At 55.4% G+C, this 54,293-nt stretch carries 49 protein-coding genes, 1 tRNA gene and 3 pseudogenes (1 of these 53 cut by a window edge); 22 read left to right on the top strand and 31 right to left on the bottom strand.

The annotated features are described in order from the left end of the window. Together KW828_RS09185 and nepI are read left to right on the top strand one after the other, a co-directional pair. Positions 1–677 (top strand): IS4 family transposase (locus tag KW828_RS09185; protein ID WP_218336088.1); only part of this gene is annotated, 677 nt, incomplete at its 5' end. Positions 678–816: 139 nt separating this feature from the next. After that, entirely contained in the window at positions 817–1,992 is a 1,176-nt protein-coding gene (gene nepI / locus KW828_RS09180) for a purine ribonucleoside efflux pump NepI (protein ID WP_218336087.1), read from the top strand. Positions 1,993–2,106: 114 nt separating this feature from the next. Here the strand turns inward: nepI and KW828_RS09175 are convergent, their stop codons facing one another. The 5 genes from KW828_RS09175 to KW828_RS09155 form a co-directional block, all read right to left on the bottom strand. Beyond that, positions 2,107–3,486: a carbohydrate porin gene (locus KW828_RS09175; protein WP_218336086.1), complete on the bottom strand. Its 1,380-nt coding sequence runs from the start codon at positions 3,484–3,486 to the stop codon at positions 2,107–2,109. Positions 3,487–3,636: 150 nt separating this feature from the next. Beyond that, a complete protein-coding gene (locus KW828_RS09170) occupies positions 3,637–3,939 on the bottom strand; it encodes a PTS lactose/cellobiose transporter subunit IIA (RefSeq protein WP_072570963.1) in 303 nt (100 codons plus the stop codon). Next, positions 3,936–5,333 (bottom strand): glycoside hydrolase family 1 protein, encoded by a 1,398-nt coding sequence (locus KW828_RS09165; RefSeq protein WP_218336085.1) that lies wholly within the window; start codon positions 5,331–5,333, stop codon positions 3,936–3,938. The genes KW828_RS09170 and KW828_RS09165 overlap by 4 nt, the downstream gene beginning before the upstream one ends. 20 nt (positions 5,334–5,353) lie before the next feature. Next, the gene (locus KW828_RS09160; protein ID WP_218336084.1) at positions 5,354–6,679 is read right to left on the bottom strand and encodes a PTS sugar transporter subunit IIC; all 1,326 of its coding nucleotides are present in this window, start codon (positions 6,677–6,679) and stop codon (positions 5,354–5,356) included. A 12-nt stretch (positions 6,680–6,691) separates the two neighbouring features. Further along, positions 6,692–7,006, bottom strand: a complete 315-nt coding sequence (locus tag KW828_RS09155) for a PTS sugar transporter subunit IIB (protein WP_072570968.1) — start codon at positions 7,004–7,006, stop codon at positions 6,692–6,694. A 294-nt stretch (positions 7,007–7,300) separates the two neighbouring features. Here KW828_RS09155 and KW828_RS09150 point away from each other — a divergent pair, with 294 nt between their 5' ends. Continuing rightward, a complete protein-coding gene (locus tag KW828_RS09150) occupies positions 7,301–8,254 on the top strand; it encodes a LacI family DNA-binding transcriptional regulator (protein ID WP_218336083.1) in 954 nt (317 codons plus the stop codon). A gap of 32 nt (positions 8,255–8,286) precedes the next feature. Here the strand turns inward: KW828_RS09150 and nfsB are convergent, their stop codons facing one another. Next, complete coding sequence (gene nfsB, locus KW828_RS09145) at positions 8,287–8,940, bottom strand: oxygen-insensitive NAD(P)H nitroreductase (protein ID WP_218336096.1); 654 nt, start codon at positions 8,938–8,940, stop codon at positions 8,287–8,289. Positions 8,941–9,118: 178 nt separating this feature from the next. On the opposite strand from nfsB, the gene KW828_RS09140 reads away from it, so the two are divergent. Further along, positions 9,119–9,319 carry a hypothetical protein gene (locus KW828_RS09140; protein ID WP_218336082.1) on the top strand — a complete coding sequence of 67 codons (201 nt, stop codon included), beginning with the start codon at positions 9,119–9,121 and terminating at the stop codon, positions 9,317–9,319. Here the strand turns inward: KW828_RS09140 and KW828_RS09135 are convergent. From KW828_RS09135 to KW828_RS09125, 4 genes and pseudogenes are all read right to left on the bottom strand, one after another. Further along, positions 9,308–9,625 carry a DUF1493 family protein gene (locus KW828_RS09135; protein ID WP_218336081.1) on the bottom strand — a complete coding sequence of 106 codons (318 nt, stop codon included), beginning with the start codon at positions 9,623–9,625 and terminating at the stop codon, positions 9,308–9,310. The two genes, KW828_RS09140 and KW828_RS09135, sit on opposite strands and share 12 nt — an antisense overlap. Continuing rightward, a pseudogene (locus KW828_RS22125) lies at positions 9,625–9,726 on the bottom strand (STM2901 family protein); the annotation flags it as partial. The pseudogene KW828_RS22125 and the gene KW828_RS09135, both read right to left, overlap by 1 nt. 49 nt (positions 9,727–9,775) lie before the next feature. Then, complete coding sequence (locus KW828_RS09130; RefSeq protein WP_218336080.1) at positions 9,776–10,093, bottom strand: DUF1493 family protein; 318 nt, start codon at positions 10,091–10,093, stop codon at positions 9,776–9,778. Further along, positions 10,093–10,542, bottom strand: coding sequence for an STM2901 family protein (locus KW828_RS09125; protein ID WP_218336079.1), 450 nt, complete (start codon positions 10,540–10,542; stop codon positions 10,093–10,095). The genes KW828_RS09130 and KW828_RS09125 overlap by 1 nt, the downstream gene beginning before the upstream one ends. A gap of 233 nt (positions 10,543–10,775) precedes the next feature. On the opposite strand from KW828_RS09125, the gene KW828_RS09120 reads away from it, so the two are divergent. Continuing rightward, complete coding sequence (locus KW828_RS09120) at positions 10,776–11,711, top strand: LysR family transcriptional regulator (RefSeq protein ID WP_218336078.1); 936 nt, start codon at positions 10,776–10,778, stop codon at positions 11,709–11,711. On the opposite strand, the gene KW828_RS09115 is transcribed toward KW828_RS09120, so the two are convergent. Both KW828_RS09115 and KW828_RS09110 read right to left on the bottom strand, forming a co-directional pair. Next, a complete protein-coding gene (locus tag KW828_RS09115; RefSeq protein WP_218336077.1) occupies positions 11,676–12,962 on the bottom strand; it encodes an FAD-dependent oxidoreductase in 1,287 nt (428 codons plus the stop codon). The genes KW828_RS09120 and KW828_RS09115 overlap by 36 nt on opposite strands. After that, entirely contained in the window at positions 12,962–14,563 is a 1,602-nt protein-coding gene (locus tag KW828_RS09110; protein ID WP_218336076.1) for a PTS transporter subunit EIIC, read from the bottom strand. Before KW828_RS09110 ends, KW828_RS09115 begins: the two co-directional genes overlap by 1 nt. A gap of 385 nt (positions 14,564–14,948) precedes the next feature. On the opposite strand from KW828_RS09110, the gene dagR reads away from it, so the two are divergent. From dagR to KW828_RS09075, 7 genes are all read left to right on the top strand, one after another. After that, the gene (gene dagR, locus KW828_RS09105; protein WP_218336075.1) at positions 14,949–17,747 is read left to right on the top strand and encodes a transcriptional regulator DagR; all 2,799 of its coding nucleotides are present in this window, start codon (positions 14,949–14,951) and stop codon (positions 17,745–17,747) included. A 213-nt stretch (positions 17,748–17,960) separates the two neighbouring features. After that, positions 17,961–18,386, top strand: coding sequence for a PTS sugar transporter subunit IIA (locus KW828_RS09100; protein WP_218336074.1), 426 nt, complete (start codon positions 17,961–17,963; stop codon positions 18,384–18,386). A gap of 10 nt (positions 18,387–18,396) precedes the next feature. Next, positions 18,397–18,882: a PTS system mannose/fructose/N-acetylgalactosamine-transporter subunit IIB gene (locus KW828_RS09095; RefSeq protein WP_218336073.1), complete on the top strand. Its 486-nt coding sequence runs from the start codon at positions 18,397–18,399 to the stop codon at positions 18,880–18,882. A gap of 25 nt (positions 18,883–18,907) precedes the next feature. After that, positions 18,908–19,657 (top strand): PTS sugar transporter subunit IIC, encoded by a 750-nt coding sequence (locus tag KW828_RS09090; protein ID WP_218336072.1) that lies wholly within the window; start codon positions 18,908–18,910, stop codon positions 19,655–19,657. After that, a complete protein-coding gene (locus KW828_RS09085; protein WP_218336071.1) occupies positions 19,654–20,514 on the top strand; it encodes a PTS system mannose/fructose/sorbose family transporter subunit IID in 861 nt (286 codons plus the stop codon). The genes KW828_RS09090 and KW828_RS09085 overlap by 4 nt, the downstream gene beginning before the upstream one ends. Positions 20,515–20,517: 3 nt before the next feature. Beyond that, entirely contained in the window at positions 20,518–21,627 is a 1,110-nt protein-coding gene (gene dgaE / locus KW828_RS09080; RefSeq protein WP_218336070.1) for a D-glucosaminate-6-phosphate ammonia lyase, read from the top strand. Then, on the top strand, positions 21,614–22,357 hold the full coding sequence (locus tag KW828_RS09075; RefSeq protein ID WP_218336069.1) for a 2-dehydro-3-deoxy-phosphogluconate aldolase: 744 nt from the start codon (positions 21,614–21,616) through the stop codon (positions 22,355–22,357). Before dgaE ends, KW828_RS09075 begins: the two co-directional genes overlap by 14 nt. 267 nt (positions 22,358–22,624) lie before the next feature. Here KW828_RS09075 and KW828_RS09070 read toward each other — a convergent pair whose 3' ends face one another. Further along, positions 22,625–23,857 (bottom strand): MFS transporter, encoded by a 1,233-nt coding sequence (locus KW828_RS09070; protein ID WP_218336068.1) that lies wholly within the window; start codon positions 23,855–23,857, stop codon positions 22,625–22,627. A gap of 120 nt (positions 23,858–23,977) precedes the next feature. On the opposite strand from KW828_RS09070, the gene KW828_RS09065 reads away from it, so the two are divergent. The 3 genes from KW828_RS09065 to KW828_RS09055 are packed head-to-tail and all read left to right on the top strand — an operon-like array spanning position 23,978 to position 26,780. Further along, a complete protein-coding gene (locus KW828_RS09065) occupies positions 23,978–24,985 on the top strand; it encodes an ABC transporter substrate-binding protein (protein ID WP_218336067.1) in 1,008 nt (335 codons plus the stop codon). A gap of 32 nt (positions 24,986–25,017) precedes the next feature. After that, positions 25,018–26,025: a FecCD family ABC transporter permease gene (locus KW828_RS09060; protein ID WP_371316111.1), complete on the top strand. Its 1,008-nt coding sequence runs from the start codon at positions 25,018–25,020 to the stop codon at positions 26,023–26,025. Next, a complete protein-coding gene (locus tag KW828_RS09055; RefSeq protein WP_088221212.1) occupies positions 26,022–26,780 on the top strand; it encodes an ABC transporter ATP-binding protein in 759 nt (252 codons plus the stop codon). Before KW828_RS09060 ends, KW828_RS09055 begins: the two co-directional genes overlap by 4 nt. A gap of 47 nt (positions 26,781–26,827) precedes the next feature. Here the strand turns inward: KW828_RS09055 and KW828_RS09050 are convergent, their stop codons facing one another. After that, the gene (locus KW828_RS09050; RefSeq protein ID WP_218336066.1) at positions 26,828–27,469 is read right to left on the bottom strand and encodes an HD domain-containing protein; all 642 of its coding nucleotides are present in this window, start codon (positions 27,467–27,469) and stop codon (positions 26,828–26,830) included. A gap of 112 nt (positions 27,470–27,581) precedes the next feature. On the opposite strand from KW828_RS09050, the gene KW828_RS09045 reads away from it, so the two are divergent. Continuing rightward, complete coding sequence (locus tag KW828_RS09045) at positions 27,582–28,544, top strand: GlxA family transcriptional regulator (protein ID WP_218336095.1); 963 nt, start codon at positions 27,582–27,584, stop codon at positions 28,542–28,544. 62 nt (positions 28,545–28,606) lie between these two features. Here the strand turns inward: KW828_RS09045 and KW828_RS09040 are convergent. After that, a pseudogene (locus tag KW828_RS09040) lies at positions 28,607–28,885 on the bottom strand (SymE family type I addiction module toxin); the annotation flags it as partial. Between the two features lie 129 nt (positions 28,886–29,014). Here KW828_RS09040 and KW828_RS09035 point away from each other — a divergent pair. Beyond that, the gene (locus tag KW828_RS09035) at positions 29,015–29,182 is read left to right on the top strand and encodes a YlcI/YnfO family protein (RefSeq protein ID WP_218336065.1); all 168 of its coding nucleotides are present in this window, start codon (positions 29,015–29,017) and stop codon (positions 29,180–29,182) included. A gap of 38 nt (positions 29,183–29,220) precedes the next feature. Here the strand turns inward: KW828_RS09035 and KW828_RS09030 are convergent, their stop codons facing one another. Then, positions 29,221–30,264, bottom strand: a complete 1,044-nt coding sequence (locus tag KW828_RS09030) for a virulence RhuM family protein (protein ID WP_218336064.1) — start codon at positions 30,262–30,264, stop codon at positions 29,221–29,223. A gap of 204 nt (positions 30,265–30,468) precedes the next feature. Continuing rightward, positions 30,469–30,563 (bottom strand) — tRNA-Sec (locus tag KW828_RS09025). A 285-nt stretch (positions 30,564–30,848) separates the two neighbouring features. On the opposite strand from KW828_RS09025, the gene KW828_RS09020 reads away from it, so the two are divergent. The 3 genes from KW828_RS09020 (at position 30,849) to KW828_RS09010 (ending at position 35,416) form a co-directional block, all read left to right on the top strand. Then, complete coding sequence (locus KW828_RS09020) at positions 30,849–32,243, top strand: glycoside-pentoside-hexuronide family transporter (RefSeq protein WP_218336063.1); 1,395 nt, start codon at positions 30,849–30,851, stop codon at positions 32,241–32,243. A gap of 12 nt (positions 32,244–32,255) precedes the next feature. Then, on the top strand, positions 32,256–34,571 hold the full coding sequence (gene yicI / locus KW828_RS09015) for an alpha-xylosidase (protein ID WP_218336062.1): 2,316 nt from the start codon (positions 32,256–32,258) through the stop codon (positions 34,569–34,571). An 86-nt stretch (positions 34,572–34,657) separates the two neighbouring features. Then, positions 34,658–35,416: a MurR/RpiR family transcriptional regulator gene (locus KW828_RS09010; RefSeq protein ID WP_218336061.1), complete on the top strand. Its 759-nt coding sequence runs from the start codon at positions 34,658–34,660 to the stop codon at positions 35,414–35,416. On the opposite strand, the gene KW828_RS09005 is transcribed toward KW828_RS09010, so the two are convergent. From KW828_RS09005 to gmk, 9 genes are all read right to left on the bottom strand, one after another. Next, positions 35,400–36,779, bottom strand: a complete 1,380-nt coding sequence (locus KW828_RS09005; RefSeq protein WP_218336060.1) for a glycoside hydrolase — start codon at positions 36,777–36,779, stop codon at positions 35,400–35,402. The two genes, KW828_RS09010 and KW828_RS09005, sit on opposite strands and share 17 nt — an antisense overlap. 12 nt (positions 36,780–36,791) lie before the next feature. Then, positions 36,792–38,354 carry a PTS transporter subunit EIIC gene (locus tag KW828_RS09000; protein WP_218336059.1) on the bottom strand — a complete coding sequence of 521 codons (1,563 nt, stop codon included), beginning with the start codon at positions 38,352–38,354 and terminating at the stop codon, positions 36,792–36,794. 199 nt (positions 38,355–38,553) lie between these two features. Next, positions 38,554–40,281: an AsmA family protein gene (locus KW828_RS08995; protein ID WP_218336058.1), complete on the bottom strand. Its 1,728-nt coding sequence runs from the start codon at positions 40,279–40,281 to the stop codon at positions 38,554–38,556. A gap of 120 nt (positions 40,282–40,401) precedes the next feature. Beyond that, the gene (locus KW828_RS08990; protein ID WP_218336057.1) at positions 40,402–41,793 is read right to left on the bottom strand and encodes an NCS2 family protein; all 1,392 of its coding nucleotides are present in this window, start codon (positions 41,791–41,793) and stop codon (positions 40,402–40,404) included. Positions 41,794–41,947: 154 nt separating this feature from the next. Then, a complete protein-coding gene (recG, locus tag KW828_RS08985) occupies positions 41,948–44,029 on the bottom strand; it encodes an ATP-dependent DNA helicase RecG (RefSeq protein ID WP_218336056.1) in 2,082 nt (693 codons plus the stop codon). Between the two features lie 2 nt (positions 44,030–44,031). Continuing rightward, positions 44,032–44,721 carry a tRNA (guanosine(18)-2'-O)-methyltransferase TrmH gene (gene trmH / locus KW828_RS08980; protein WP_218336055.1) on the bottom strand — a complete coding sequence of 230 codons (690 nt, stop codon included), beginning with the start codon at positions 44,719–44,721 and terminating at the stop codon, positions 44,032–44,034. A gap of 129 nt (positions 44,722–44,850) precedes the next feature. Further along, a complete protein-coding gene (spoT, locus tag KW828_RS08975) occupies positions 44,851–46,962 on the bottom strand; it encodes a bifunctional GTP diphosphokinase/guanosine-3',5'-bis pyrophosphate 3'-pyrophosphohydrolase (protein ID WP_218336054.1) in 2,112 nt (703 codons plus the stop codon). A gap of 18 nt (positions 46,963–46,980) precedes the next feature. Continuing rightward, on the bottom strand, positions 46,981–47,256 hold the full coding sequence (gene rpoZ, locus KW828_RS08970) for a DNA-directed RNA polymerase subunit omega (protein WP_088221200.1): 276 nt from the start codon (positions 47,254–47,256) through the stop codon (positions 46,981–46,983). A gap of 54 nt (positions 47,257–47,310) precedes the next feature. Next, complete coding sequence (gmk, locus tag KW828_RS08965) at positions 47,311–47,934, bottom strand: guanylate kinase (protein WP_218336053.1); 624 nt, start codon at positions 47,932–47,934, stop codon at positions 47,311–47,313. A gap of 257 nt (positions 47,935–48,191) precedes the next feature. Here gmk and ligB point away from each other — a divergent pair, with 257 nt between their 5' ends. Beyond that, positions 48,192–49,871: an NAD-dependent DNA ligase LigB gene (gene ligB / locus KW828_RS08960; protein WP_218336052.1), complete on the top strand. Its 1,680-nt coding sequence runs from the start codon at positions 48,192–48,194 to the stop codon at positions 49,869–49,871. A gap of 9 nt (positions 49,872–49,880) precedes the next feature. Here ligB and KW828_RS08955 read toward each other — a convergent pair whose 3' ends face one another. The 5 genes and pseudogenes from KW828_RS08955 to KW828_RS08935 form a co-directional block, all read right to left on the bottom strand. Next, positions 49,881–50,498 (bottom strand): trimeric intracellular cation channel family protein, encoded by a 618-nt coding sequence (locus KW828_RS08955; protein ID WP_218336051.1) that lies wholly within the window; start codon positions 50,496–50,498, stop codon positions 49,881–49,883. Between the two features lie 176 nt (positions 50,499–50,674). After that, positions 50,675–51,193 carry an SGNH hydrolase domain-containing protein gene (locus tag KW828_RS08950; RefSeq protein WP_218336050.1) on the bottom strand — a complete coding sequence of 173 codons (519 nt, stop codon included), beginning with the start codon at positions 51,191–51,193 and terminating at the stop codon, positions 50,675–50,677. Further along, a pseudogene (locus KW828_RS08945) lies at positions 51,159–52,221 on the bottom strand (bifunctional transcriptional activator/DNA repair enzyme AdaA). Before KW828_RS08945 ends, KW828_RS08950 begins: the two are co-directional and overlap by 35 nt. After that, positions 52,208–52,969 (bottom strand): isocitrate lyase/phosphoenolpyruvate mutase family protein, encoded by a 762-nt coding sequence (locus tag KW828_RS08940; protein ID WP_218336049.1) that lies wholly within the window; start codon positions 52,967–52,969, stop codon positions 52,208–52,210. The pseudogene KW828_RS08945 and the gene KW828_RS08940 overlap by 14 nt, the downstream one beginning before the upstream one ends. A gap of 157 nt (positions 52,970–53,126) precedes the next feature. Next, positions 53,127–53,990, bottom strand: a complete 864-nt coding sequence (locus KW828_RS08935; RefSeq protein WP_218336048.1) for a YicC/YloC family endoribonuclease — start codon at positions 53,988–53,990, stop codon at positions 53,127–53,129. A gap of 123 nt (positions 53,991–54,113) precedes the next feature. Here KW828_RS08935 and rph point away from each other — a divergent pair, with 123 nt between their 5' ends. Continuing rightward, a protein-coding gene (rph, locus tag KW828_RS08930; protein WP_218336047.1) for a ribonuclease PH crosses the window boundary here: on the top strand, positions 54,114–54,293 show its 5' portion. The gene runs 537 nt beyond the window's last position; only the first 180 of its 717 coding nucleotides appear in the window; it begins with the start codon at positions 54,114–54,116; its stop codon lies off the right edge, out of view.

Here is a 54,293-nt window from a genome sequence, read left to right as displayed (position 1 = left end):
ACTGGTTCCGGCATGTCCGTCACCTGGGCTGGCAGTATACCGGGCGGGTCAGAGGGCTGGTCAGCTTCCGTCTGGAGGGGACACATCGCTGGCTGAACATCAGCGACCTTCAGGCCGGTTCAGAGCCGGTCAGGGTGGGATATGGTGTGCTGGCCCGTAAGCCACGCGAGCCGTGCTTCGGCAGCTTTTACCTGCAAAAACGGCCATCAGCCGGACGCCATGGTCAGGGCGGAATGCCGAAAACCAACCGGGAACACCGGGCAAGTGCACAGACGCCGTGGCTGCTGTTCAGCAATGTCGAAGGGCGTGAGCCGGAGCAGATAATGAAGCTCTACAGCCGGCGGATGCAAATCGAACAGAACTTCCGCGACGAGAAGAACCCGCGCTTCGGTTACGGTCTGCGGTACAGCAGAAGTCAGGGTAAGGGGCGTCTGGAGGTGCTGAGTGTGGTGATGGCGATGGCGAGTCTGGTGATGTGGCTGACGGGGTATCAGGCGGAGAAAAAGCAGCGTCATCGTGCATATCAGGCCAACACGGTGAGACGACGGGCGCTGTCTTATCTGAGTCTGGCAGCGGCGATACTCAGGCACGAACCGGGAAAGGTAAGACGGATGAGTATAGTTAATGCGCTGAAAGTGCTGGGAAAAGAGTACAGTAATCTGGTCCTGAATAAATGACCAGATTACTGGGGATCCCTCAGCCCGTGGGGAGAGGGAAAACCCTGAATCCGCCCTTAAGTTGCTAAATCGTTAAATACGTCACACTCAGAATGTTACACTGCGCAACTTTCTCGCCAATACCGACGCAGGGGACGACATGAGTGAGCATAAAGAAGGACAGCAGCGACCAAACTGGTCGGCGGTGTTTGCCGTCGCGTTTTGCGTGGCCTGCTTAATTACGGTGGAGTTTCTGCCGGTCAGCCTGTTAACGCCGATGGCGCAGGACTTAGGCATTTCCGAAGGCGTGGCCGGGCAATCCGTCACGGTGACGGCATTTGTCGCCATGTTTGCCAGCCTGTTTATTACCCAGACCATCCGCACCATCGATCGGCGCTACGTGGTGATTTTATTCTCCGTGCTGCTGACCCTCTCGTGTCTGCTGGTCTCTTTTGCCAACAACTTCACGTTGATGCTGCTGGGCCGCGCCTGTCTGGGGCTGGCGCTCGGCGGCTTCTGGGCGATGTCTGCCTCACTGACCATGCGACTGGTGCCGGCGCGTACCGTGCCGAAAGCGCTGTCGGTGATTTTCGGCGCAGTGTCTATTGCGCTGGTGATCGCCGCCCCGCTGGGCAGCTTCCTTGGCGGGATTATCGGCTGGCGTAACGTGTTTAACGCCGCCGCCGTGATGGGCGTCATCTGCACGGTCTGGGTGTGGAAAGCGCTGCCGTCGCTGCCGGGCGAGCCGATGCAGCACAAGCAGGACATGTTCGGCATCCTGAAACGTCCCGGCGTATTCGCGGGCATGTGCGCTATTTTCATGGCGTTTGCCGGGCAGTTCGCCTTCTTTACCTACATCCGCCCGGTGTACATGAGCATGGCCGGGTTCGACGTGGACGGCCTGACGCTGGTGCTGCTGAGCTTCGGCATCGCCAGTTTTGTCGGCACCTCTATGTCATCGCTGTTCCTGAAAAAATCGCTGAAGCTGGCGCTGACCTGTGCGCCGCTGGTGATGGCGGTCAGTGCGCTGGTACTGATCATGTGGGGCAGTAATAAAATCGTGGCCGCCGCCATTGCGATGGTGTGGGGCTTAGGCTTTGCGCTGGTGCCGGTAGGCTGGTCGACGTGGATCACCCGCTCGCTTTCCGATCAGGCAGAAAAAGCCGGATCACTTCAGGTGGCGGTGATCCAGCTTGCCAATACCTGTGGCGCTGCTGTCGGCGGTTATGCACTCGATAACCTCGGTCTGCTCTCGCCGCTGGTGATTTCCGGCAGCCTGATGCTGTTAACAGCCCTGCTGGTGGCCGCGAAGGTTCGCGTAAAAGAGGTGCATTGAGGGTTAATGGTGAGTCTGCCGGGTAACGGCTTGCGCCTTACCCGACCTGACTGTACTGCAACGTCTTTGTAGGCCCGGCAAGCCTGCGCCGCCGGGCGTTACACATCACACCAATCAGAACCACGCTTCCCACATCGCGCCAACGTTGAACGAATCCAGCGTTTCATCGCTGGTGTTGTTGATGCGCGCGGTGCGTTCGTTATCCACCTTGCCGCCGGTCACGTAGAAGCGCAGCATCGGACGGAATTCCGGTCCCATGTCGATGGAAATGTTCTGCGACAGCGTCGCTTTCCAGCCGTGGTTATCTCCGCCCTGGTCGAAATCAACTTTCTGCCAGCCCAGTTCCAGCCAGGTAGAATGCACCTGGTTCCACCAGTACATCGGACGCACAATAGCGTTGTAGTTGCGGCGATCGTCGATGTTGTTGGCATCGTTTGAATAGTCGTGGTACGCCAGCAGGTATTCGACCTGCGCCTGTTGGGTAAACTTGTAGTTACCTTCGAAGCTGGCGTAGATCGCCGTCAGCTCGTCGGTTTTGTTGTAGACGCTGTTATCTGAGTTATCCGAGTAGCGGGCGATCACTTTATTCACGCCGTTGTCACCGGTATGGCTCAGCACCACGCCGCCCTGCCAGGCTTTCAGACGCTCATCGCTGTCCACGGCTTTCGAGTCAAAGCCATAGTTAGCGTACAGCTCCACGTCGATCGGACCCGCTTTCATGCCGTGAATTTTTGAGGTGACGGCATAGTTGCCTTTATCGCCGGTGCCGGAGCCGCCGGTACAGGTGATGCGTGACGGGTTACCTTCGTCATTCATCACTTCCGGGCTACAGGATTCCACTGCCGCCACGGTTGCCACGTCAAACTGCACGCCGCCGATGTCGAAGTTTTTGATCCCCGCGCCCTGGCCATCATGGTTCATCCAGAAGTAGTCGTTGATGCCCTGTTGTGGACGCTGGTGGAAGTCACGACCCGCCCAGATATAGGCATTCGGGTTGGATTCCAGAATGTTGGTCACCCCGGCGTAGGCTTTTTTCAGGTTCACCTCGTCGCCCCAGTGATCGATCATCACGTTGATGTCCCAGATCGCGCCGTTGGAGCCTTTAAAGGCTTTGGAAAGCTGGAATTCGCCGCCGTTGCCTTCGTTACCCAGACGACCGATCGCCGAGGAGCCGTTATAGGAGCCATCGACGCCGACAAATTTCTGATCGCCGCTCTGGAACTGCGCGCCGTAACGCGCATAGCCGGTGAACTTCACGCCGAACGGGATCGCCATATCCGGCGTCTGCGCAGCGCTTTGCGGTTCGGTAATGACGTCGGCTTTCTTCGCAATGGCCGCGTCCATTTTGGCCTGACGTTCCGCCAGGGCTTTATCCACCGCTTTTGCCACGATGGCGTCGATCTGTTCCTGCGTAAACTCTTGTGCTACCACGTTTCCTGAGCAAAGCGCCGCCATGACCGCCAGAGCCACTGGAAGTTTTTTATTTAATTTCATGTTTGTCTCAATGTAGTAAATTATTTTCAGACAATAATCATCCCGTCCGTATTGAACGGAATAATTGTGCTATCACCATGTCATATTATTTGAGGGTACAGCTGTATTAAAATATTCTCGTAACGATTTCTCCGTTATCTGATAAATAAATTAACGTTGATAAAGCTGGACGATTTCTTCCGATAATTCGCGAGCCAGTAATGAGGTCATTAAATGGTCCTGGGCATGAACCATAATTAATGTCATCGGCTGGCGGGCTTCGCCTGCATCCTGCTCAATCAGTTTGGTCTGCATATGGTGCGCCTGGCGCGAATAACCGTCGGCCTCGCGCAGCAGGCTTTTGGCTTCGTCGATGTTGCCCGCGCGCGCGGCGCGCAGGGCTTCAAAGCACAGGCTGCGGGACTGCCCGGCATTAACGATAATTTCCATTACCGCTTCTTCTAATTCGATCATGATAAAGACTCTTCGTTAAAACCATTGTTGGCTGAGGTGGCGGCAAACCATTCCCCGCTTTTTTTGACGGTACGCGTCTGGGTTTTCAGATCCAGCTGGACAAAACCGTAGCGGTTTTTATAGCCGTTACACCAGGACCAGTTATCAATAAAGGTCCACATGTGATAACCGAGGCAATTACAGCCTTCGCTGATCCCTTTATGCAGCCACTTCAAATGCCCGGATACAAATTCAATGCGGTAATCGTCATTAATTTTGCCCTCCGCAACAAAGCGCTGTTCATTTTCTACGCCCATGCCGTTTTCAGAAATAAAGCAGCGTGGGTTGCCATAATTGACGCGTAAATTGGTCAGAATGTCGTAAATACCCGGCTCGTAAATTTCCCAGCCGCGATACGGATTCATTTTGCGGCCTGGCATCTCGTAATAATCAAACAACCACTCCGGCATAAACGGCGACTGCGGGTTGACGGCGTTTTCACGGCATTTCACCCGACGCGGCTGGTAATAGTTAATGCCCAGCAGGTCGATTTTTCCTTCGGCGATCAGCGCGCCGTCTTCCGGTGTGCAGGCGGGCAGCTGATCGTACTCTTTCAGCAGCGACACCAGATCAGGCGGATATTCGCCTTTCAGCACCGGGTCGAGGAAGCTGCGGTTAAACAGCAGATCGGCATGGTGCGCGGCAGTTACATCCGCCGGATGCTGCGAACGCGGGTACGACGGCGTCAGGTTCAGCACGATGCCAATTTCCCCGGCATAGTGACCGGCGCGGAACGCCCGCACCGCCGACGCATGGGCCAGCACCGTGTTATAGGCTACGGTGGCCGCGCGTTTGAAATCCACCACGTTCGGGTAATGGAAGTCATACAGATAACCGCCTTCCACCGGCACAATCGGCTCGTTGAAGGTAAACCAGTGCATCACGCGATCGCCGAACAGCTCAAAACAGACCTGCGCGTAACGGCTGAACGCCTCGACCACCTCGCGGTTTTCCCAGCCGCCTTTCTCCTGCATCACCATCGGCATATCGAAGTGGAACAGGGTAATAAACGGCGCGATCCCCTGCGCCAGCAGCTCGTCGATGACATTGTTGTAAAACGCCACCGCCTGCGGATTCACCTCGCCGGTTCCGTCCGGGATCAGCCGTGACCAGCTGATCGAGGTGCGGAAACTGTTGTGGTTCAGCTGTTTCATCAGCGCGATGTCTTCACGCCAGTGCTGATAAAACGTCGAGGTATCGGCAGGCCCTACCTGCTGATGAAAGCGCCACGGCTGGCTGGCGTACCAGTGATCCCATGTCGTTGCGCTTTTACCGCCGTGCTGGCTTTCCCCTTCGGTTTGCAGTGCGGAACTCGCGCTGCCCCACCAAAAATGCGCGGGAAATGCGTATTTCATCTCAACCTTCTCCTTATTCATTACGGGCTGACCGTTTCCGCCAGCGGGTTGGTGGCCTGCGCTTTCTGCTCTTCGGTTTTCATCAGCGAGCGCTCATAAGCACGCAGGAACGGCAGGTACATCAGCGCCGACATCACCATACAGATGAGGCACATGACTACCGGACTCAGCGCCCAGTTCGCCGCCCAGGAGGCGCCAATCGGTGCCGGCGTGGTCCACGGCGTCAGGGAGACGACCTGCGCCAGCCAGCCGAGACGGGTTGCGCCATACGCGAGGCAGGCGTTAATCATCGGTACGAAGACGAACGGAATGAACAGCATTGGGTTCATGATGATCGGCGCGCCGAACAGGATCGGTTCGTTGATATTAAAGAAGCTCGGCACGATGCCCATTTTGCCGATGGTCCGCAGATGCGTGGCACGGCTGCGCAGCAGCAGGAACGCCAGCGGTAAGGTGGAGCCTACGCCGCCAATCAGCAGGTAGTGATCCCAGAAGCCTTGCAGATAGACGTGCGGCAGTGCCGCGCCCGCGGCCAGTGCGGCCTGGTTGGCGGAGAGGTTTGCCATCCAGAACGGGTTCATGATGCCGGTGACAATCAGCGAACCGTGGATCCCGGCGAACCAGAAGATCTGGCACAGCAGTACCGACAGCAGAATGGCTGGCAGAGAATCCGAGGCGGATACCAGCGGCTCCAGCAGGTGCATAATCGCCTGCGGCAGGATCATGCCGGTCTGCGCTTCAATAAACAGGTTCAGCGGATGCAGCGTGGCAATCACCACCAGTACCGGAATGAGGATCTCAAACGAGCGCGCCACGCCGGTCGGCACTTCTTTCGGCAGACGGATGGTAATGTTGTTCTGCTTCAGCCACGCATACATGCGGGTGGAGTAAATCGCCGTGATCAGCGCGGTGAAAATCCCCTGCCCGGACAGATACTGGGTGGAGATTTTGCCATCGGCATAGGGTGCCGCGACCAGTAAAAACGCCATAAAGGCCAGCAGACCGGACATCACCGGATCGAGATTAAACTGCCGCCCAAGGCTGGCACCGATCCCGACGGAGATAAAGAACGTCATCACCCCCATGCTCAGGTTAAACGGCAGCATCAGCTGTTCGCGGTAGGTCTGGGAGAAATCCAGCCAGCCACGGGCAAAGCTGTTCGTGGTATCGGCAGAGAATGGCGGGAAGATAAACACCAGCATAAACGAACCGATGATCATGAACGGCAGCGCGGCGGTAAAGCCATCACGAATGGCGATAACGTATTTCTGTTGCCCCAGTTTGCCCGCCAGCGGGGTAATGGATTGTTCAATGACGGCAACCATTGACTGATATAACGAACTCATAGGAACACCTTTTTAGTGCGCCGCCTCGATGAGCGACAGAGCATAGTCCAGTACCTTATCACCGCGCTGCATACCGTAGTCCATCGGGTTGATGGGCTGAACGGGGATGCCGCAGGTGGCAGCCTTTTCGGAAAGCGTGTTTAACATATATTTCACTTGTGGGCCGAGCAACACCACCTGGTAGCGCGAGAACTGCGTATCAAATTCCGCGACGCCATAGGCATCGATCTCCACCGGCAAACCCCTGGTTTGCGCCTCTTCGACCATTTTCCTGACCAGCAGACTTGTGGACATGCCCGCGGAACAACACAGCATGATCTTGACCATCGACAACCATCCTCAAATTGTTAAAAGTTATTGCGGGGCTGATTGGATAACAAACGGAAACCGGTTTCCATTTGTTCGCAAATGAAATGTGAAGCCCGTCAATCTCTGTGATGTATAAGCTTTCTTTATTAGCGCTGCATCACAGATTTTGAGGCGATTCTGATAGCAAGAAAGTGCCTTTGGAAAATCGGTTTCCATGAAAAATGGAAAGCGGTTATACTGCGAATGGCGATATTATGAGCCATTGTTCGATTTGGAATTTTTTGGCCCTCGCCGGGCCACCAGGGGATAAAGATGTCTACAATCAACGATGTATCACGTTTAGCTGGGGTCTCAAAAGCCACAGTGTCACGGGTGTTGAGTGGATCGCGAGGGGTCAAGGAAGCCAGCCGCCTCGCGGTATTAAAAGCGGTCGACGAGCTGAATTACCGGCCAAACGTCATCGCCCAGTCATTACTGAGCCAGTCCACAGGCTGTATCGGCGTGATTTGCGCGCAGGATAACGTCAACCAGACCACCGGTTACCTGTATGCCCTTGAGAAACATCTCAGCCAGCATCAGAAACATCTGCTGCTGCGTTTTGCCAATAACAAAGCGGGTGTGATGAATGCGCTGGAGGAGTTGACCTGCGGCCTGTGTGATGACGTGCTGATCATTGGCGCGCGTTTCCCGCTGGGCAACATCGATGAGAGCGTGATCCTCGTGGATTGCGCCGAGGCAGAAACCCCTAACAGCATCCAGTTTGATCACGCTTTCGCCGCCGAAACCGCCTGTAATTACCTGATTAGTCAGGGCCGACGTCAGATCGCCGTGATCCACCCGGACACCAGCGGCGCGGCGGATCAGGTTTTACTCGGTTACAAACACGCGCTGGAAAACAATTTCCTGCCGTTTAATCGTAATCTGGTGTTTATGGATTCGACCAGCTCGTCGGTGGCCTTACAGGTGCTGCTTAACAACGCGACCACGCTGAACTTTAACGCGCTGCTGGTGGCCGACGAACAGGAAGCGCAGCGGGTGATCAGCCAGCTGCAGGCGTTTAATAAATCGGTGCCGGGCGACATTATGGTGTTCAGCCTTGCCGGTTCGCTGCAATTACCCGGCATTCCGAGCATTCCCGCTATCGAGTATTCGATGGATGCGATGGCCGCCCGTATTGTCAGCTGGCTCACCGAAAAAACGCAAAGCGTACTGGGCGCCTGCGTGCTGCGCGGTGATTTAATTATCCCGGATCGCAGAACGCGTTAATTGCTATCCCGGCGTAAACGCCGGGACGCTGCTTAAATAAACGTAAAAATCTCGTCGCGCGGCAGGCGGGATTTTGGCAGGCTGGCGTTGAAATCTTTGTCGCTTTTCACGCCCAGCGACACCAGCACGACGCTGGTTAAGCCTTTCTCACGCAGTCCCAGCGCCAGATCCAGTTCGCGGGAGTCAAAACCTTCCATCGGCGTGGCGTCGATGCCGAGCATCGCGGCACCCAGCAGCAGACCGCCCAGCGCAAGGTATACCTGCTTTTCCATCCATTGCGGCACATCGCGCAGTTCATAACGATGCATATCCACGTAGCCACGGCGGCCTTTATCCTGTCCCGCTTTGGCTTCTTCGCTGGCGAAGCGACCATCTTTCTGCTCCTGTTCCAGCACGTTTTGCAGATGTTCTTCCGTCAGATCGCTTTTCATGCACAGGGCGATCACGTGGGAAGCATTCAGCACTTTTGCTTCGTTATAGGAAAAAGCCCCGGCGGTGGATTTGGCGATCGCGGCGCGGCCTTCGGCGGTGGAAGCCACCACAAAATGCCACGGCTGGGAGTTCACCGACGACGGGCTGTTTTGCAGCACGTTCAGCAGGGTTTCAATATCGTTTTCCGGCAGGGTCTGGCCGGGTTCAAAAGCTTTAACAGTGTGGCGGCTCAGCACGGCATCATTAAGCGTCATCATTTTTTCCTTCCAAAAAGTGAAACGTAACGGTTGTTCGCCTGAGAATAGCGCCAAAGCCGACGCAGAAAAACCTGTCCTGCGGTGCAGCACTTTCACTTTAAAGATGAAAATCAGGTGCGCACTGGCGCATTTCTGGCAACAATGAAGACCGTTTTTTCCTGTTCCGGAGAGCGTCATGATCCGCCTTGAAGATGTGACCTTGTTTGTGCGCTCCACGCATAGCCTGCGGCTGACGCTGCCCGATCAGAACAGCGATATTTTTAGCGATCCGGTGGATGTGGCGATCTGTTACGGCGTACTGGATAACACCAGCTATGTCGCGCTGCCGCTGTCAGAGAAAACTCGGTGTGTAATGGTGTGCCCCTTAATCATATAGCCAGCGTCCAGCTTTAGCCGACTCAATAATCATTTCAAGCGTGAGTGGCTTGAACTGGCGACCTTCCCACTTTCTACGAAGTTTAAACTGCCACCAGTGAAGCTCTGGCTCAAAGTAATTATCCAGAACAAAAGTGCTATGTTCGATGCCGTACCGGGTGAACAGGTCAATAAGCATATCCTCCAGATCTTCCGGCACGAAATTGAAATGTTCCTGAAAGGTCCATTCCTTCTTTGCTGGGTGCTTGCGATCGCTGTAGTTCTCGGTAACGTAATTCAGGAATTCTTGTTCATCAGGCCGCAGCATCAGAAATATGTCCATGCAATCCGATCTTTTGGTCGGGCAATCAGGTTGTATTTATTCCTTGTTTCTCGGGCGACAATGGCACAAATGATCACGGCTTGAGATGTCGCGCTGCCGCTGTCAGAGAAAACTCGGTGTGTAATGGTGTGCCCCTTAATCATATAGCCAGCGTCCAGCTTTAGCCGATTCAATAATCATTTCAAGCGTGAGTGTCTTGAACTGGCGGTCGCGCCACTCCTTCTTAAGATTGAACTGCCACCAGTAAAATTCAGGCATGAAATAGTTGTCGATATTAAAATTGCTATGCTCAATGCCGTACCGGGTGAACAGGTCAAACAGCATTTCCTCCAGATCTTCCTGGAAGAAATTAAAGTGTTCTTGAAATGTCCATTCTTTCTGCGTTGGTTGATCACGCTCGCCGTACTTCTCAGTGACGTAATCCAGCAGCTCTTGCTCATCAGGCCGCAGCATTAGAAATAGGTCCATGCAATCCGATCTTTTGACCGGGCGATGAGGTTGTATTTCTTTCTCGTTTCTCTGGCGACAATGGCAAATATGATCACTGCCTGGGTGTAACCAACGTAAGGGACCGCTCTACCTACTATAGCTCCTACCTTGTTTGTATCACGGCTATGCCCCAATACGCTGGTTCCCATTTTCATTCCACCCGGAAGGCGAACGTTCTTGAGTATTCTGCGGGATAACTTAGACGCAATGCTGGTTCGTTTAACTTTTGAACCCAGGACAACACGCTTAGGTAGTATGGGCTGACCGGCAAGGATGGTTGCAGCTGTTTCTATCTCAACCCCTAAATGATCCGCCAGGTACTCTGCAAATATCAGCCAGAATAGCTCTTGCGGGGTTAGGTTGGCGTTGCCGTGGTAAAAGTACGTGCCGCCCAGTTCTTCGGTGGTATCCATAAGATCATTCCCTTTTCTTGTTTAGGTTACATTATTCCCTGGTTGTAACATGGACAATGAAATACCGTTTTTTCAATTCCTTCTGCGGGAAACTCGACGACCTTAGCGGCGCAAGGGCTTGCCAACAAACAGATCTGACCGTGTTCATTTTAACGAAATCTCAAGATACCAGATGCGCACTGGCGCGTTTCTGGCAACAATGAAGACCGTTTTTTCCTGTTCCGGAGAGCGTCATGATCCGCCTTGAAGATGTGACCTTGTTTGTGCGCGCTGCGGCGTTAGGCAGTTTTTCGAATGCTGCCCGTGAGGCGGATTTATTGCCCGGTCAGGTGAGCGCTGCCGTGCACCGGCTGGAGCGCGATCTGGATAAGCGGCTGTTCGTGCGCTCCACGCGCAGCCTGCGGCTGACGGCGGAAGGGGAAAAATACCTGCCGTTCGCCCAGGAGATGCTGGCGGTGGTGCAGGCGGGGCAAGAGAGTCTGCACAGCAGCGATGACGAACTCCAGGGCGAGCTGAAAGTCGCCGTGCCGTCGGACATTGGCCGCAATGTGCTGCTGCCGCTGATCACCGATTTTTGCACGCAGCATCCGAAAATCACCCTGCGGCTGTCGCTGTCCGACCAGATCAGCGATATTTTTCGCGATCCGGTGGATGTGGCGATCCGCTATGGTGTGCTGGATAACAGCAGCTACGTTGCGCTGCCGCTGGCGGAGAAAAACCGCCGTGTACTGGTGGCGTCGCCTGATTATCTGGCCGCGCACGGGCGTCCCGCAACGCTGGGCGATGTAACCCATCATCAATGCCTGCTATACACCATGCACAGCCACGTTCACGATAAATGGACGTTCCATGAAAACGGTTTGCGCCGCCAGCTCACGGTGAAAAGCCGGATGCTGTGCGATGACGCCGACGTCGCCCGCCGCTGGGCGATTGCCGGAATGGGCATCGTCTATAAATCCTGGATAGACGTCAGCGCCGATGTGGCCGCAGGCAGGCTGGAAGTGCTGTTGCCACATATTGCCGGCGAGGCGGCACCGCTTAATCTCATCTGCCCGCACCGTAAGCAGTTTTCACCGGCGATCCGTCAGCTGCACGGCATGTTGCGCGCGCAGATGACGGCGATTGTTGACGGATTAACCGCCCCTCACCCGGTGTTCGGTCCAGGGTAAAAACGCAATGTCCAGCATCACGCCCTGGCGGGCAAGCTCTGCATGCAGTTCATCCACCGGGACAGCCGCCAGTCGGCGCTGGTGCTCAATCGCCAGCGCCGCCGCGATCCCCGCCGCCTGACCAAGCGCAAAACAAGTCGGCATCACCCGCACGGACGAGAGCGCAACATGTGTCGTGGAAATCGCCCGCCCGGCGACCAGCAAGCCCTCCACGCCCTGTGGCACCAGGCAGCGGTAAGGAATGTCGTACTGCGCCAGCTTGCGCTCATCGCAGCTTTTCGCCCCGTCCGGGCTGTGAATGTCGATGGCATAATTCGTTTGCGCCACCACATCCGAGAAGGTTTGGGCCGCCAGCAGATCGGCTTCGGTTAATGTATACAGTCCCTCAATGCGCCGGGATTCGCGCACGCCCGTTTGCGCTGCAACGTGCGACAAAATGTAGTTCTCAAAGCCGTTGCGTTGCAGGTAATACGCCACGGAAAAAACCTGTTTCAGCCCCTCTCTTTCCGCGTCGCTGCCCTCTTTGATGGTCGCGCCGTTGCCCTTGATGCGCGTCATGTTGACGATCAACGTGCCGTCAGGTTTCAGCTCCCACAGCAGGCGGCGGCCCTGCGGTAAATCCTCCACCCGCTCGTAGTGATAACAGCCCTCCGGCAGATGCGGTACCACCGGACTGCCGGTATTCTGCATCTGGAACATCAGCGTCATCGGCTGCGTTAAGCCATCGCTCTCTCGCCCGCTAAAGCAGCGCACCCCCGCCGCTTGTGCCACATGGGCATCTCCCGTCGCGTCGATAAATACCTTGCCGTTAATCGCTCGCAGCCCCTCACGGGTATTGACCAGCACCCCGGTTAACTGATTTTCGGCCATTAACGGCGCGACAACATCAGCGTGGAACAGCACGGTGACGCCCGCCGCCGCCAGCATTTCATTGAGGTGATAGCGCAGCAGCAGCGGGTTGAACTGGATTTTCAGCAAGTGCGGATCGACTTGACTAAAAAAGTCTGGACGGATTTTTCCGATAAGCTCTTTATAGATCCCGGTCAGATTGCCGACGGTCATAAAAATACTAACGTTGCCAAGCGTCGCCATGCCGCCGGGCTGGGCAGATCGCTCCAGTAAAATCACCTGCTTACCCGCCCGCGCCGCCGCGATTGCCGCCGCGACCCCCGCCGGGCCTGCGCCCGTAACCACCACATCGGCACTGGCATACACCGGGGCCTGAAGCTGAATGTCTATCTGTTCTTTCATTAGGAAGCATCCTTGCTGGTATCGATTAGGCTATCGACGGCTTGTCTGTATTCAGAAACACGCATTCCGAAAATAATCTGATATTCATGGCTGGCAGGATGCGCCACGCCTGCCGCATCCGGGATCGATTTGAGGCCCTGCTCATCCACCCGGCTTGCATCGTGGATCTGGATGCGCAGTCGTGTCATGCAGTTGTTGACCTCTTTGATATTGCTGATGCCGCCCAGGGTTTGCAGGAGTGTCCGCGCCACCTCTTCACGCGACAGCAGTTTTTCACCTGAACCGGCGCTCTCTTCCCGGCCTGGCGTCATGACATTGTAGTTTTCGATATACCATTTGAAGGTCACCAGATAGACGAAAAACAGCACCACGCCAAGCAGCACAATCGGTATCCAGGTTGATTTATGTCCCTGCAATACGCCGTTAAAGAGGATTTCCGGTACCGTGCTGCCGCCGAGATAGGAGACGTGGAAGGCATCAAGCACAGCAAACGACAGTCCCTGCAACGCGCAATCCAGCAAAAATAACGGCGGCGCTAAAAAAAGATACATAAAGGTGAAGGGTTCGACCACGCCCGCGAACATCGCCGCAATAGCCGCCGAGATCGCCACCGTTTTCACCTTACTGCGATCTTTTGCCGCCAGATAAATGCCTACCAGCGCGCCGGGAATGCCGAACACTTTGCCCGGCGTATCGCCCTGACCGAGCCACAGCCGGGTGATATGAGAGATGTTGTCAGTGAAGTCCGGTGTTGCCAGTGCCGCCATGGTGATGGCTTTGGTGCCGACATAGGTCTGGCCCTGGATCTCCAGCGTGCCGCCAATCGGCGTGTAGTGCACCAGTGAATACCAGATGTGTTGCAGGCCGGTCGGCAACAGCAGTTTTTCAATAAAGCCGAAAGCAAACGAGCCTGCGATACCCGCGCCAGTCAGTGCCGACGCTGCCCACGACAGCCCGCCGCCCACCCACGGCCAGATAAACGGCAGCACCAGCCCGATCAGTACGCCAGCAAGCCCCGCGAGGATTGGCGGCAGATGGCGTCCCTGATAAAAGCCGAAGATCAGTGGCAGCGTGCGTTCGCTGTTGTGCCGGGTAATAGACGCCGCCATTGCACCTACAATGATGCCGCCTAATACGCCCGTATCCACGGTCTGAATACCGAGCACAGTATTTTGCATCGCTTCACGCATGGCCAGTGTTTGTGCAAGCGCCACCATATTTTGCACATCGATCGTTACGTCCGGTTTCAGCGCCATTCCAGAAAGTCTTAACGTTAATCCGGAAAATATCAGCATACACAGATAGGCAATTAACGCCGCGAACGCCGCCGTCTCTTTTTTCCCTTTTTCACTCATGCCGATGGCAATGGAAAGGCAAAAAATCAGCGGTAAATAGGTAATGATCACCAGCCCCGTTTGCGTTAACACATTGGCAAAAAACTGCACGCCGCTAGCCTGCAACAAGACAAACTGACTGACAAAATGGGGGTTTTTAAGTACCGCACCGATGGACAACAGCAATGCATAGCAACTCATCACCGCCACGGCAGGCAAAAATGATCGTCCAAGGGCAGAGAAATAACGTTGTAAGATTCCGTTCATCTAATTTCCTTATATTCAGCGGATTAATTTAATTGGGAGGAGTAAATAATATTTATTTGCTGAATTAAATATGCATTTAATTGCGGGGTCATTAAAAATGACGGAGAAAGGGTAGCGGGCAATAATCATTAAATAAAAGGGAACGTTCCCTAATGTTAGGTCAGGATCACAAATCGTTGCGCCAGCCTGCTGAAATGCGCACGTTTAATTCATGGATAAATGACCTGTAGCAAAGAGCCTGCCGGTATCAAAACACCTATTTTGTAGACTGATTAAATCTTCATAACGTAAACGCCGCGCGCTGTCTCTGACGTCGGCTTCTCTTTTTTGCCTGGCTAAATAAGGTATGGTTTGAACAATCATAAACTTCTTAAGCGGTAAAGAGATGAGGCGGATTGAGGTAATACTGGGGGAGCTGGAGCGACTGACACGTGGCCTGAGCCTTGCCGATTTGGCGCAGGAAACCGCTTTTACGGCAGAGGCGATAGGCTTCAATCTCGGACTGGCGCGTAACTCCGTCAGTAAAGATCTCAATTCGCTCTGGCATGAGGGACTGGCGATTAAAAGCCGTGGTCGTCCGGTGTTCTTTTTGCATCGTCAGACGCTAGAAACGCTGCTGGGACGTAAGCTTGGCGATGGCGAACGAGAGGTGCGCTCGGTGGCCGATCTGCTGCCGTATCAGAACGCCCATGCTGACAACGATCCTTTTACCCGCCTGACGGGATACGATCGCAGCTTGCGCGACGCAGTGGAAAAAGGTCGCGCGGCGGTGCTTTATCCCCAAGGGCTGCATGTGCTGCTGACCGGGCCATCCGGTGTCGGTAAAACCTTCTTTGCGGAGTTGATGCACCGTTTCGCCTGTGAGCACGCTGCAGGCTCGCCGCCACCACTGGTTTACTTTAACTGCGCGGAATATTCCCATAACCCGGAACTGCTCTCTTCTCATTTGTTTGGTCATCGGCAGGGGGCTTTTACCGGTGCACATGCAGATAAAACCGGGCTGGTGGAACAGGCGGACGGCGGCTATCTGCTACTTGATGAAGTACATCGCCTGCCCTATGAAGGACAGGAGAAGTTGTTCTCTCTTCTCGATAAAGGTGAATATCGTCCGCTGGGATCAAGCGCCACGGCGCGATCGATTTCGGTACGCCTGATTTGCGCCACCACCGAAGCGGTGAGTTCCGCGCTGCTGCGCACTTTTCAGCGGCGTATTCAGGTATGCATTGATTTACCCGGCATCCGGCAGCGTTCGGTCGAGGAGCAGATCGAGTTGATTATTGGTTTCATGCAACGCGAAAGCCGCAAAATCGAGCGTACGGTGTGCATCGACAAGACGCTGCTGCTCTGGCTGCTCAACAAACCGCTCGAAGGCAACATCGGCCAGCTCAAAAGTGATATTCAGTTTCTGTGTGCTCAGGCGTGGGCATCGGGGATGACGGAGCACAATGACACGTTGCAACTGGATAAACGGTTAGTGGACGTGCCGTTTAATGCCACACCCGAACAGCGTCTGCTGGTCGATACGTTGTTTAATGGTAAAGAGCGACTGAGTGTGGATGCGCGCACGCTGCCTGCGCTGAAAACATCGCTGGCAACCGGGGCGGAGATTGAGGAGAGCGATCTCTTTTACAGCTTTCTGACGCGCGAATACGTCAATCTGCGTAACAGCAATGTGCCACCGGCGGAAACGCTGGCGATCCTGAAAAATAAACTTAGCTCGATTTTTGAGTATGGTCTCTACAGCCGCGACAACGTTGTTCATCCACCACGCTATGGCGATCAAATTGAGGAGCGCGTGACGCTGCTGATTGGCTGCGTGGAGCAGGTGCTTAGGTTTACTCTGCCAGAGAATCTGGTCAATCCGCTACGCAAACATTTTCTCGCGCTGATTGGTTACGTGCAGCGCGGGCTGATCCCGCAACTTTACTCCTCCAGCCTAATCCTCGACCGCTGCAAAGATGAATACGACAACGCCACGCTGCTGTGTCGGAAAATCAATGAACTCCTGCATATTCAGTGTCCGGCGACGGAAATCGTCTGGCTGTGCCTGTTCCTGAAAGAGTGCCGCCATTACCGCCAGCGTATTGATGCCAGCCCGGAATGCGGCGTGATTCTGATTGCGCACGGGGCGACGACAGCCACTAGCCAGGCGCAGTATGTGAACCGGGTGCTGGAGCGTGAGCTGTTCAGCGCTATTGATATGCCGTTTGAACAGTCGGTTCATGACACTCTGGAAACGCTGACGCAGTGGATCCAGATCCGGCGCTGGCAACGGTTAATTCTGATGGTAGATATTGGTTCGTTGGTGCATTTTGGTAGTACTATCAGTAAGTTATTTAAGATTGATGTTCTGCTGATACCTGATATTACCCTGACCAGCCTGCTGGAAGTGGGGCTGGATTTGAGTTATGAAACCAGTGATTTACCGCAGCTGGCGGCGTTAATGCAGAGCAAGAATATTCCCTGTCAGCTCTGTACGCCGCAGCAAGAAAACGGCGGCAAGGTGCTCGTGATCTCCTGCATTACTGGTATGGGCACCGCAGAGAAAATCAAAAAGGTGCTGGAGGAGAGCTTTGGTGAACTGATGTCGCAGGACACGCGGATGGTGATACTCGATTACAACGAAGTGCGCAGTCTGGAGCGCGTCCAGCAGTCGCTTCATGGCCGTGAACGGCTGGCGGGCATTGTCGGCACTTTCCAGCCGGGGCTACCGGATATTCCCTTTATCTCGCTGGAGGAGTTGTTTTCCGAACAAGGGCCGGAACTGGTACTGAGTCTGCTAATGCCGGATCTTGCAAATAGCGAGCGTCGTCTTGAGATGGAGCGCAGCGCGATGCGCTTTATCAGCGCGCTCACAATGGAAAGCATCATCAACCATATTTCGGTGCTCAATCCGCAGCGCATTCTGCAAGAGATGGAAGGAGTGTTCAACTACCTGACCCGCGAGCTTGGCCTGCAACCGAGCCGCCAGGTGACACTACGCTTCCTGATCCACTGCTGCTGCATGGTCGAGCGTATCGTGATTAACCGCAAACCGTTACAGATGGCGCTGGAAAACAAGCGAGATCTGGATCCTCGCGCCTTTAGTGTCATCAAATCTGCATTTCAGCCCATTGAAGAAGCGTATGCCGTCCGTTTATCGGATGCGGAATATTTTTATATTTACGAACTGCTTTATAGCTGATCCCTTATCTGGCGTGGCATTTCGACACGTCAGACCGCCTTTCTTCCCCGCGTGACACAAAATCTGGCACAGCCTTTGCCTTTACTCTGATGAGTTTTGCCGGATGGCGGCGTAAACGCCTTATCCGGCCTACGAATGAATATCACCGTAGGTCCGGTAAGCGCAGCACCACCGGGCATTGCCAGTCCCAATTAATCATGCCAGGAGGCCATTTTGACGACTACTGAACCCTTGCCTGAAATCCTGCTGCTGACGCATGGCGGCTGGGGACAACACCTCTGCAATAGCCTGCGGATGGTAACGGGCGAAATTAAAGGCGTGATGGAAATTGCGCTGATGCCCGTCGATACGCTGGGGGAGTTTTACCAGCGTGTTGAGGCCCTGGTGAAAACCATGCCGGAAGGCTCACTCATCCTGACCGATTTTGTGGGCGGCACCACGTCCAACGTCGCGGCGCGACTAAGTGCCGATTATCCGGTGGCGGTGATTTCCGGGCTGAACGCCTCCCTGCTGCTGGATGCGCTGGACCGTCGCGAACATGGCCCGCTGAGCGCCTGCGTGAGCGGCCTGGTGGAAGCCGGACGCAGCAGCTGTCTGGACGTTGTCGCCCACGTTCGTCAATTACAACAATCACAATAAGGAAATTATCATGGCAAACATTGTCTTATGCCGCATCGATAGCCGACTCATTCATGGGCAGGTAGTGACCAAATGGGTCGGGCAGTCGCAGGCCAACCGGATTGCGGTGGTCAGCGACGAGCTGGACGCCGATCCGTTTATGAAAAACATCTACCTGATGGCCGCGCCGCCGAACATCAAAGTGGACTGCTACAGCAATCAGAGCTTTGCGGCAGCGTGGAAAGAAAACCAGCTCGGCGACGGCAATGTACTGGTGCTGTTCCCTTCTCTGGCAGCGATCCATCAGGCCGTGCAGCAGGGATTTGATGTCATCACTATTCAGGTTGGCGGCTTAGGCGGCGGGCCAAACCGCAAAGCGGTTTTCCAGAACATCACGCTGGATGAAAAAGACGTCGGCATTCTGAACGACCTGAAAAGCCGGGGGATTAAGGCGATATTCCAGACCATCCCGGAAGATAAGCCGCAGTCTCTGGACGACATCCTGAAAAAATTCTAATTCTCTGATAACAGGGTAAATAACGATGGATACTTTAGTTTTTGCAAGCCTGATGGGGTTGTATTACTGGTTTGCCCGATTACGCCTCGGCTACACCTTCTCCGCGATGCTGATTCAGCCGGTAGTTATTGCGGTCTTCGTCGGCCTGCTGCTCGGCAATATGCAGACGGCGATGATCATCGGCGCGGGTATGCAGCTCGTTTATCTCGGCGTGACTTCAACGCCGGGCGGCAACGTGCCGTCCGACCCGGCGCTGGCAGCCTGTATCTCGATTCCAATCGCTGTGAAGGCCGGGATGGACCCGAACCTGGCGATTGCGCTGGCGATCCCGTTTGGTGTAATCGGCGTTTTCCTTGACCAGTTGCGCCGTACCCTGAACGCCGCCTGGGTGCATATGGCGGATAAACACGCAGAAACGGCAAACATGGCGGGCATTATGCGCTGCGCCTTTCTCTGGCCAGCGCTACTCGGCCTGGCGCTACGCTTTCCGGTGGTGTTTGCCGCCAACTATTTCGGCCAGAACGTGGTGGAAAGCTTCCTCAAACTGATGCCGCACTGGTTGACCCATTCCTTTGAAATTATGGGCGGGATCCTGCCTGCGTTGGGCTTTGCGATCACCATTATGGTGATCGGTAAAAAGAGCCTGCTGCCGTGGTTTATCGGCGGATTCTTCGCGGTGCTGTATCTCAAGGTGGACATCATGGCAATGGCGATATTTGGCACCTGTGTGGCCTTCCTGATTAAGAGCCTGGCGAAAAATGAAGGAGCAGCATGATGAGCAGCGATGTAATGCAACATGATCTGGTTGAGCGCGCGCGGGAAAGTGCAGCCCTGACCAAAGCCGACATCACCAAAGCCTGGCTAATTTACTGGCTGGGGGCGGAATTATCCAACTCCTATGAACGTTTGCAGAGCCTGATTTTCTGCGCCTCGATGACACCGATCATCAAAAAACTCTACCCACAAAAAGAAGAGCAGGTGGAGGCGCTGAAACGCCATCTGAATTTCTTCAACTCAGAGCAAACCTTTGGCGCGGTGATCCAGGGGATTTCCATCGCCATGGAGGAGCAAAAAACGCGCGGCGAGCCAATTGCCGACGCCTCGATCACCGGGATTAAAACGGGCCTGATGGGGCCGCTGGCCGGCATGGGCGACGCTATCATCTGGGCAGCAGTCATGCCTCTGCTGATTGCTATTTTTATCCCGTTCGCCGCCAATGGCAGCGCGTTCGGCGGGATTGCACCGCTGATCCTCTACCCGGCAATTACGCTGGCGATAAGCTATGGCCTGATCCACAAAGGCTACACCTTGGGACGTGACTCCATCGTCGGACTCTTGCAGGGAGGGCGAATCAAAGAACTGATCTACGGCGCTAACGTGTTGGGCCTGATCATGATGGGGGCGCTGTCGGCAAGCTACGTCAAGATCACCACGCCACTGAAGATTAGCGCCCTGAAAGGTTCTGAAGTGGTGGTTCAGCAAATTCTCGACTCTATCGCGCCGGGCCTGTTGCCGCTGGCGGCGGTGTTCGCCATCTACTTCTATCTGGTGAAAAAAGGCCCGCGTTACACCACTATTCTGCTGTCGATTGTTCTGCTTAGCGTGGTCTGTTCGCTGCTGGGGGTGCTGTAAATCATGACGCAGAATATCTATCAACAGCTTGGACTCAAACGGGTGATCAACGCCTGCGGCAAAATGACGATTCTGGGCGTCTCCAGCGTCGCGCCAGAGGTGATGCATGCCACGGCACAGGCAGCCTCGGCTTTTGTGGAGATCGACAGGCTGGTGGACAGAACTGGCGAACTGGTTTCCCGTTACACGGGGGCTGAGGACAGCTACGTGACGTCTTGTGCGTCGGCGGGGATCGCCATCGCTGTGGCCGCCGCCATCACTCGCGGCGATCCGTCTGGGGTGTCACTGCTGCCAGACAGCACCGGCATGGCTAACGAGGTGGTGATGTTGCGCGGTCATAATATCGATTACGGTGCGCCAATTACCAGCGCGATCCGGCTTGGTGGTGGCCGGGTAGTAGAAGTGGGGTCAAGTAATCTGTCCGCTCGCTGGCAACTGGAGAGCGCCATTACCGACAATACTGCCGCGCTGCTGTATGTGAAATCACACCACTGTGTGCAAAAGGGGATGCTGAGCATTGAGGATTTTGTGCAGGTGTCACAGAAACACAACCTGCCGCTGATTGTCGATGCCGCCGCCGAGGAGGATTTACACGCCTGGGCCGCGAGCGGTGCGGATATGGTTGTCTACAGTGGGGCGAAAGCGTTTAACGCGCCAACCTCCGGGTTTATCACCGGCAAAAAAACGTGGATCGCGGCCTGTAAAGCGCAGCATCACGGCATTGCCAGGGCAATGAAAATCGGCAAGGAGAACATGGTCGGGCTGGTGTACGCGCTGGAGAATTACCATCAGGGACAGGCCGTGGTGACCACCGAACAGCTTCAGCCGACAGCAGAAGCTATCTCGGCAATTCAGGGACTGTATGCTGATATTGAGCAAGATGAAGCCGGGCGTGCTATCTGGCGCATCCGCATCCGGGTCAACGCACAACAACTGGGGCTTAATGCCCGCGAAGTCGAAGCCCGACTGCGCGGTGGCGACATCGCCATTTACACCCGTTGCTATCAACTCCACCAGGGCGTATTTAGCCTTGACCCACGCACGGTCGCAGAAGGCGAAATGGCGTTAATCGTGGCGCGACTGAAGGAGATTGCAGATCATGCAGCAGATTAATTTTTACCGCCAACGTGTAGCGATTAACGTGCTGGCGAAGGACATGGCTAACGCCCGGGAAATCTTTGACGCTGCCGAAGGCCATGCGGTGATCGGCATCCTTTCAGCACAGTTTGCCTGCGTGGAGAAAGGTGTTCAGGAGGTAAAACGCTGGGTGGCTGAAGTGCCGTCTGTTTCCGTCGGGCTGGGAGCGGGCGATCCGGCGCAGTATTACAAAGCGGCGATGATCGCCGCACGGGTGCACCCGGCGCACGTCAACCAGACCTTTACCGGATGCGGTTTTGCTGCCGGGGCGCTGGCGGCGACGGGGGGCGAGCAGACATATATCAACGCGCTGGTCAGCCCAACCGGCACACCGGGCGAGGTGCTGATCTCCACTGGCGTCAGCAGCAGTCAGGGGAAGCCTGCCCGTGTCTCGTGCGATACGGCAGTACGCATGATGCAGGATATGGGGGCGCACGCGGCGAAGTTTTTCCCGATGGGTGGCGAGAAGTCCTTACCGGAACTGTATATGCTGGCGACTGTTGCCGCCCGCAATGGGATGATGCTAATAGAACCAACAGGCGGTATAGACCTGGATAACATCGGCGTTATTTTGCAAACCTGCCTGGAGGCTGGCGTACCGCGCGTGATGCCGCACATATACAGCTCGATTATCGACCCGCAAACGGGCAACACACGGCCCGAGGATGTCGTCAGGTTAATGGAGATAGTCAAAGCGTTGGTGTGACAACCCCAGGAATGCCGGATGCGCGTTATCCGGCATTTCGTTCAGGCAGATTTTGATTAATAAAGAGGGAAGAAATCGCAGGGAGTACCATGTCACTAAGCGATCAATTTCTTACTGACTTCATCTGCCCCTTGCAAAACATCACGGTCATTATTTAGCCCATTACGCTGTGTAATACATCGTTGCCCGGTTCGCTGTAGGTGGCACCAGGTGGGATGAGCGCTCGTGCTGATAACCTGTGGGCAGTGGCTCGCAACTTTGCCCGCGTTAACGCTGTTGCAGCGGGCGGCAGATCACCAGCATGGCGATGGCGCTGCACAGCGGCACGGCGGCGAGCAGCAGCCAGGGCATTATCGCCTGCGGGGAAGGCGTCAGCGCGTGATCGAGCTGGCCGCCGAGCAGAAAATTACCCGCCAGCACCGCCACGCCGCCCATCGAGGCGAGTGCGCCATAATGTGCGCCGAGATTATGCTCGCTGGCGAAACGCGGCACTAAATCCATGCCCACCGGCACAATGATCATCTGTCCGAGCGTTAACAGCGTCACCATGCAAATGGCCGGGATCAGCCGCTGCCAGTTATCGGGCGGCACGTCGGCGGCAAAAAACGCCACGCTGGCGAACGAGGCGCTCAACAGCCCGAAGCCGAGCGGCAGCGTGCGCAACGGGCCGAGGCGACGGGCAAAGCGCGCCAGCGGCAGTTGCAGACAGACGATCAGCAGCGAGGCGAGCATAAACAGCGGGCCGAGATCGGTTTCCCGGCTGCCGGAGCGGCGCAGTTCCACCGGCAGCGCCAGATAAAGCTGGTTATAGCTGAACAGATAGGCGCTGTAAGCGATGATAAAAGCCACAAAACGCGGCTGGCGGAACGTCTCCCACCAGGGCGTGATTTTTAGCTCGCTGGCCTTGTGCGGCGTAGCGGGCAGGCTGAAAAACAACACCACCAGCGCGACGATAAACACCCCCGCACCGGCCAGCGCCACGCGCTGAAAACCAAATCCCGCCAGCAGCGCGCCGAGCACCGGCCCCAGCACCGCGCCCAGTTCGCCGCAAACGGCAAACAGCGCGAACCACTCCTGGCGGCTGCGCTTGCCGTCGGCTTCACTCTGCGTACCGGCTTTGGCCAGCAGCGCCTCGATAGCAGGGGAGAACAACGCCCCGCCGACGCCGGTCAGACAGGCACCCAGCACCACCGGCCAGAATGACTCCCCCAGCGCCAGCAGCAGATAGCCGCTCACCCGCACCAGACAGCCGCTGAGGATCACCACCCGCGCACCAAAGCGGTCCGCCAGCGCGCCGCCCACCAGAAACATCCCCTGCTGCGAGAAGGTGCGCAAGCCAATCACCAGCCCGATCACCCAGCCTGACAGCAGCAGGTCATCGCGCAGGTAAATTGCGAGAAAAGGCACAACGGCATAGAAGCCAATATTAAAGACCAGCTGGCAGCCGGAAAGCAGATAAGGGGAGGTGCGTTTTGTTGCGTCTGTCGAAGTTGAAAACATGCCATAACCGAAGTTGAGTGATGAAAATTGACAATATATTTTGCGATGGGTATAAGTCCACCACTTAAGAATGATTTGCATTTACCTGCGCGTAGCCACTGATCCTCTGGAGTAAGACGAATGCCGGTTTTAAAGAAATCGCTGTTAGCTTTAGGAATGCTTTGCCTGAGTACGGCCTCTGCCCTGGCGACTCACTACCCGTTAACCCTTGATAACTGTGGCACAACGCTCACTTTCAACAAAGCGCCGGAGCGCGTGGTGGCACTGGGGCAGAACTCCGCCGAAATCATGCTGATGCTCGGTTTGCAGGACAAAATGGTCGCCAGCGCCTTCTGGCCGACAAAAGTCTTACCGGAACTCGCAAAGCAGAATGAAAAAGTCAAAGTGCTGACCGTGGAGATCCCGACGCTGGAGTCCATTCTGGCACAGGAGCCGGATTTTGTGGCGGCACAATTGCCGTTGCTGCTCGGGCCGGACAGTAAAGTCGCCAAACGCGAAGATTTTGCCGCCGTGGGCGTAAACAGCTATTTATCGCCGGGCGTCTGCACCACCACCAAAAACACCGGTGACATCTACGGTAGCCGCAAACAGATGTGGGACATGACCCAGCTGTACAAAGAAATTAACGACCTGGCGGCGATTTTCGACGTGCAGGATCGCGGTGATGCGCTGGTGGCGAGCTTTAAAAAGCGCGAAGCCGATCTGCGCGAGAAATTCCACAAGGGCAATAAAGATCTGTCGTTCGTCTTCTGGTTCTCGAGCGCCTCGCCGTCAGCCGATGCGCACATGAGCGGCAAGAACAGCGCCTCCGGCTTTATCGCGAATATGCTGGGCGGTCACATCGCCCTGAATACCGACGCTGAATGGCCGACGGTGAGCTGGGAAAGTGTGATCAGCGCCAACCCGGACGTGATTGTCGTTGCCAGCCTCGACCGTAACCGCTGGGTGCTGGATCGCGCCGAAGAAAAAATTAAATTCCTGAAAACCGATCCGGCGGTCAGCCAGCTGGATGCGGTGAAAAAAGGCCATATCGTGGTGATGGATGGTCAGGCGATGAACCCGACCGTGCGCACGATTTATGGCGCGGAGCAGGTGGCGGCACAATTAGAGAAAATGGATCTGAACTGATGTCTGTTGCGTCCCGCTCGGTAGTTGAAAATATGCGATCCGTGGTGTTGCTGCTGAGCGCGGTGCTGGTGCTCGGTATCACCATCGCCTTCAGCGTCGGGGTGGGCGAGCTGTCGATCCCGTTAAAAACCACGTTTTTCGCTATCACCAATAAGCTCGGTCTGACCGGCGTAACGTTAAACCGCATCCATGAGACGGTGATCTGGGATTTCCGTCTCAGCCGGGCGCTGGTTGCCGCCTGTAGCGGCGCGGGGCTGGCCATCTGCGGCGCGGTGCTGCAAAGCCTGCTGAAAAACGCGCTGGCGGAGCCGTATGTGCTGGGCGTGTCAGCCGGTGCCTCCACCGGCGCGGTGGCCGTGGTGGTACTGGGCGTGGGTGCGGGGGCGGTGTCGCTCTCCGCCGGGGCCTTTATCGGGGCCTTCGCCGCGTTCTTGTTCGTCGCACTGCTGACCAACGGCGCGCGCGGCGGCAATGAACGTACCATTCTTGCGGGTGTGGCAGCGTCGCAGCTGTTCAATGCCCTGACCGCTTACACCATCAGCACCTCTGCCAATGCGCAGCAGGCGCGCGATGTGATGTTCTGGCTGCTCGGCAGCTTCAGCGGCGTGCGCTGGCCGGAGTTTCAGCTGGTGCTGGTGGTGGTGGTGATTGGCCTTGCGGTGTGTCTGTACCATGCGAAAGCGCTGGATGCCTTTACCTTCGGGGATGACGCAGCGGCATCGCTCGGTATTCCCGTCGGTGTGATCCGTTTGATCCTCTTCTCCGTCACGGCGCTGATGACCGCCGCCATCGTCAGCATGGCCGGCTCCATCGGCTTTGTCGGCCTGGTGGTGCCCCATATGATGCGCTACTTCTTTGGCCCGCTGCACCGCAAACTGCTGGTGGCGTCGGCGCTGATGGGCGCGATCCTGATGGTGCTGGCTGATATCGCCTCCCGCACGGTGATCGCCCCGCAAAGCCTGCCGGTGGGCGTGGTGACCGCGCTGGTTGGCGTGCCGTTCTTTGCCGTTATTCTTTATCGCTCGGGGAAATTTTCATGAGTATCGGTGCCGAAAATCTGTCCTGGCGTATCGGAAAAAAAGTCATTGTTAACGATGTGTCGCTCAGCGTGCCCACAGGCCAGACCATGGGGCTGCTCGGCCCGAACGGCTCCGGGAAATCCTCCTTGCTGCGGATCCTGGCGGGGCTGCGTCGGCCCGACGCGGGCCGGGTGACGCTCGACGGCGGCGATGTGCGCGAGCTTGGCAAAAAGGCGCTGGCGAAGCGCGTGGCCTTTGTGGAGCAACACGCGGCGACGGATTCCAACATCAAGGTGATCGATGTGGTGAAGCTGGGGCGCATTCCGCACCATTCACCGCTCTCGCCGTGGACGCATGCGGATGACGAGATCGTCACCGCCGCGCTGGCGCGGGTGGAGATGCTCGACCGCCAGCAGCAGGGCTGGCAGAGTCTGTCCGGCGGCGAGCGTCAGCGGGTACACATTGCCCGCGCGCTGGCGCAGTCACCCTCGGAGATTTTGCTCGACGAGCCGACAAACCATCTGGATATTCACCATCAGATGCAGTTGATGCGGCTGATCAGCGCGCTGCCGGTCACCAGTATTGTGGCGATCCACGATCTGAATCATGCGGCGATGTTCTGCGATTCGCTGGTGGTGATGCAGAACGGCGGGATTGTGGCACGCGGCACGCCGGACGAGGTGCTGACCGAAGAGATGCTGCGCGAGGTTTTTCACGTCGAAGCCAGAGTGGAGATTTCCCGCTTCAGCGGCAAAAAGCATATTCACTTTTTGTAGGGCGGGATGCGGTGCAGCGCCAATAGCCGGGCTGCACCGCTGGCAGGTTAGCCCTTCCAGCGCGACTGACGGATCACGCTGCAAAAATTCAGCGGTGAAAACGCCGGTTCTTTATCCTGAATAACATCCGCTTTCACGTTGCCGAACGTGGTCTGCTTTTTATGCTTAATACCGTCATAAAATGCCTGAATAATCTCTTCTTTAAACGCCGCCGGACGCGGGTGCAGATCCGTCACCACGTTGATTTCCGCGTCGCTGAAGTTGTCATAGCCTATTCCCAGCACGTCCATTTCAACCCCTGCCGTCACCAGTGCGATTTCCGGTGCCATGAACTCCGGGATGCCCGGCGTGGTATGCAGCGCAATGGCGGTCCATACCTTGTCGATATCGGCAGGTTTTACGCCATAGCCTTCCAGAAACGCCCGTGCCGCATTTGCGCCATCCACTTCGAAACGCTTGTCGCAGCTGCAATGTTCATGCGTCAGGCCAATGTCATGAAACATACAGCCAACATAAAGCAATTCCTGATCGACCGTCAGCCCGCGCTGCTGACCCGCCAGCGCCGCCCAGTAGTAAACCCGGCTGGAATGGTGGAACAACAGGTCCGATTCCGTATCACGAATGAAGGTTGTCGCCTCGCGCGCCATTTTGCTGTCGGGAACGCGGATCCCGGTGATGTTCATACTCATCTTTCTCTCCTGTGGGTTGTCTTTGTCCAGAATAAGACGCATCATTCATGTCTTAAAGCGTGGTTTAAAGATGTTTAAGGACATACTGACCTTTTACGACACGGGGATCGCAATGCGTTACGAAATAGCCATTCTGGCAGTGCCAGGCGTACAGCTGCTGGATGTGTGCGGGCCGCTGGATGTGTTCGCGGAAGCCAACCGGTTGATGAAGCGCCAGGTGTACAGCCACAAGGTGATCTCGGTAGCGGCACCGGAGGTGCTGGCATCTTCTGGAGTACGGCTCGCCGCTGACCTTATGCTGGCGAACAGCACAGACTACGCGCCGCACACGTTTCTGGTGGCGGGTGCCCCTGATATCGACCGTTTTGTGCCGGATGCGACAGCAACGGCGCAGATCGCCGGTCTGTGTCAGCGCAGCCAGCGTTTTGGCTCCGTGTGCAGCGGTGCGCTGCTGTTGGCCCGCACCGGATTGCTGGAAGGCAAACGGGTGACGACACACTGGGCCTGCGCTGCTCGGCTGGCGGCGTTATATCCCGGCGTCACCGTCACTGCCGATGCCCTGTGTGTAAAAGACGATCGGGTGCGCACAGCGGCAGGCGTAACGTCGGGCCTGGATCTGGCGCTGCGGCTGGTGGAGGAGGATTTAGGCCGGGAAATCGCCCAGGACGTAGCGGCGCAGCTGGTGATGTTCTTCCGCCGCCCGGTGAATCAGACGCATTTTATTCGCGGCAACGGCGTCTCCCTCGACGGGCGCACGGCATTTCAGGAATTACAGCGCTGGACGATCACGCACATTGAGACGGTGAAAACGGTGTCGATGATGGCGTCACATCTGAACATCAGTGAGCGGCATCTGTCGCGCCTGTTTCGGCAGGAGCTGGGTATTACCCCGAAACAGTGGCTGGAACGCGAGCGCGTGGCAAAGGTCCGTCAGTTGCTGGAGCAAAAAAAGCTACCGGCAAAAACTCTGGCCGCCATGAGCGGCTTTTCCGGTGCCGACGTGATGCGCCGGGTGTTTTGCCGCGTCACAGGGATCACCCCTGCGGCGTATAGCCGGTTGATGGTGAAGGGGTGAGGTGGGGAAATATGCCGGAGCATCCGAGGATTTATCCGGCACGAAGTCACCTTAATTCGCGCTGCCAGCGTCGATTCGATCCTTTTTATCCTCTGCTGCGCCGCTTTTAACTCATCCTGAAGCCGCTGCTCCTGCTCGTTGTATGCCATCAGCACGATGCATCCATTCATCACTTTTACCGTTACCTGGTGTCCGGTATCAAACCCCGCTTCCCGTAGCCATTTCCCTTTGAGGATCAGGTTCGGCGTGCTTTTATCCCGGCCGCGCGGGCGATAGCCCACGATCGCGGAACGCTCGCTTTTTTTAATCTCTGACTCTGGGGTAGAATGCGGATCAGCCATAATCAACTCCTTGATAGTTGGTGAGGTTAGACGCTCCGGCTGTGTTGCTGCACATCGGAGCGTTGTTTAATTCCTGTGTGTATGTGGTAGGTACCACATGCGTCTAAATTAACCGAAATGGTACCTACCATGCAAGAAAAAAAGAAACCACACTTCGACCGCACCAAAAGCACGATGAAGAACATTCGTTTTGAAGATGAGCTTCTGGAACAGATTGAGAAAGCGGCGGGAAAAGGGAATTTTAGTAAGTGGGTGAAAGAAGCCTGCAAGATGCGATTGCAGAAACCTGACGCTTAATCACCCCAAAATGGCATTCCCGATGGGATCTGGGGCAATTACAGCGACTTTTTGTCCTCGTTTTTCCACTGTAGCAAAGCGGCAATATCCTTCTCACCTTCGGCTTCTTTTGTGAGGCGCTGCTGCCCGGCAAACTGTTTATATTCTGCCTGCGCTTTCTCGTCTGCCATTTTTTTACTGACGGAACCTGTGCCGTCCAGAACTTCTCGGTCATTAAATTGCAGGAACTGATCCAATTTATCCTGCCAGTCACGCAGAAATATTTCTTTGCGGCGCCTGGCCTGATCTTCAGCAAAATCCAGCCACATGTTAACTACGCGGTTAAGTTCGCTGACCTCATCCTGGGTAAGGTAGTTTTTAGCTACCGTCACATCACATTTGCGCACCTCTTCGCCTTTATAACTGGTTAATCCCATATGTGGTTTATTGGCATCAGCACGTTTGTGGATGAGTTCCGCAGCTGTGTGTCCGGTACAGGCATAATGGAGCTTGTTCTGGATGGTTTGAAAAAACTGCGTCGTTTCTTTCAGGGAGGGTTGATAGTCAGCGGCTAATGCGAAGAGCTCGCGAACCCGTAAATAAACCCGGCGTTCGCTGGCCCGAATATCGCGGATGCGCTCCAGCATCTCGTCGAAATAGTCAGGCACGGTCGAAGAATCAACTGGCGGATTTTTAAGCCGTTCATCATCCATGACGAAACCTTTAAGCAGGTACTGCTGTAGCGTCTGGGTTGCCCATTGACGGAATTGAGTGCCTCGTGCAGAGCGGACTCGATAACCAACTGCAAGGATGACAGGAAGACTGTAATGAAGTCTGTTACGACTCACCTGACGACTGCCTTCCTGCTGAACTTGTAAGTAAGACTTACAGGTTGCATTTTGTTCAAGTTCGCCTTCTTCGTAGATCCCCTTGATGTGCTGCGTAACGGCCTGCGGGGTAATCTGATAAAGGTTTGCGATAGTTGCCTGAGGGAGCCATAGCGTCTCCTGTTCAAAGCGACATTCCACGCGCACTTCGCCGTCATCACTGGCAAACATAATAAACTCGCCTGCCGGAGCCTGGCCTGAAAGTTCCTCTGTCATGCTGCCTCCTTTAACGCTGGACGAAAATTATTTGGGACCTATCAGAATGTTAAACGTTCATGACGTTACCATGAATGCCATAAACACGGTTATCAACATAGTATGTGAAAACAAACAGGAGTAAAAAAACAGAAATGAAACGTGGGGGTAGTTCGCAAAATTTGCGTTAAGCAGGAGAATATTGCAGAGGATTTACGCCACAAGTGGCGGAAGATCACAGGAGTCGAACCTGCCCGGCACCGCTGGCGGCACCAACTGGATTTGAAGTCCAGCCGCCTCACCGGAGACGACGATCTTCCTGGCCTTCATTGCTACATGGAGGCGGGGCGCATTATAGCCACTTTCCTTGCGTAACCACATACCCCGTCACACTTTTTTATCACTTCAACGTCAAACGCCCCTCTGATTTTAGTTAAAACCCTATTAAATCCATTGCTTACCCTCCCCCCCTCTTTTCAGATACCGCGATCACATAAAACAAGAATCGTAATCTGATAACCAGAAAACGGAATACCCGCTTCTGGAACGATGGTTTAAAACGTCTGCAACCGGTATCAGCACACTTCAGAGCAAAAGGATGAAAGATGAAGAGTCAGATTATTTCTGTGAAGGAGAAGATTGGTTACGGCATGGGGGACGCCGCCAGTCATATCATCTTCGATAACGTAATGATGTACATGATGTTTTTCTATACGGATATTTTCGGTATTCCCGCCGGGTTTGTCGGCACCATGTTCTTACTGGCTCGAGCGCTGGATGCGATTTCCGATCCCTGCATGGGGCTTATCGCCGACCGCACGCGCAGTCGCTGGGGTAAATTCCGCCCGTGGATGATGTTTGGCGCGCTGCCTTTCGGCATCGTCTGCGTCCTCACCTACAGCACGCCCGATCTGAGCATGAACGGCAAAATGATTTACGCTGCCGTCACCTACACGCTGCTGACCCTGCTCTACACCGTGGTGAATATCCCTTACTGCGCGCTGGGCGGCGTGATCACCAACGACCCGACGCAGCGTATCTCTCTGCAATCCTGGCGCTTCGTACTGGCGACGGCGGGCGGCATGCTCTCTACCGTGCTGATGATGCCGCTGGTGAATCTGATTGGCGGGGAAGATAAAGCGCTGGGCTATCAGGGCGGCATCGCCGTGCTGTCGGTGGTGGCGTTTTTGATGCTGACGTTCTGCTTCTTTACCACCAAAGAGCGTATCCAGGTACCGCCGAACACCACGCCGATGCGTGAAGATCTGCGCGACATCTGGAACAACGACCAGTGGCGTATCGTCGGCCTGCTGACCATCCTCAACATCCTGGCGGTCTGCGTGCGCGGCGGCGCGATGATGTACTACGTCACCTGGATCCTCGGCACGCCGGAAGTGTTCGTCGCCTTCCTCACCACTTACTGCGTCGGAAACCTGATCGGCAGCGCGCTGGCGAAGCCGCTCACCGACTGGAAATGCAAGGTCAGTATCTTCTGGTGGACTAACGCCCTGCTGACGATTTTCAGCGTGGCGATGTTCTTTGTACCGGTCAGCGCCAGCATCACCATGTTTGCCTTCATCTTTATCATCGGCGTGCTGCATCAGCTGGTGACGCCGATCCAGTGGGTGATGATGTCCGACACCGTCGATTATGGCGAATGGTGTAACGGCAAGCGCCTGACCGGGATCAGCTTCGCGGGTACGCTGTTTGTGCTGAAACTGGGGCTGGCGATTGGCGGCGCGCTCATCGGCTGGGCGCTGGCGGGTGGCGGCTATGACGCGGCGGCCAAAACGCAGAACAGCACCACCATCACCATTATTGTCGCGCTGTTCACCCTTGTTCCGGCAGCCTGTTATTTCCTCAGCGCCATCATCGCCAAACGCTACTACACCCTGAAAACGCCGTTGCTGGTGAAAATCATGGATCAGCTGGCGCAGGGTGCGCGACGCAACGAACAGACGTTTAACGAGACACCTGTTGCCAAAGAATTACCGCATTAAAAGGAACCGATAATGAAAATCAGTGATGGAAACTGGCTTATTCAGCCTGGGCTGAACCTCATTCACCCGATCCAGGTGTTCGATGTCGAACAGCAGGGCAATGAGATGGTGGTATACGCCGCGCCGCGCGATGTGCGTGAGCGTACCTGGCAGCTCGACACCCCTTTATTTACGATGCGCTTTTTCTCGCCGCAGGAAGGCGTGATCGGCGTGCGCATGGAACATTTTCAGGGCGCGCTAAACAACGGCCCGCATTATCCGCTGAATGTGCAGGACGTGCCTGTCGAGATGCAGAACACAGCGGCGTTCGCCGAACTGAAAAGCGGCGCGTTAAGCGTGCGTGTGACCAAAGGCGACGCCTGGGCGCTGGATTTTCTGCGCAACGGCGTGCGCATCACCGGCAGCCAGGTAAAAAACAACGGCTACGTGCAGGACACCGCCAGCAACCGCAATTATCTGTTTGAGCGGCTGGATCTGGGCGTCGGCGAAACCGTGTATGGCCTCGGCGAGCGCTTTACCGCGCTGGTGCGTAACGGGCAGACGGTGGAAACCTGGAACCGCGACGGCGGCACCAGCACTGAGCAGTCGTATAAAAACATTCCGTTTTACCTCACCAGTCGCGGGTATGGCGTGCTGGTGAATCATCCCCAGTGCGTATCCTTTGAAATCGGTTCGGAAAAAGTCTCCAAAGTGCAGTTCAGCGTGGAGTCTGAACATCTGGAGTATTTTGTGATCGACGGTCCGACGCCAAAAGACGTGCTGAACCGCTATACGCAACTGACCGGTCGCCCGGCGCTGCCGCCAGCGTGGTCGTTTGGCCTGTGGCTGACCACGTCGTTCACCACCAATTACGACGAAGCCACGGTGAACAGCTTTATCGACGGCATGGCGGAGCGCGATCTGCCGCTGCACGTGTTCCATTTTGACTGCTTCTGGATGAAAGCCTTCCAGTGGTGCGATTTCCAGTGGGATCCGCTGACCTTCCCGGATCCGGAGGGCATGATCAAACGCCTGAAGGCGAAAGGGCTGAAAATCTGCGTCTGGATCAACCCGTACATCGGCCAGAAATCGCCGATATTCAGGGAGCTGAAAGAGAAGGGCTATCTGCTGAAACGCCCGGACGGCTCCCTGTGGCAGTGGGATAAATGGCAGCCGGGGCTGGCTATCTATGATTTTACAAATCCGGAAGCCTGCCAGTGGTACGCGGAGCAGTTGAAAGGGCTGGTGGACATCGGTGTGGACTGCTTCAAGACTGATTTCGGCGAGCGCATCCCGACGGACGTGGCCTGGCATGACGGCTCCTGCCCGCAGAAAATGCATAACCATTACGCCTATATTTACAACGAGCTGGTGTGGAAGGTGCTGAAAGAGACGGTGGGCGAAGAAGAGGCGGTACTGTTTGCCCGTTCAGCGTCGGTAGGGGCGCAGAAATTCCCGGTGCACTGGGGCGGCGACTGCTACGCCAACTACGAATCCATGGCGGAAAGTCTGCGCGGCGGGCTGTCGATTGGTCTGTCCGGCTTTGGTTTCTGGAGCCACGATATTGGCGGCTTCGAAAACACCGCTCCGGCGCACGTCTATAAACGCTGGTGCGCGTTCGGGCTGCTCTCCAGCCACAGCCGCCTGCATGGCAGCAAATCCTATCGCGTCCCCTGGGCGTACGATGAGGAGTCCTGCGACGTGGTGCGCCACTTCACGCAGCTAAAATGCCGCCTGATGCCGTATCTGTACCGCCAGGCGGCGCTGGCCCGTGATGCGGGCACGCCGATGATGCGCGCCATGATGCTGGAATTCCCGGACGATCCGGCGTGTGAATACCTCGACCGCCAGTATATGCTCGGCGATGCGGTACTGGTCGCGCCGGTCTTCTCGGAGGCGGGTGACGTGCAGTTTTATCTGCCGGAAGGCCGCTGGACGCACCTCTGGCGCAACGATGAGATCACCGGCAGCCGCTGGCACAAACAGCAGCATGATTTCCTGAGCCTGCCGGTCTACGTGCGGGATAACACCCTGCTGGCGCTGGGCAATAACGATCAGAAGCCGGACTATGCGTGGAACCACGGCACAGCTTTCCAGCTGTTCAACCTCGCTGACGGCCGCGAAGCCCGCTGCGAAGTCCCGGCGGACGATGGCTCGGTGGCCTTCACGCTACAGGCGCGGCGGGAAGGAAATACCCTTACGGTCACCGGCACCGGTGACGCCCGCAACTGGACGTTATGCCTGCGCAATATACCGCAGGTGCACGCTGTGCAGGGCGGTTCGCAGGCAGGCAGTGAGTGGGGAGCAACCATCACGGCGCAGGATAATGCGCTGACTATCACTCTTTAATTTGCCTGATGGCGTTACGCTTACCGGCCTGCAATTCAGTGCAGGTCGGATAAGCGTAACTTTCAAGGCGGGTCAGGGAGCAGAGCATGGAGCTGGAGAATATATTTCGTGACGTTAAACTGAATAAGACAGAGATCGCTGTTTTACGCTTTATTCAAAACAACCCTGAGCAGACTATTCGCGAGGGGATCAGAGCCGTAGCGGAGCGCTGTTACAGTAATCCTTCCTCGCTGGTCCGGCTGGCAAAAAAACTCAAATTTAGCGGCTGGCTGGAACTGGTTTATTTCATCAAATTTAATATCACGCTGCCAAAACGTGACGTCACGAATGACGTGAATTTTATGACGATCCAGCCCGCGGATAATCTCAGTCCCCTGTTAAGACGCCTGGAACAGGATCGCATTCTTATTCATGGCAGCGGTTTCTCTCAGCTTGTCGCCCAGTATATTTATAATAAATTTCTGGTGACGGGGGTGAATGCCAGCCTCGCGCTGTGGCCGGATTATGAAATACTGGAGCAAAAAACCGCCGCAAAATTTGATGCTATCTGGCTGGTTTCTAAATCGGGGCGCAGCAGCTCAGCGCTCAACTGGGTAAAGGCGCTGGAAGGAAAAAATACCGATCTGGTTTGTTTTACCGGCGATTATCAAAGTCCACTGGCGCAGGCCGCCGATACGGCGGTGATTATCCACGATCCGCAAAAATTTGATGATGATATTTACTGGAGCAATCCGTTTTTTGGATATTGCATTCTGGGTTTTGAACATCTGCTAAAGCTGTGGTTTATGCAAGCGTCAGCCGGGGCATCCGTGGACGCCCCGACGACGATTATTGCCAGTCGCTGAAATGCGCGTCATCCAGATAGGCATTCACGAGTTTTTCAGCCAGTGACCAGGAGCCAATAAGCGGATGCGCCATTAATGCCCTTACCGCCAGGGATTTATCTTTTTGCATAATGGCAGCAACCGCCAGCCGCTCGTACTCCTTAACGCAGGAAATCATATTTTTCTGGGCGTCAGGAACATGAAGGGGGGTGACGGGGTGCAGTCCCGTTTTACTCAGGTCGCAGCTGATTTCAATCACATCATCCGCACGTAAAAAATCCAGCGTACCGTTATTTTGCAGCGATACGACAATACGCTTCGTGGTGTTGCTGTTAACGGCCTCCAGAATGTCCAGCGCCACGCCTGCGTAACCGCCCGTGTCAGGCGCTTCAATAAACTGCTGCAAGGTGAGCGGGGCGCGGGCGTTGAATTTTTCCTGCTGCGATTCATTTTGCATATAGCTGTTTTCACGACGCAGGTAATGTTCCATCCAGATCGTGAATGCCGCTTCAGGGTTTTCTTTGACATTAACAGGCTCAAGCGCCGCCCGCATGTCTTGATTAATGCGCGCAATCATTTCCCCCCGCGTTTCCGGTGAATCCTGAATCGCTTTCAGGGCCACTTCGCGATAGTAGTAGTAATAGAGATATTCATTCAGTAACTGCTTGCCGCAAAGCTGAACCAGGGCAGGTGAAAAATACTGCATGGCCGTTTTACGGTACAACTCAGGGTTGCTGACCAGCTTGTCGGTAACATCCTCCCCTTGCACCGTAAAATGGGTAAACCAGGAGAAATGATTCAGCCCATAACACTCGACCTGTAAATCTGCCTCATTGCAGTTGAGGATCGCCGGAAGCTCACGAATGAGTTCTGAGGGCGCATCGCAGATGCCATAAACCCGGCGTTTAAACCCGGACTTGATAATTGCCTCGGTTACCAGACCCGACGGGTTGGTGAAGTTAAACAGTATTACGTCCGGTGCGGCATGTTCTTCTATAAGGCGGCAATATTGCAAAATAGCAGGGATAGACCGCATCGCCATCGCAAAGCCACCTGCGCCGGTGGTTTCCTGGCCTAACGTATTATGATTAAGCGCGATGCGTTCATCGCGCACACGGCTCTCATCGCCGCCAACGCGCAGAGTGGTGATCACATAGTGGCTATTTTTTAATGCCGAAACGGCATCGGTCGTCAGGCGGAAATCAATATCCGGGCGAATCGCCGTAAAAATATAACGGGCGATCTCACCAAAAATGTTCAGGTTTTCTTCTGACGTATCAACAAATACAACTTCCTTTAAGTTTATTCGATGCGCATTATAGGCCAGTGACTTTGCGAGGAATGCGGAGCGTACACCGCCCCCGCCTAATACGGTTAATTTCATAACATCTCCTGATTAATTATTTGCCAGCCAGTTATCGACCCGGGAACGAACCTGCCCAACATTTACACCATAAATAACCTGAACTTCATTGCGATTACGCACCACGCCGTTTGCACCGGTACTTTTTAATAAGGCTTCATCAATCTTATCAGGGTGATGAAGCGCCACCCGTAAACGTGTAAAGCAGTTATCCACAGAAATAATATTTTCTTTGCCGCCTAACCCGGTAATAATATCGGTGGCTACCGTCTGGTCTGTCGCCGCTTTTTTATTACGGTAATCCTCTTTACTGTAGAGCTTTACATCCTGCTCATCTTCACGTCCCGGCGTTTTTAAATGAAGTCTGACGACCAGCGTTCGGAAAATTACATAGTAGGCGGCGAACTGCCCAATGCCGATCAGAATGTAGACAGGCCAGCGCGTCAGCGAAACAGGCAGCGGTAGGTTATAAATTAAAAACTCAATCAACCCTGCTGCGCCCCAAGGGCGCACGGTGAGCAGATCGCATATCGCCTGCGACGTGGCGGTTAAGGTGGCATGAATCAGCCACAGCAAAGGTGAAATGAACAGAAAGGTAAATTCAATCGGCTCTGTGATCCCGGTGAGAATAGACGTAATAATCGCCGGCAACAGAATGGCTTTCGCCATCACTTTCTTCGCTGGTGTCGCGGTGTGGTAGAACGCCAGTGCCGCGCCAGTAAGACCAAACATTGTCGTCATGCCTTGCTGTGCGAAGCGCAGTGCGTCATTCATCACCGGCGTGAGGTCCGGGTGCCGCATATAGGCCAGAAAAATGGCCTGTGTACCGGAGACCGTTTGCCCGTCGATGCTCAGCGTTCCGCCAATCTGCGTTAACTGAAACGGCGACCAGACAAAATGATGCAGGCCGGTAGGAATGAGGAATTTTTCAAAGAAACCATAGACAAAGACACCCGCGACGCCCGCATTTTTCATGAAGCCCGTTAAGGCGGTGATGCCGTGCGTCATAATGGGCCAGAACCAGGTAAAAATGATGGCATAAAAGATAATCACTGGCGTCATGGCAATTAACGTTAATTTAGCCCCGCCATACATCGAGAGCGCGCCGGGAAGCTCAGCATCAGAGACGTTATTGTGTACCCAGGCAAGCGTGCAACCGAGAATAATGCCTAAAAAAATGCCCATATCGACAACCACAAAACCTAATATCTGTGTTTGCCCGGTACCGTAATATTCGCCATTTACTTTTTCTGCGATCTGGTGAGTATATTCCAGCCAGGAGTGGTTAGCCCCAAGAAACATAATAAAACACATTACGGCAACCAGCGCGGCTTCGGTTTTTTTATCTTTTGCCAGCCCATAACTTATGCCGGTGCAAAAAAGTAATCCCAGATTGCCAAATAATGGCCAGAATGTATCGCCAAGTAACTTACCGATCGGGTGTAAAAAGCTGCTTTCAGGAATTAATGTGGGGTTGGTCAATACCGAACTTAATGCCAGGGTTAATCCAATGACCGGTAAAAATAAAACTGTCCCGATCATGGCTCTGGAGAATTTTTGCATATCCGCCAGAATACGTTGACGTATTACAGACATGGCTATTCCTTATCATTTATATGAAGGGTACTTTTAATTTTTTAAGGGTTTTCCAGCGAAATGATAATAACAAGCCAGGCAGGGGATAAAAACCTGTTGCGGGAAATAGGTACAAATAGCCGATAAATGAATACCTGTTCTATCCGCTACGAATAATGTCGTATCCGGATGGCAGGCTTCCGGATACGACAGCAGAAGATTACGGCATAACAGGGGCAGTCGCCGCGGACCCGCTTGATGGGACAGCATCCCCCGTCACGACACCTGCGCGCAGGATCTGCGTAACCTGCTGTTTATCGGCATTCACGGCGTGAAGTTGCCCGTTCACAGTGGGCTTTAATGGGGCGTCAGCCCGGACACTCCCGCTGGCGGTCAGCTGAAAATTGCCGTCGCCAGAGAGCGGCAGCGCGGGCCATCCCCACTGTTGCAGAACGTTCACCGGCACGCCGCGCCCGTTGAGGCTGACTTTGACCTGACGATCCGCCAGCTGTGACACCACGGCGGTGGCTTCCAGTAATCCCTGCCCGGTAAAGGCGCTCAGTTCGCTGATGTTCACCGCATTGTTATTCGCGCTTAGCGCCAGCGATGGACGACGCACATCGACGCGGTTAAAGGTGGCCGCCGCGCCGTTCAGTTTGGCGCTGCCGCCCCAGACGCCCCATTTGCCGTCGCGCGCCAGTTGCAGGTAAGCACCATAGCCATCGAGCGCGGTGATCTGCCACGGGAAGGCGGGATCGATGTCGATCACCAGATTGCGGCTGGCGCTGAATTTTTTCAGCATTACGGCATTGAGCCAGCCGGGAAGGGGATCCATCCACACCTGTTTCCAGTTGGCGGGCAGGGTATATTCCAGACCGGCAACCGCCACGTCATCCAGCACCAGCGCTTTGCCGTCGCGCAACCAGTTGCCGGCGGTGCGCACCATGCCGCCTTCCCAGCGCGAGGTGAACTGCCGCAGCGCCACGCCCTGCGGCGAAAGCTCAGCGTTGAGAATAGGATCAAACAGGTGCAGCGAGCCGTAGATAAATTCGCTGGCGTTCATCGACAGCCTGCCGTCGTCGCTCTGCCAGTCGCCCTGGCTCAGCGTCAGGTTACGCACGCTCAGATCCAGATCGGTCACCGCCCAGTCCGGACCCTGCAGGCGCGCGTCGGTGACTTCCAGTCTGCCGATCTGTAACGACGGCAGCGTGGTGAGCGGCGTGAAGAAATCACTCAGGGATTTATCGCTTTGCAGACGGATGTCATTGAGGCGCAGGCTGTCGACGATCCAGCCGCCATCAGCCGTGCGGCGGGCGGTGCCGGTGAGCGAGCCGCGGGACATGTCTGCGCCAATAGTGCTCAGCGTCACTTCATTGTTATCGATACTGCCCTGAATGAGGACGTTGCTGATGGGGACGCCATTGAGCGTCATCGACCCTGCGCTCACCTGGATCTGCGCCTGGCTGCCGAGCACATTACCCGCTTTTGGCTGCCAGGGGCTGATGCCGCCGGTCACGCGCTGGGCGCTGAGATCCCAGCCGGTCGCGGGGCTGTTGAAGGCCATATTGTTCAGTTGCAGGCGATCCGCCTGGAAAGGCAGCGGGGCGGTCGTGGGGGATAAATTCAGCGTCCCGTCTGCCAGTGAAATTGTGTCGGCATGCAGCGGATCGGTAAACTGACGGCTGCTGAAGCCAATATCCACCGCTTTCGCATCGAGGGTGGCGGGCTGGCCCTTACGGCCGAAGGTGACGTTTTTTAACAGCACATGGGAAGGCGAAGAAAAACGGTGATCCACCGCCTCAACGGTGAGCTGATAGTCGCTGTTATCCGTGACCCAGTAGCCCACCTGTGCCGCACCCCAGCGCGTCTGGATCAGAAAATAGCCAGCCAGAATCAACACCAGCAGCGCGATCAGCAGAAAAATCAGTAGGTTTCCAATGCGTTTCATCGTCTTCCCTTCCTCAATGCAGACAGGGAATTTATGCACGATTTATGCGCAATGCTCAAGGAGGGAATGGTGAAAGCGTGTTACGGCAACAGCAGGCGAGGCCCGCTGTTGCCGTAAAAATCAGTTTTTTTCCGGCGGGAAAACCAGGTTCAGCACGATAGCGGTGATGCCGCCCGCAGCGATCCCGGAAGAAAGCAGGTTCTTCAGCCAGTCCGGCGCAAATTGCAGGATCAGCGGCTGCTGGGAGACGCCCAGGCCGACCGCCAGCGACAGCGCGATAATCATGATCGCGCGGCGGTTCAGCGGCTCGCGGGACACGATACGCACCCCGGATGCGGCTATGGTACCAAACATCACCAGCGTCGCGCCGCCCAGCACCGGTTCAGGGATGTGCTGCACGAAGCCACTCACCGCCGGGAACAGGCCGAGCACGATCAGCATCAGCGCCACCACAAAACCGACATAACGGCTGGCTACGCCGGTCAGCTGGATCACGCCGTTGTTCTGACCAAAACAGGAGTTCGGGAAGGTGTTGAACACCGCCGACACAAACGAATTGAGGCCGTTCGCCAGCACGCCGCCTTTCAGGCGCTTCATGTACAACGGCCCGGATACTGGCTGTTCAGAGACGTCAGAGGTGGCGGTAATATCGCCGATGGTTTCCAGCGAAGTGATCATAAAGACCAGCATCAGCGGCAGCAGCAGACTCCAGTCGATGCCTAATCCGTAATAGAGCGGGGTGGGGATCATGATCAGGTCACTGCTGGTCGGTGCCGTGTTTTCCGGCAGCATACCCAGCGCCCAGGCGAGGATGTAACCCACTGCCATGGCGATCACCAGCGAAGCCACGCGCAGGTACGGGTTGCGCTGACGGTTAAGCAGAATGATCACTGCCAGCACCGCGCCCGCCAGCAACAGGTTTTTCGGGGCGCCGAAGGTGTGATCGGCCATGGCACTGTAGCCACCGCCGATAGAGGTCAGACCGACCTGGATCAGCGACAGACCGATAATCATCACTACTACGCCAGATACCAGCGGCGTAATAATGCGCCGCGCCAGGTGCAGCACGCGGGAAAGGACCATCTCGGTACAGCTCGCCAGCATCAGGGTGCCAAACAGCGCCGCCATCATGGTCGGCACATCTGCGCCGCCGGTTTTCAGCGCCGTGCCGCCCATGATCAGCGGTGCCACAAAGTTAAAGCTGGTGCCCTGAATGGATAACAGCCCGGAGCCAACCGGCCCCCACGCTTTGATCTGAATAATAGACGCCACACCGGAGGCGAACAGCGACATGCTGATGATGTGCTGCGTGTCCTGCGCCGGTAAGCCGAGCGCCTGACAAATCAGCATCGCCGGCGTGATGACCGCAACGAACATCGCCAGCAGATGCTGACAGGCGGCAAAAAGCGTTTGTGCCAGCGGCGGGCGATCTTCCAGACGGTAGATCAGCTCACTATTGTGCATTGGCGCAACCGGTTGCGCATTTTCAGACTCGACGGTGTTAACGGACATCTCTGGCGATCCCATGATGGAAAAGCGGGGATTTTATCGGACTGCCTGGTAAAAGCAAACGTTTGCCAACAAAAAAACTCATAATTAAAAGGGATAAAAAGCGGGCGGGATATAGCGATATGCGCAGGTCAGCGGGAATGACTAAAAATTTGCGTCAGGCGTTGGAATAGCGTTCGGTTTCCGGCATCCAGCGTTCGATCAGCGCCAGCGCCTGCTCCGGGTAACGTTCATGAATGTGCCGGGCGAGACGCTGCACATCGGGGATCATCGCCTGGTCGCGCAGCAGATCGGCGACTTTAAATTCGGCGTTACCGGTCTGACGGGTGCCAAGCAGTTCGCCAGGGCCGCGAATTTCGAGATCTTTTTGCGCAATCACAAAGCCGTCGTTGCTGTCGCGCAGCACCTGCAAGCGTTTCTGAGCGGTTTTCGACAGCGGAGATTTGTACAGCAGCACGCAGTGGGATGCCACAGCGCCACGACCGACGCGGCCCCGCAGCTGGTGGAGTTGCGCAAGGCCTAAACGTTCCGGGTTTTCGATGATCATCAGGCTGGCATTCGGCACGTCTACGCCGACCTCGATGACGGTGGTGGCGATCAGCAGATGCAGCTCGCCCAGCTTAAACGCCTGCATCACCGCCTGTTTCTCGGCGGGCTTCATGCGGCCATGCACCAGACCGACGTTGAGTTCCGGCAGCGCCAGCTTGAGCTCTTCCCAGGTGGCTTCCGCCGCCTGGGCTTCCAGCAAATCGGATTCTTCGATCAGCGTACAGACCCAGTAAGCCTGGCGGCCTTCGCTGATGCACGCCTGGCGCACGCGATCGATAATATCGCTGCGGCGCGTGTCGGGAATGGCGACTGTAGTAACTGGCGTACGGCCCGGCGGCATTTCATCGATCACAGAGGTATCGAGATCGGCATACGCCGTCATCGCCAGCGTACGCGGGATAGGGGTTGCGGTCATGATCAACTGATGGGGATGAAAGCCCTGTTGCTGGCCTTTTTCCCACAGCGCCAGCCTCTGATGAACGCCAAAGCGATGCTGTTCGTCGATGATCACCAGCGCCAGGCCATTAAACTGCACCTGCTCCTGGAAAATGGCGTGGGTGCCGACAATCATCTGTACCTGACCGCTGGCAATGGCATCCTGTTGCGCCACGCGCGCTTTGCCTTTCTGCTTACCCGCCAGCCAGCCGACTTCAATACCCAGCGGTTCAAACCAGGCGCGGAAGTTACTGGCGTGCTGTTCAGCGAGCAGTTCGGTGGGGGCCATCATCGCCACCTGTTTACCATTGGCGATGGCACGCAGTGCGGCAAGGGCCGCCACCAGTGTTTTACCGGAGCCAACGTCGCCCTGCACCAGACGCATCATCGGGATGTCGAGCGCCATGTCATGTTCGATTTCGGCCACCACCCGCGCCTGCGCGCCGGTCGGCTTAAACGGCAGCGCCGCGAGAAGTTGATTTTTCAGCTGATCCTGCGCGGCAAGCTGCTGGGCGTGGAAACGCTGCGCGCCTGCGCGTAAGGCCAGCATACTGAGATTATGTGCCAGCAGCTCTTCGAGGATCAGACGGCGCTGGGCGGGATGCTGACCGCTTTCCAGATCGGCAAGCTGTAAGGTCGGCGGCGGGCGATGCAGTGTGCGCAGCGCTTCCGGCAGGCTCATCATGCCCTGGGCTAATTCAGCGGGCAGCAGTTCTGTGATGGCGCAGGTATCCAGCAACTCAAGCGCCTGATCTGTCAGCTTGCGCAGCGTCGCCTGTTTAATGCCTTCGGTTGTTGGATAAACGGGGGTCAGGGTGTCTGCCAGCGCCGGGCTACTGAGGTCGCCCTGCACACGGTATTCCGGGTGGATCATCTCCGCGCCATATTTACCGCGCTTCGCTTCACCGTAAGCCAGCACGCGTTTTCCCGTCGCCAGACTGTTTTTCATCGCCGCGCTGAAGTTAAAGAAGCGCAGGGTGAGAATGCCGCTGCCGTCGCTGATCTGACAGGTCATCATACGACGCCCGCCAAAGGTGACGTTACAGTTCAGCACTTCGCCTTCCACCGTGGCATAAATGCCCGGCAGCAGATCGGCGATGGTATAAAGCTGGGTACGATCTTCGTAGCGTAAAGGCAGATGCAGGAGCAGATCCTGCACGTTGACGAGGCCGATTTTGGCGAGCTTGCTGCTCTGCGCTGCGCCCACGCCGGTCAGCGAGCTTAGCGGAATGGCGTCAAGCAGGCGGCCTTTCATGATTATTTCGCTGACTGCATAGTGGCCCACCACGCGTCATCGGCTTCGATTTCGCCCTGCGTGTTGACGTGGGGATACGGCAGACCTTTGCGTTTTGCCACGCGAGCCAGCACCGGATAGCCGCCTTCAAACAGCAAACGCTGTTGATCATCTTCCGGCAGCATGCTGTTGTGCCGCGCATACAGACCGGCGTTCTGCCGCTGACGCTGGGCTTCATACAGAATGAGGGCAGAGGCGACGGAGACGTTAAGCGACTGCACCATGCCGATCATGGGGATGATGATGTCCTGATCCGCCAGATCCAGCGCTTCCTGCGTGATGCCGGTTTTCTCCTGACCCATCATAATACAGGTCGGGCGGGTGTAATCGATCTCGCGAAAATCGACGGCTTTATCAGACAGATGTGCCGCCAGAACCTGCATGCCCTGGCCTTTAAGATGGGAAACGGCGTCGCTGATGGTGCTATGGGTTTTAACCTGCACCCAGCTGTTGCTACCCGCCGCAGAAGAGGCCATGGTGCGGATACGGCTACCCGGCCAGACGGCGTGCACTTCATGCACGCCAACGGCGTCTGCGGTGCGGATAATAGCAGAGACGTTATGAGGCTTATGGACCTGCTCCATGCAGACCGTCAGATCCGGCTGACGCCTGGCGAGCATTTCACAGATTCGCGCATAACGCTGTGCATTCATAAACACTTCATCCTTCAAATTGCCTCTGCGTTGGCGGCACTCACTCCCCCCAGTCATGTACTTCAGTACGTTCCTGGGGCTTCATTCGCTTGCCGCCTTGATGCAATTCGAATGATTTTGTGGCTAGAGCTAGTTTCGGTTACGGGTGACTTTAATCACGTCCGGCAATACGCGGATTTTACGCATGATGTTTGCCAGATGAACACGATCCTGCGCGGTCAGGCGGATAAACGCGCTGTACACGCGACCATCTTTTTCTTCGGTATTCAGACTTTGAATATTGGAAGAGGCCGTGTTGATTGCCGCCGTCAGATTCGCGAGCGCGCCCTGGTGGTTAAACATGTCCACCTTGATTTCGGTGATGAATTCCTGCGCCGTGTCTTTATCCCACTCCACTGCCATAAATTTCTCTGGCTCTTTCTGATAACCACGGATGTTACGGCAGGATTCATGGTGGATCACCAGCCCTTTACCAGGACTGACGTGGGCGATAATCGGGTCGCCAGGCAGAGGACGGCAGCATTTCGCGAAGGTGATAAGCACCCCGTCTGCGCCTTTGATCGGCAGATGTCCATGACCCTGACCCGCCTGCACCGGTGCCGCTGTTTCGCTTTGTTGCAGGTTTTTCGCGACCACGACGCTCATGGCATTGCCAAGACCGATTTCCGCCAGCAAGTCGTCAAGGGACGCCAGCTTCATACGCTCCAGCTCATGCTGGATGTTTTCTGGCGGGATTTCCGCCAGTTTACGGCTGCCGCCAAGCGCATGGTTAAGCAGACGACGACCCAGGCTTACGGAGTCATCGCGCTTGAGGTTTTTCAGCATCTGGCGAATTTTGGCGCGGGCTTTGGAGCTGACGACAAAGTTGAGCCATGCGGCGTTCGGGCGGGCGCCAGGTGCGGTGATGATCTCAACCGTCTGGCCGCTGGCGAGGGGCTGCGACAGCGGATAGGGCTGTCTGTCCACGCGCGCACCCACGCAGGCGTGGCCGATGTCCGTATGCACGGCATAGGCGAAATCGACCGGGGTAGCACCGGCAGGCAGCTCAACAATGCGCCCTTCCGGTGTGAAAACATAAATCTCATCCGGGAAGAGATCAGATTTCACGCTCTCGATAAATTCAAACGAACTGCCGGCGCTCTGCTGTAATTCCAGCAGGCTCTGCATCCAGCGCTGCGCGCGGATTTGCGCCGTGGTGCTGCTTTCACCGTGCTCTTTATAAGCCCAGTGCGCCGCAACCCCCATTTCCGCCATCATGTCCATGTCTTCGGTGCGGATCTGCACCTCAACCGGGACACCGTGCGGGCCAATCATCGAGGTGTGCAAAGACTGATAGCCGTTCGCTTTGGGAATGGCGATATAGTCTTTCATGCGCCCCGGGCGCGGCTTATAGAGGCTGTGCATCTGACCGAGCACGCGGTAGCAGGTATCCAGATCGTGAACGATAACGCGGAAGGCGTAAATATCCATGATCGAGTGGAAACGCTGCTCTTTCATGACCATTTTGCAGTAAATGGAGTAGAGATGCTTCTCGCGTCCGCTTACGCGACAGGGAATACCGGCTTCCTGCAAACGGCCCTCGATTTCAGAGAGGATTTTCTGGATCATCTCTTTACGGTTACCGCGTGCGGATTTGACTACCTCTTTAATCACCCGATAGCGGTTTGGGTGCAACGCTTCAAAGCCCAGCTCTTCAAGCTCGGTTTTGATGTGATGGATACCTAAACGGTGTGCCAGCGGGCTGTATATTTCGAGAGTTTCACGGGCGATGCGGCGACGCTTGTCCGGGCGAAGTGAGCCCAGCGTGCGCATATTGTGGGTGCGGTCAGCCAGTTTGATGAGGATGACGCGAATGTCCTGCACCATCGCCATAATCATCTTGCGGAAGTTTTCGGCTTGCGCCTCTTTCTTGTCGCGGAACTTAAGCTTATCAAGCTTGGACACCCCTTCCACCAGCTCGGCAACGCTTTTGCCAAACAGCTGTTCCATGTCCTGGTAGGTGGCGGGGGTATCTTCAATCACATCATGCAGCAGCGCGGCCATCAGTGTTTCATAGTCGAGTTTCATCTCGGCCAGAATACAGGCTACCGCCACCGGGTGCGTGATGTAGGGTTCACCGCTTGAACGTGTCTGGCCCTCGTGAGCGTCACGTGCAACGAGATACGCCTGCTGGAGACGCTTTATCTGCTCTTCCGGCAGATAGGTTTGAATCAGCTGATTCAGGCTTTCAAACAGATACAAGGGTGACCTGCAGTATTATTAACGACGACCTTCAGCAATCGCGGTGACGGCCTGAATTTCAGCGGCTTCCTGCTCTTGCTGCTCCTGGCGCTCACGTACGTCGAGGATCTGGTTGTTGATCAGACCTTCTTCGATTTCGCGCAACGCGATCACGGTAGTTTTATCGTTCTCTTCCGCAACCAGCGGATCTTTACCACCAACCTGCATCTGACGAGCGCGACGCGCGGCGACCAGTACCAGGTCAAAACGGTTACCAATTTTCTCTACAGCGTCCTGAACAGTTACGCGTGCCATACTTTAAGTGCTCCACAGGTGAAGAAATGACTGGGCATGATACTGAAAGTACGTTCAGTCTGCCAATAGTTTGCTGATTAAAGCGTCATGTCGCTGTTTTTGGCGACCCATACGCAGACGTTCAGCACGAATAATGGTCTTCATATCGCTAATGGCGGTATCAAAATCATCATTCACAATCAGATAATCATATTCGGCATAGTGGCTCATTTCTGCAACCGCCTGCGCCATGCGTTTGGCGATCACCTCTTCGCTGTCCTGGCCGCGACCGCGCAAGCGACGGTCCAGCTCATCTTTCGACGGCGGCAGAATAAAGATGCTGCGCGCCTGAGGCATTTTCTGGCGGATTTGCTGCGCGCCCTGCCAGTCGATGTCGAGGAAAACGTCCACACCCGTCGCCAGAACTTGTTCAATGGCGTCGCGCGAGGTGCCGTAATAATTACCAAACACTTCTGCATGCTCAAGAAACGCATCCTTGCCAATCATGCTTTTAAATTCATCATGATCCACAAAGAAATAGTGTTCACCGTGCACCTCACCCGGGCGCGGCGCGCGCGTGGTGTGTGAAACAGAAACCTGGGTGTCGTACAACGGTTGGGTCTTTAACAAAGCCTGAATGAGGCTTGATTTACCTGCACCACTGGGCGCGGAAACAATATAGAGCGTGCCTTGAGCCATGAGTATCTTTTGTATGTGATGAACGAACGGGAATGTCTACATACGTGCCTATTATACACGTCGCCGCAACGTGACGTAGCCTTTGTCACACTTTTGCGCGAGATTCTTACGTTTTGCGAGGCGTTTCCCTGATTTATCTGTCGTTTGCAGCAAGCATGCACAATTCCCTGAAGCCGCCTCGTAAGGCGGCTTTTTGCTGCTCGTCTTGCATCAGACATCGGGGTATACCGGTGCGAACACAGTAAGGGAGGCAAAAAATGGGTAAGCGTGTGGGATGGATAGTTTTCCTCTTGTTCTGGAGCGGCGTTAGCCTGGCGACCTGCCCGGTATGGCCGCCTGCACGGGCAGAGCAGGAGATCGCGCGGCTGCAGCAACAAATCATACAGTGGAACGACGCTTACTGGCGCCAGGGCAAGAGCGAAGTCAGCGATGACGTTTATGATCAGCTGAGTGCACGGCTGGCGTACTGGCAGCGCTGCTTTGCGCCGCCCGTTTCGCTTGATGAACCGGCACCGCCGGACACGGGTACCCTCACACATCCGATCGCCCATACAGGCGTGCGCAAACTGGCGGATAAAGCTGCCCTGACGCAGTGGATGGCAACCAGGCGCGACCTGTGGATCCAGCCCAAAGTGGATGGCGTTGCCGTTACGCTGGTTTATCGTCAAGGGGAACTGGCGCAGGCCATCAGTCGTGGCGATGGCCTGAAAGGAGAAGACTGGACGGATAAAGTGCGGCAGATCCCCTCTCTGCCCAAAAAGGTGAACGGCCCGCTGGCTAACAGCGTCCTGCAGGGCGAGATTTTTTTGCTGCGCGATAAACACATCCAGCAGCAGATGGGCGGCATGAATGCACGGGCAAAAGTGGCAGGCACACTGATGCGGCAGGAAGCTTCATCTGCACTACAGGGACTGGGACTGTTTATCTGGGCGTGGCCCGATGGTCCGCAGGATATGGCGCAACGTCTACAGCAGCTTAACAAGGCGGGATTTGTCTGGATTTCGCAATACAGCCAGCCGGTTAACAACGCCGGTGACGTTGAAACCCTTCGCGCCCGTTGGTTTACCGCACCGCTACCCTTTGTGACCGATGGCGTAATCGTCAGGACGGCACGTGAACCGGCAGGTCAGCAATGGGTGCCGGGGCAGGGCGACTGGGTGGTGGCATGGAAATACCCGCCAGCGGTACAGGTGGCAGAAGTAAAAAACATCCGTTTTAGCGTCGGACGCAGCGGGAAAATTGCGGTGGTGGCGGAGCTGGACCCCGTACTGCTGGATGATAAACGCGTCAGGCGAGTTAATCTCGGCTCGATCCGCCGCTGGCATGAACTGGACATCGCCCCCGGCGATCAGGTGCAAATCAGCCTTGCCGGGCAGGGGATCCCACGAATTGATGGGGTGGCCTGGCGGAGTGGTGTGCGGGAAAAGCCTGAGCCACCCTCTTCCCGTTTTAACGCACTGACCTGTTTTTACGCCGCACCGGAGTGTGAAGAGCAGTTTCTTGCCCGGCTGGTATGGTTAAGCTCGCCGCAGGCGCTGGATTTAACCGGACTGGGAGAGGCGGTCTGGCGCACGTTGCACCAGGCCTGGCAGTTTGAGCATATTTTCTCCTGGCTGACGTTAACGCCTCAGCAGTTGCAGCACACGCCGGGGATCTCGCCGGCCAGAGGACAGAAGCTGTGGCATCAGTTTGCGCTGGCTCGAAAGCGTCCATTTATGCGCTGGGTCACCGCGCTGGGTACGCCGCTGTCGCAGGAGGCACTGAAGGCGGCAGGTGATCATCGCTGGCAACAACTGCTGGTACGAAACGAACAGCAATGGCAGCAGTTACCCGGTATCGGACGAGAAAAAGCCGCGCAATTGGTCAACTTTACGCACCATGACGTGCTGCAATCGCTTACGGCATGGCTGGCCGCCCAGGGGGTGAGCGGCTTTTAACGCTACGTATTAATGCATGTTATGCGTGTAATGAAAGACGGGTAAGCCCAGCTTCAGGCGCAGCGCCAGCAGGCGAGCGGTAAAACCAAACAGCAGGGTGGCGATGACCACCACATCGTGGCTGGAGACATAATGTTGCAGGGCGATATAGAGCACCGCAGAGGCAAAGGCGACGCCAGCGTACAGCTCTTTTTGAAAGACCAGCGGAATACGCTTGCAGAACATATCCCGCAGTACACCGCCGAAGACACCAGTCACGACCGCAGCGATCGTGGCGATGATCGGGCCTTCGCCCATGTCGAGCGCAATCTGCGCTCCGATAATGGAAAACACAACCAGGCCCAGCGCATCAAGCACCAGAAACAGGCGACGAAGATGAGGCATCACGGGTGCGGCAATGGTGGTCAGCACCGCCGCGGTGGCAACGATAATCACATATTCCGGGTTTTTCACCCAGCCAAGCGGATAATGCCCCAGCAAAATATCACGCACGGAGCCGCCGCCAAGAGCGGTCGCGGTGGCGATAATAATGACGCCAAAAGTATCCATACGGCGACGCCCTGCCGCCAGTGCACCGGTCATGGCTTCAGCAGTGATCCCGATAATATAGAGAATGTGTAACAGCATATGCGCCCCCGTGAATGAAGGCGCAGGGTAGCGATTCGTAGCGGGGATCTCGATTGAGATTTTTTCAGGATCAGGTTAATTGATTATTTTAACTTATGCATTATGCGAGTCACAGTACCTTTGTAAGCAGAGTAGTCATGAAAAACGCATTAGAAATTGTATGGCACATTGTGAACTTAATGGAAAAGAGCTTTAAACATTGGGATCAGGACGCGGTTACCCGTCTCGCTCAAATGACTGTCATCAAAATAGAGAGGTTGCAGGTTTTTACTGCCCATACGGCGGCCATCTGTACATAACCAACGGGAGGGATCGATAACCTTAACGCCACACTGATTGACTGCTCTGTCCTGCGCCTGCCAGATAAATTCTGTTTTCTTACGATATTCAGCCTCCGGGATGGAGACGTCCTGCGGTTGTTTACCCATCATCAGGGCATGGGAAAGGTGGCGCGACACATTGACATCCATTTCAGGGACAGGACGAACAAGGTAAACCTTATGATGTTGATTCAGCGAACAGACCATCGAGATCATCGGCTCGGCATAGGTGAGCAGATACTGGATGCCGACGAGGTTTTTATCATCAAAATGCACCAGGTGGCTTTCGGCATAGTGTCCGAGGCGGTTTACGATCACCACCGGAATACCCGCCGGTACATCAGCAGCCGTTACGTTTTCTGAGCGTAGCTTCATGGTTTATTAACCATGCCTTACGAGCAATGCCGCCCCCGTAGCCGGTCATTGAGTTATCTTTACCGATAATACGGTGGCAAGGAATGACAATCGCCACCCGATTTGCACCATTGGCTGAGGCTACGGCGCGAGTTGCCGCGGGTTTGCCAATATCTGCTGCCAGCCACTGGTAGTGCGTTGTTTCTCCATAGGGAACACGTTGTAACCCCTTCCAGACGAGACGCTGGAATTCACTGCCTGGCGTATCCAGCGCCAGACTAAACGTTTGCCGCTGACCCGCAAAATACTCGCCAATTTCTTTCTCTGCCTGACGAGTATGTCGATTTTCTCCTGCGATGATATTTGCCGAGAACAGGTGTTGCAGATCGCGGAATTCGGTTTCAAGCGCGCGTCGGTCAACAAATTCCAGCAGGCAAATGCCTTGCCCGGTCGCACAGACAAACATCGGGCCTAAGGGGGTAGTGAATCTGGAGATCAATATGACCTGTCTGCCCGTGCTCGGCGCGGCCCCGGTCAATTTTTTGCAGGTATATCCGAAGCCACTTAATGACTCATAACCATTGTCGAATGCCACATCGGTTGTAGAACGGCCCGCTTTCAGTTCCTGCAATGCCACATTAACGCGTTGCATGCGTTGAAACGCCTGAAAAGTCATACCGTGATTTTGCAAAAAACCAGCGACGTACCCGTTCCGGACTAATGTGATGGTGCCGCAGTGCATTATCACTGACGCGTGCTTTCGGGTTTTCTCGTACCAACTGCAACGCCTGTTCTATAAATTCAGGCGCAGTACAGGCATTTTCTGTCGGTCGACAGACTTTACAGGGACGGAAACCAGCAGCCAGTGCGGATTTAAAATCATTATAAAATTCGACGTTTTCTCGCTTAGGCTTTCGTGCGCGGCATACGGAAATACAGAACACACCAGTTGTTTTAACGCCAACGAAAAATACGCCGGTAAATTCTACCGCGCGATCAAGTAATGCCTGGTACCACATGTCGCAACGGGAAATATCAGTGATTTTCATGGCAAAAAACGTCCGAAAAAGAGTGGTGTGACTGGATCTTCTCTAACACATCCCGCAGCCGGGCCTGTAAAGCTGCATGGATAAAATTACCCATTGAAATTCGTTTTACACCCAGTGCAGCTAATGTGCTGAAATCCGGCAGATCAGGCATACACATTACGTTCAGTGGCAGGGCGATATGGCGAACCAGAACAGCAATATCCTCTGAGCGCGTTACACAAGGAATAAAAAAACCGTTAGCGCCATGGCTCGCATACAGCTTACCCCGGTAAAGCGCTTCTGCCAGTGCATCTTCGGTGTTGAGTAAGAATGTATCAGTGCGCACGTTAAAGAACATGTCGGGGCAGGCCTGGGTTAATTCCTGAAGTTTGTCGGCAAAAGCGATCGCATCTTCGAGACGACGCACGTTCCCTACTACACGGCTGTCTTCAATATTTATCCCCGCTACGCCGAGATCTGCCAACCGCTGGATATTGCTAATAATGCCGCTTGCCTGGTCGCCATAACCGGCTTCTATATCCACGCTTAGCGGCAGGTCTGTCACCGCCTTAATGCGGGTGACGACATAGAAGAGTTCGTCGAAGCTTATACTTTCGCCATCGTCATAGCCTAACATCGAGGTAATGGCGGCGCTTGAAGTACCGATAGCGTGATAACCGGCCTGCTGCGCCGCCTGTGCGCTGCTGGCATCCCAGACATTGCCGATAAGCAACGGTTGGGTTTGATGGTGAAGCGTGTTGAAGTCCATGTTTTTCTCCGGTAAGTGAGGTGCCGGATGAGTGTGGCGTTTTCAGCAAACCCCGGACAACCGAAAACTGGACGAGCATTTTTAAATTCAAAAGAAAAAGGCCACCTTCTACGGTGGCCTTTTTATAAGGGATACGAGCTGAAAAAAACGTTAAACGTTATTCGATATTCTGGATCTGCTCACGCATCTGCTCGATCAGCACTTTCAGTTCAATCGCAGAATTGGTGACGTCGGCATTGATGGATTTGGACGCCAGGGTATTCGACTCGCGATTAAACTCCTGCATCATGAAGTCCAGACGACGGCCAACCGCTTCTTTTTTCTTCAGAATGTTGTAGGTTTCTTTTACGTGGGCTTCGAGGCGATCGAGTTCTTCAGCGACATCAATGCGCTGCGCCATCAGCACCAGTTCTTGCTCAAGACGATTATTTTCCAGCTGTACCTGGGCGTCTTCCAGTTTGGCGACCAGACGCTCGCGCTGCCATTTCAGCACTTCCGGCATCTGCGCACGTACATTCGCCACTTCTTTGCTGACCCCTTCAAGACGCTGCTCAATAAGGATTTTCAGCGCCTGGCCTTCGGTTTCACGAGCGATGATAAAGTCGTCCAGCGCACCGTCCAGTGCTGCGAGAATTTCTGCGGCAATCACATCCAGATCTTGCTCCTGCGCGGCCATCACGCCAGGCCAGCGGAGAATATCCACCGGATTGATTTCACCTTCGTCACTCTGCATTTTGACCCAGTTGGCGGCGGTCACCAGCTGTTTGGCCAGTTTTTCATTGAGGATCAGTTCGCTCTGCGCGCTGGCGTCGGGTTCAAAACGCAGGTTACATTCGATTTTGCCACGCGTCAGACGCGTGCGGATCCGCTCGCGCACCACGGGTTCGAGGCTGCGAAACTGTTCCGGCAGGCGGAACCAGGTTTCCAGATAACGCTGGTTTACCGAGCGCAGTTCCCAGACTGCGCTGCCCCATTCACCCTTGATTTCACGGCGGGCGTAGGCTGTCATACTGCGGATCATAAACGTTCCTGTTTTGAAGGAGAGATGGGGGGATTATAGCTTTCGGGGCTTACGCAGGATAGGAATAAGCGACTTTAATCCGTATAATGCGCAGCCACATTCGTAGAAGCCGGAGAAATCATCATGCGTCCAGCAGGCCGTAGTGCCAATCAGGTGCGTCCCGTCACCCTGACCCGAAATTATACAAAACACGCTGAAGGTTCCGTGCTCGTCGAATTCGGTGATACCAAAGTTCTGTGCACCGCGTCCATTGACGAAGGTGTGCCACGTTTCCTGAAAGGTCAGGGACAGGGCTGGATCACC

Source organism: Enterobacter sp. ENT03 (assembly GCF_019218745.1).
GTDB lineage: Bacteria > Pseudomonadota > Gammaproteobacteria > Enterobacterales > Enterobacteriaceae > Enterobacter_D.
Note: the sequence above shows the minus strand (reverse complement) of the source record. Positions and strands in the feature narration are given on the sequence as shown.

What these genes read in the sequence shown, in the direction of transcription:
- nepI (WP_218336087.1), top strand. Translation starts at nt 817, where the DNA reads ATGAGTGAGCATAAAGAAGGACAGCAGCGACCAAACTGGTCGGCGGTG.
- KW828_RS09175 (WP_218336086.1), bottom strand. Translation starts at nt 3,486, where the DNA reads ATGAAATTAAATAAAAAACTTCCAGTGGCTCTGGCGGTCATGGCGGCG.
- KW828_RS09170 (WP_072570963.1), bottom strand. Translation starts at nt 3,939, where the DNA reads ATGATCGAATTAGAAGAAGCGGTAATGGAAATTATCGTTAATGCCGGG.
- KW828_RS09165 (WP_218336085.1), bottom strand. Translation starts at nt 5,333, where the DNA reads ATGAAATACGCATTTCCCGCGCATTTTTGGTGGGGCAGCGCGAGTTCC.
- KW828_RS09160 (WP_218336084.1), bottom strand. Translation starts at nt 6,679, where the DNA reads ATGAGTTCGTTATATCAGTCAATGGTTGCCGTCATTGAACAATCCATT.
- KW828_RS09155 (WP_072570968.1), bottom strand. Translation starts at nt 7,006, where the DNA reads ATGGTCAAGATCATGCTGTGTTGTTCCGCGGGCATGTCCACAAGTCTG.
- KW828_RS09150 (WP_218336083.1), top strand. Translation starts at nt 7,301, where the DNA reads ATGTCTACAATCAACGATGTATCACGTTTAGCTGGGGTCTCAAAAGCC.
- nfsB (WP_218336096.1), bottom strand. Translation starts at nt 8,940, where the DNA reads ATGACGCTTAATGATGCCGTGCTGAGCCGCCACACTGTTAAAGCTTTT.
- KW828_RS09140 (WP_218336082.1), top strand. Translation starts at nt 9,119, where the DNA reads ATGATCCGCCTTGAAGATGTGACCTTGTTTGTGCGCTCCACGCATAGC.
- KW828_RS09135 (WP_218336081.1), bottom strand. Translation starts at nt 9,625, where the DNA reads ATGCTGCGGCCTGATGAACAAGAATTCCTGAATTACGTTACCGAGAAC.
- KW828_RS09130 (WP_218336080.1), bottom strand. Translation starts at nt 10,093, where the DNA reads ATGCTGCGGCCTGATGAGCAAGAGCTGCTGGATTACGTCACTGAGAAG.
- KW828_RS09125 (WP_218336079.1), bottom strand. Translation starts at nt 10,542, where the DNA reads ATGGATACCACCGAAGAACTGGGCGGCACGTACTTTTACCACGGCAAC.
- KW828_RS09120 (WP_218336078.1), top strand. Translation starts at nt 10,776, where the DNA reads ATGATCCGCCTTGAAGATGTGACCTTGTTTGTGCGCGCTGCGGCGTTA.
- KW828_RS09115 (WP_218336077.1), bottom strand. Translation starts at nt 12,962, where the DNA reads ATGAAAGAACAGATAGACATTCAGCTTCAGGCCCCGGTGTATGCCAGT.
- KW828_RS09110 (WP_218336076.1), bottom strand. Translation starts at nt 14,563, where the DNA reads ATGAACGGAATCTTACAACGTTATTTCTCTGCCCTTGGACGATCATTT.
- dagR (WP_218336075.1), top strand. Translation starts at nt 14,949, where the DNA reads ATGAGGCGGATTGAGGTAATACTGGGGGAGCTGGAGCGACTGACACGT.
- KW828_RS09095 (WP_218336073.1), top strand. Translation starts at nt 18,397, where the DNA reads ATGGCAAACATTGTCTTATGCCGCATCGATAGCCGACTCATTCATGGG.
- KW828_RS09090 (WP_218336072.1), top strand. Translation starts at nt 18,908, where the DNA reads ATGGATACTTTAGTTTTTGCAAGCCTGATGGGGTTGTATTACTGGTTT.
- KW828_RS09085 (WP_218336071.1), top strand. Translation starts at nt 19,654, where the DNA reads ATGATGAGCAGCGATGTAATGCAACATGATCTGGTTGAGCGCGCGCGG.
- dgaE (WP_218336070.1), top strand. Translation starts at nt 20,518, where the DNA reads ATGACGCAGAATATCTATCAACAGCTTGGACTCAAACGGGTGATCAAC.
- KW828_RS09075 (WP_218336069.1), top strand. Translation starts at nt 21,614, where the DNA reads ATGCAGCAGATTAATTTTTACCGCCAACGTGTAGCGATTAACGTGCTG.
- KW828_RS09070 (WP_218336068.1), bottom strand. Translation starts at nt 23,857, where the DNA reads ATGTTTTCAACTTCGACAGACGCAACAAAACGCACCTCCCCTTATCTG.
- KW828_RS09065 (WP_218336067.1), top strand. Translation starts at nt 23,978, where the DNA reads ATGCCGGTTTTAAAGAAATCGCTGTTAGCTTTAGGAATGCTTTGCCTG.
- KW828_RS09060 (WP_371316111.1), top strand. Translation starts at nt 25,018, where the DNA reads ATGCGATCCGTGGTGTTGCTGCTGAGCGCGGTGCTGGTGCTCGGTATC.
- KW828_RS09055 (WP_088221212.1), top strand. Translation starts at nt 26,022, where the DNA reads ATGAGTATCGGTGCCGAAAATCTGTCCTGGCGTATCGGAAAAAAAGTC.
- KW828_RS09050 (WP_218336066.1), bottom strand. Translation starts at nt 27,469, where the DNA reads ATGAGTATGAACATCACCGGGATCCGCGTTCCCGACAGCAAAATGGCG.
- KW828_RS09045 (WP_218336095.1), top strand. Translation starts at nt 27,582, where the DNA reads ATGCGTTACGAAATAGCCATTCTGGCAGTGCCAGGCGTACAGCTGCTG.
- KW828_RS09035 (WP_218336065.1), top strand. Translation starts at nt 29,015, where the DNA reads ATGCAAGAAAAAAAGAAACCACACTTCGACCGCACCAAAAGCACGATG.
- KW828_RS09030 (WP_218336064.1), bottom strand. Translation starts at nt 30,264, where the DNA reads ATGACAGAGGAACTTTCAGGCCAGGCTCCGGCAGGCGAGTTTATTATG.
- KW828_RS09020 (WP_218336063.1), top strand. Translation starts at nt 30,849, where the DNA reads ATGAAGAGTCAGATTATTTCTGTGAAGGAGAAGATTGGTTACGGCATG.
- yicI (WP_218336062.1), top strand. Translation starts at nt 32,256, where the DNA reads ATGAAAATCAGTGATGGAAACTGGCTTATTCAGCCTGGGCTGAACCTC.
- KW828_RS09010 (WP_218336061.1), top strand. Translation starts at nt 34,658, where the DNA reads ATGGAGCTGGAGAATATATTTCGTGACGTTAAACTGAATAAGACAGAG.
- KW828_RS09005 (WP_218336060.1), bottom strand. Translation starts at nt 36,779, where the DNA reads ATGAAATTAACCGTATTAGGCGGGGGCGGTGTACGCTCCGCATTCCTC.
- KW828_RS09000 (WP_218336059.1), bottom strand. Translation starts at nt 38,354, where the DNA reads ATGTCTGTAATACGTCAACGTATTCTGGCGGATATGCAAAAATTCTCC.
- KW828_RS08995 (WP_218336058.1), bottom strand. Translation starts at nt 40,281, where the DNA reads ATGAAACGCATTGGAAACCTACTGATTTTTCTGCTGATCGCGCTGCTG.
- KW828_RS08990 (WP_218336057.1), bottom strand. Translation starts at nt 41,793, where the DNA reads ATGTCCGTTAACACCGTCGAGTCTGAAAATGCGCAACCGGTTGCGCCA.
- recG (WP_218336056.1), bottom strand. Translation starts at nt 44,029, where the DNA reads ATGAAAGGCCGCCTGCTTGACGCCATTCCGCTAAGCTCGCTGACCGGC.
- trmH (WP_218336055.1), bottom strand. Translation starts at nt 44,721, where the DNA reads ATGAATGCACAGCGTTATGCGCGAATCTGTGAAATGCTCGCCAGGCGT.
- rpoZ (WP_088221200.1), bottom strand. Translation starts at nt 47,256, where the DNA reads ATGGCACGCGTAACTGTTCAGGACGCTGTAGAGAAAATTGGTAACCGT.
- gmk (WP_218336053.1), bottom strand. Translation starts at nt 47,934, where the DNA reads ATGGCTCAAGGCACGCTCTATATTGTTTCCGCGCCCAGTGGTGCAGGT.
- ligB (WP_218336052.1), top strand. Translation starts at nt 48,192, where the DNA reads ATGGGTAAGCGTGTGGGATGGATAGTTTTCCTCTTGTTCTGGAGCGGC.
- KW828_RS08955 (WP_218336051.1), bottom strand. Translation starts at nt 50,498, where the DNA reads ATGCTGTTACACATTCTCTATATTATCGGGATCACTGCTGAAGCCATG.
- KW828_RS08950 (WP_218336050.1), bottom strand. Translation starts at nt 51,193, where the DNA reads ATGAAGCTACGCTCAGAAAACGTAACGGCTGCTGATGTACCGGCGGGT.
- KW828_RS08940 (WP_218336049.1), bottom strand. Translation starts at nt 52,969, where the DNA reads ATGGACTTCAACACGCTTCACCATCAAACCCAACCGTTGCTTATCGGC.
- KW828_RS08935 (WP_218336048.1), bottom strand. Translation starts at nt 53,990, where the DNA reads ATGATCCGCAGTATGACAGCCTACGCCCGCCGTGAAATCAAGGGTGAA.